The organism is Microbacterium sp. H1-D42 (genome assembly GCF_022637555.1).
In the GTDB taxonomy this organism is placed as follows: domain Bacteria; phylum Actinomycetota; class Actinomycetes; order Actinomycetales; family Microbacteriaceae; genus Microbacterium.
Genome location: NZ_CP093342.1, coordinates 847,691 through 902,498 on the forward strand (window position 1 = coordinate 847,691; position 54,808 = coordinate 902,498).

62 protein-coding genes and 1 tRNA gene (2 of these 63 cut by a window edge) are annotated in these 54,808 nt (G+C 67.2%); 50 read left to right on the forward strand and 13 right to left on the reverse strand.

Annotated elements, in window-relative coordinates:
- The 26 genes from rplB to rplQ form a co-directional block, all read left to right on the forward strand.
- Positions 1-819, forward strand: the 3' portion of a protein-coding gene (rplB, locus tag MNR00_RS03945; RefSeq protein WP_241927877.1) for a 50S ribosomal protein L2. 21 nt of this gene lie to the left of the window's left edge; the window shows 819 of its 840 coding nt (coding positions 22-840); its start codon lies beyond the left edge, outside the window; its stop codon occupies positions 817-819.
- 12 nt (positions 820-831) lie between these two features.
- Positions 832-1,113: a 30S ribosomal protein S19 gene (gene rpsS / locus MNR00_RS03950; RefSeq protein WP_197220002.1), complete on the forward strand. Its 282-nt coding sequence runs from the start codon at positions 832-834 to the stop codon at positions 1,111-1,113.
- Between the two features lie 25 nt (positions 1,114-1,138).
- Positions 1,139-1,540: a 50S ribosomal protein L22 gene (rplV, locus tag MNR00_RS03955; protein WP_241927878.1), complete on the forward strand. Its 402-nt coding sequence runs from the start codon at positions 1,139-1,141 to the stop codon at positions 1,538-1,540.
- A complete protein-coding gene (gene rpsC / locus MNR00_RS03960) occupies positions 1,540-2,298 on the forward strand; it encodes a 30S ribosomal protein S3 (protein ID WP_241927879.1) in 759 nt (252 codons plus the stop codon). The genes rplV and rpsC overlap by 1 nt, the downstream gene beginning before the upstream one ends.
- On the forward strand, positions 2,298-2,717 hold the full coding sequence (gene rplP / locus MNR00_RS03965) for a 50S ribosomal protein L16 (RefSeq protein ID WP_241927880.1): 420 nt from the start codon (positions 2,298-2,300) through the stop codon (positions 2,715-2,717). The genes rpsC and rplP overlap by 1 nt, the downstream gene beginning before the upstream one ends.
- Positions 2,717-3,034: a 50S ribosomal protein L29 gene (gene rpmC / locus MNR00_RS03970; protein WP_241927881.1), complete on the forward strand. Its 318-nt coding sequence runs from the start codon at positions 2,717-2,719 to the stop codon at positions 3,032-3,034. Before rplP ends, rpmC begins: the two co-directional genes overlap by 1 nt.
- Complete coding sequence (rpsQ, locus tag MNR00_RS03975; RefSeq protein WP_241927882.1) at positions 3,034-3,348, forward strand: 30S ribosomal protein S17; 315 nt, start codon at positions 3,034-3,036, stop codon at positions 3,346-3,348. Before rpmC ends, rpsQ begins: the two co-directional genes overlap by 1 nt.
- Positions 3,345-3,713, forward strand: a complete 369-nt coding sequence (gene rplN, locus MNR00_RS03980) for a 50S ribosomal protein L14 (protein ID WP_241927883.1) — start codon at positions 3,345-3,347, stop codon at positions 3,711-3,713. The genes rpsQ and rplN overlap by 4 nt, the downstream gene beginning before the upstream one ends.
- Before the next feature lie 2 nt (positions 3,714-3,715).
- Complete coding sequence (gene rplX / locus MNR00_RS03985) at positions 3,716-4,075, forward strand: 50S ribosomal protein L24 (protein WP_241927884.1); 360 nt, start codon at positions 3,716-3,718, stop codon at positions 4,073-4,075.
- Complete coding sequence (gene rplE, locus MNR00_RS03990) at positions 4,075-4,665, forward strand: 50S ribosomal protein L5 (protein WP_241927885.1); 591 nt, start codon at positions 4,075-4,077, stop codon at positions 4,663-4,665. The genes rplX and rplE overlap by 1 nt, the downstream gene beginning before the upstream one ends.
- A gap of 145 nt (positions 4,666-4,810) precedes the next feature.
- Positions 4,811-5,209 carry a 30S ribosomal protein S8 gene (gene rpsH, locus MNR00_RS03995; RefSeq protein ID WP_241927886.1) on the forward strand — a complete coding sequence of 133 codons (399 nt, stop codon included), beginning with the start codon at positions 4,811-4,813 and terminating at the stop codon, positions 5,207-5,209.
- A gap of 6 nt (positions 5,210-5,215) precedes the next feature.
- Positions 5,216-5,752 (forward strand): 50S ribosomal protein L6, encoded by a 537-nt coding sequence (gene rplF, locus MNR00_RS04000; protein ID WP_241927887.1) that lies wholly within the window; start codon positions 5,216-5,218, stop codon positions 5,750-5,752.
- 2 nt (positions 5,753-5,754) lie between these two features.
- Positions 5,755-6,114 carry a 50S ribosomal protein L18 gene (gene rplR / locus MNR00_RS04005; protein ID WP_241927888.1) on the forward strand — a complete coding sequence of 120 codons (360 nt, stop codon included), beginning with the start codon at positions 5,755-5,757 and terminating at the stop codon, positions 6,112-6,114.
- Complete coding sequence (gene rpsE / locus MNR00_RS04010; protein ID WP_241927889.1) at positions 6,111-6,794, forward strand: 30S ribosomal protein S5; 684 nt, start codon at positions 6,111-6,113, stop codon at positions 6,792-6,794. Before rplR ends, rpsE begins: the two co-directional genes overlap by 4 nt.
- On the forward strand, positions 6,794-6,979 hold the full coding sequence (rpmD, locus tag MNR00_RS04015; protein ID WP_018171461.1) for a 50S ribosomal protein L30: 186 nt from the start codon (positions 6,794-6,796) through the stop codon (positions 6,977-6,979). Before rpsE ends, rpmD begins: the two co-directional genes overlap by 1 nt.
- Positions 6,979-7,533 carry a 50S ribosomal protein L15 gene (gene rplO / locus MNR00_RS04020; RefSeq protein WP_241927890.1) on the forward strand — a complete coding sequence of 185 codons (555 nt, stop codon included), beginning with the start codon at positions 6,979-6,981 and terminating at the stop codon, positions 7,531-7,533. Before rpmD ends, rplO begins: the two co-directional genes overlap by 1 nt.
- Before the next feature lie 113 nt (positions 7,534-7,646).
- The gene (secY, locus tag MNR00_RS04025; RefSeq protein ID WP_241927891.1) at positions 7,647-8,969 is read left to right on the forward strand and encodes a preprotein translocase subunit SecY; all 1,323 of its coding nucleotides are present in this window, start codon (positions 7,647-7,649) and stop codon (positions 8,967-8,969) included.
- On the forward strand, positions 8,966-9,562 hold the full coding sequence (locus MNR00_RS04030) for an adenylate kinase (protein ID WP_241927892.1): 597 nt from the start codon (positions 8,966-8,968) through the stop codon (positions 9,560-9,562). The genes secY and MNR00_RS04030 overlap by 4 nt, the downstream gene beginning before the upstream one ends.
- Positions 9,563-9,571: 9 nt before the next feature.
- Positions 9,572-10,420 carry a type I methionyl aminopeptidase gene (map, locus tag MNR00_RS04035; RefSeq protein WP_241927893.1) on the forward strand — a complete coding sequence of 283 codons (849 nt, stop codon included), beginning with the start codon at positions 9,572-9,574 and terminating at the stop codon, positions 10,418-10,420.
- A gap of 96 nt (positions 10,421-10,516) precedes the next feature.
- On the forward strand, positions 10,517-11,185 hold the full coding sequence (locus tag MNR00_RS04040; RefSeq protein ID WP_241927894.1) for a thioredoxin domain-containing protein: 669 nt from the start codon (positions 10,517-10,519) through the stop codon (positions 11,183-11,185).
- A gap of 155 nt (positions 11,186-11,340) precedes the next feature.
- Positions 11,341-11,562, forward strand: a complete 222-nt coding sequence (gene infA / locus MNR00_RS04045; protein ID WP_017201569.1) for a translation initiation factor IF-1 — start codon at positions 11,341-11,343, stop codon at positions 11,560-11,562.
- A gap of 65 nt (positions 11,563-11,627) precedes the next feature.
- Complete coding sequence (rpmJ, locus tag MNR00_RS04050) at positions 11,628-11,744, forward strand: 50S ribosomal protein L36 (protein ID WP_241927895.1); 117 nt, start codon at positions 11,628-11,630, stop codon at positions 11,742-11,744.
- A 134-nt stretch (positions 11,745-11,878) separates the two neighbouring features.
- Complete coding sequence (rpsM, locus tag MNR00_RS04055; RefSeq protein WP_241927896.1) at positions 11,879-12,253, forward strand: 30S ribosomal protein S13; 375 nt, start codon at positions 11,879-11,881, stop codon at positions 12,251-12,253.
- 30 nt (positions 12,254-12,283) lie between these two features.
- A complete protein-coding gene (gene rpsK / locus MNR00_RS04060) occupies positions 12,284-12,682 on the forward strand; it encodes a 30S ribosomal protein S11 (protein ID WP_241927897.1) in 399 nt (132 codons plus the stop codon).
- Between the two features lie 120 nt (positions 12,683-12,802).
- Positions 12,803-13,792, forward strand: coding sequence for a DNA-directed RNA polymerase subunit alpha (locus MNR00_RS04065; protein ID WP_241927898.1), 990 nt, complete (start codon positions 12,803-12,805; stop codon positions 13,790-13,792).
- 35 nt (positions 13,793-13,827) lie between these two features.
- On the forward strand, positions 13,828-14,499 hold the full coding sequence (gene rplQ / locus MNR00_RS04070) for a 50S ribosomal protein L17 (protein WP_241927899.1): 672 nt from the start codon (positions 13,828-13,830) through the stop codon (positions 14,497-14,499).
- Between the two features lie 73 nt (positions 14,500-14,572).
- On the opposite strand, the gene MNR00_RS04075 is transcribed toward rplQ, so the two are convergent.
- Positions 14,573-16,147 carry an AMP-binding protein gene (locus MNR00_RS04075; protein ID WP_241927900.1) on the reverse strand — a complete coding sequence of 525 codons (1,575 nt, stop codon included), beginning with the start codon at positions 16,145-16,147 and terminating at the stop codon, positions 14,573-14,575.
- 74 nt (positions 16,148-16,221) lie between these two features.
- A complete protein-coding gene (locus MNR00_RS04080; RefSeq protein ID WP_241927901.1) occupies positions 16,222-17,481 on the reverse strand; it encodes a PAS domain-containing protein in 1,260 nt (419 codons plus the stop codon).
- Between the two features lie 159 nt (positions 17,482-17,640).
- Between MNR00_RS04080 and MNR00_RS04085 the strand changes: the two genes are divergently transcribed.
- From MNR00_RS04085 to MNR00_RS04115, 7 genes are all read left to right on the forward strand, one after another.
- Positions 17,641-18,660 carry a tripartite tricarboxylate transporter substrate binding protein gene (locus MNR00_RS04085; RefSeq protein WP_241927902.1) on the forward strand — a complete coding sequence of 340 codons (1,020 nt, stop codon included), beginning with the start codon at positions 17,641-17,643 and terminating at the stop codon, positions 18,658-18,660.
- Position 18,661: 1 nt separating this feature from the next.
- Positions 18,662-19,207: a tripartite tricarboxylate transporter TctB family protein gene (locus MNR00_RS04090; RefSeq protein WP_241927903.1), complete on the forward strand. Its 546-nt coding sequence runs from the start codon at positions 18,662-18,664 to the stop codon at positions 19,205-19,207.
- A complete protein-coding gene (locus MNR00_RS04095) occupies positions 19,207-20,754 on the forward strand; it encodes a tripartite tricarboxylate transporter permease (protein WP_241927904.1) in 1,548 nt (515 codons plus the stop codon). The genes MNR00_RS04090 and MNR00_RS04095 overlap by 1 nt, the downstream gene beginning before the upstream one ends.
- 67 nt (positions 20,755-20,821) lie before the next feature.
- The gene (locus tag MNR00_RS04100; RefSeq protein WP_241927905.1) at positions 20,822-21,619 is read left to right on the forward strand and encodes a sulfite exporter TauE/SafE family protein; all 798 of its coding nucleotides are present in this window, start codon (positions 20,822-20,824) and stop codon (positions 21,617-21,619) included.
- Between the two features lie 84 nt (positions 21,620-21,703).
- The gene (locus MNR00_RS04105; RefSeq protein WP_241927906.1) at positions 21,704-22,159 is read left to right on the forward strand and encodes a MaoC family dehydratase N-terminal domain-containing protein; all 456 of its coding nucleotides are present in this window, start codon (positions 21,704-21,706) and stop codon (positions 22,157-22,159) included.
- Positions 22,159-22,560: a MaoC/PaaZ C-terminal domain-containing protein gene (locus tag MNR00_RS04110; protein ID WP_241927907.1), complete on the forward strand. Its 402-nt coding sequence runs from the start codon at positions 22,159-22,161 to the stop codon at positions 22,558-22,560. The genes MNR00_RS04105 and MNR00_RS04110 overlap by 1 nt, the downstream gene beginning before the upstream one ends.
- A gap of 11 nt (positions 22,561-22,571) precedes the next feature.
- A complete protein-coding gene (locus MNR00_RS04115) occupies positions 22,572-23,708 on the forward strand; it encodes a UDP-N-acetylmuramate dehydrogenase (RefSeq protein ID WP_241927908.1) in 1,137 nt (378 codons plus the stop codon).
- 69 nt (positions 23,709-23,777) lie between these two features.
- Here the strand turns inward: MNR00_RS04115 and MNR00_RS04120 are convergent, their stop codons facing one another.
- The 4 genes from MNR00_RS04120 to MNR00_RS04135 are packed head-to-tail and all read right to left on the reverse strand — an operon-like array spanning position 23,778 to position 28,649.
- Positions 23,778-25,502, reverse strand: a complete 1,725-nt coding sequence (locus MNR00_RS04120) for a glycoside hydrolase family 36 protein (RefSeq protein WP_241927909.1) — start codon at positions 25,500-25,502, stop codon at positions 23,778-23,780.
- Positions 25,503-25,510: 8 nt separating this feature from the next.
- Positions 25,511-26,359 carry a carbohydrate ABC transporter permease gene (locus tag MNR00_RS04125; protein WP_241927910.1) on the reverse strand — a complete coding sequence of 283 codons (849 nt, stop codon included), beginning with the start codon at positions 26,357-26,359 and terminating at the stop codon, positions 25,511-25,513.
- Positions 26,356-27,249 (reverse strand): sugar ABC transporter permease, encoded by an 894-nt coding sequence (locus MNR00_RS04130; RefSeq protein WP_241927911.1) that lies wholly within the window; start codon positions 27,247-27,249, stop codon positions 26,356-26,358. The genes MNR00_RS04125 and MNR00_RS04130 overlap by 4 nt, the downstream gene beginning before the upstream one ends.
- Positions 27,250-27,308: 59 nt before the next feature.
- The gene (locus MNR00_RS04135) at positions 27,309-28,649 is read right to left on the reverse strand and encodes an extracellular solute-binding protein (RefSeq protein ID WP_241927912.1); all 1,341 of its coding nucleotides are present in this window, start codon (positions 28,647-28,649) and stop codon (positions 27,309-27,311) included.
- A 110-nt stretch (positions 28,650-28,759) separates the two neighbouring features.
- Between MNR00_RS04135 and MNR00_RS04140 the strand changes: the two genes are divergently transcribed.
- A complete protein-coding gene (locus MNR00_RS04140; RefSeq protein WP_241927913.1) occupies positions 28,760-30,889 on the forward strand; it encodes an alpha-galactosidase in 2,130 nt (709 codons plus the stop codon).
- Positions 30,889-32,286: a hypothetical protein gene (locus MNR00_RS04145; RefSeq protein WP_241927914.1), complete on the forward strand. Its 1,398-nt coding sequence runs from the start codon at positions 30,889-30,891 to the stop codon at positions 32,284-32,286. The genes MNR00_RS04140 and MNR00_RS04145 overlap by 1 nt, the downstream gene beginning before the upstream one ends.
- Position 32,287: 1 nt before the next feature.
- Here MNR00_RS04145 and MNR00_RS04150 read toward each other — a convergent pair whose 3' ends face one another.
- Entirely contained in the window at positions 32,288-33,367 is a 1,080-nt protein-coding gene (locus tag MNR00_RS04150; protein WP_241927915.1) for a LacI family DNA-binding transcriptional regulator, read from the reverse strand.
- Between the two features lie 74 nt (positions 33,368-33,441).
- Here MNR00_RS04150 and MNR00_RS04155 point away from each other — a divergent pair, with 74 nt between their 5' ends.
- Positions 33,442-33,840 carry a VOC family protein gene (locus MNR00_RS04155; protein ID WP_241927916.1) on the forward strand — a complete coding sequence of 133 codons (399 nt, stop codon included), beginning with the start codon at positions 33,442-33,444 and terminating at the stop codon, positions 33,838-33,840.
- An 86-nt stretch (positions 33,841-33,926) separates the two neighbouring features.
- Here MNR00_RS04155 and MNR00_RS04160 read toward each other — a convergent pair whose 3' ends face one another.
- From MNR00_RS04160 to aceB, 4 genes are all read right to left on the reverse strand, one after another.
- Positions 33,927-35,144: a pyridoxal phosphate-dependent aminotransferase gene (locus tag MNR00_RS04160; RefSeq protein ID WP_241927917.1), complete on the reverse strand. Its 1,218-nt coding sequence runs from the start codon at positions 35,142-35,144 to the stop codon at positions 33,927-33,929.
- A 54-nt stretch (positions 35,145-35,198) separates the two neighbouring features.
- Positions 35,199-35,663: a ribonuclease E activity regulator RraA gene (rraA, locus tag MNR00_RS04165; RefSeq protein WP_241927918.1), complete on the reverse strand. Its 465-nt coding sequence runs from the start codon at positions 35,661-35,663 to the stop codon at positions 35,199-35,201.
- Between the two features lie 73 nt (positions 35,664-35,736).
- A complete protein-coding gene (locus MNR00_RS04170; protein WP_241927919.1) occupies positions 35,737-37,332 on the reverse strand; it encodes an isocitrate lyase in 1,596 nt (531 codons plus the stop codon).
- 61 nt (positions 37,333-37,393) lie between these two features.
- The gene (gene aceB / locus MNR00_RS04175; protein ID WP_241928755.1) at positions 37,394-38,998 is read right to left on the reverse strand and encodes a malate synthase A; all 1,605 of its coding nucleotides are present in this window, start codon (positions 38,996-38,998) and stop codon (positions 37,394-37,396) included.
- A 228-nt stretch (positions 38,999-39,226) separates the two neighbouring features.
- Between aceB and MNR00_RS04180 the strand changes: the two genes are divergently transcribed.
- The gene (locus MNR00_RS04180; RefSeq protein ID WP_241927920.1) at positions 39,227-40,678 is read left to right on the forward strand and encodes an XRE family transcriptional regulator; all 1,452 of its coding nucleotides are present in this window, start codon (positions 39,227-39,229) and stop codon (positions 40,676-40,678) included.
- A 139-nt stretch (positions 40,679-40,817) separates the two neighbouring features.
- On the opposite strand, the gene MNR00_RS04185 is transcribed toward MNR00_RS04180, so the two are convergent.
- The gene (locus MNR00_RS04185) at positions 40,818-42,323 is read right to left on the reverse strand and encodes a PucR family transcriptional regulator (protein WP_241927921.1); all 1,506 of its coding nucleotides are present in this window, start codon (positions 42,321-42,323) and stop codon (positions 40,818-40,820) included.
- A 95-nt stretch (positions 42,324-42,418) separates the two neighbouring features.
- On the opposite strand from MNR00_RS04185, the gene gabT reads away from it, so the two are divergent.
- From gabT to rplA, 12 genes are all read left to right on the forward strand, one after another.
- Positions 42,419-43,777, forward strand: a complete 1,359-nt coding sequence (gene gabT / locus MNR00_RS04190; RefSeq protein ID WP_241927922.1) for a 4-aminobutyrate--2-oxoglutarate transaminase — start codon at positions 42,419-42,421, stop codon at positions 43,775-43,777.
- 76 nt (positions 43,778-43,853) lie between these two features.
- Complete coding sequence (locus tag MNR00_RS04195; protein ID WP_241927923.1) at positions 43,854-45,236, forward strand: NAD(P)/FAD-dependent oxidoreductase; 1,383 nt, start codon at positions 43,854-43,856, stop codon at positions 45,234-45,236.
- A 56-nt stretch (positions 45,237-45,292) separates the two neighbouring features.
- Positions 45,293-46,765 (forward strand): NAD-dependent succinate-semialdehyde dehydrogenase, encoded by a 1,473-nt coding sequence (locus MNR00_RS04200; protein WP_241927924.1) that lies wholly within the window; start codon positions 45,293-45,295, stop codon positions 46,763-46,765.
- A 41-nt stretch (positions 46,766-46,806) separates the two neighbouring features.
- Complete coding sequence (locus MNR00_RS04205; protein WP_241927925.1) at positions 46,807-48,168, forward strand: aldehyde dehydrogenase family protein; 1,362 nt, start codon at positions 46,807-46,809, stop codon at positions 48,166-48,168.
- 124 nt (positions 48,169-48,292) lie between these two features.
- On the forward strand, positions 48,293-48,490 hold the full coding sequence (locus MNR00_RS04210) for a DUF4177 domain-containing protein (protein ID WP_241927926.1): 198 nt from the start codon (positions 48,293-48,295) through the stop codon (positions 48,488-48,490).
- Entirely contained in the window at positions 48,487-49,008 is a 522-nt protein-coding gene (locus MNR00_RS04215) for a DUF2165 domain-containing protein (protein ID WP_241927927.1), read from the forward strand. Before MNR00_RS04210 ends, MNR00_RS04215 begins: the two co-directional genes overlap by 4 nt.
- Before the next feature lie 54 nt (positions 49,009-49,062).
- A complete protein-coding gene (poxB, locus tag MNR00_RS04220) occupies positions 49,063-50,787 on the forward strand; it encodes a ubiquinone-dependent pyruvate dehydrogenase (RefSeq protein WP_241927928.1) in 1,725 nt (574 codons plus the stop codon).
- A gap of 161 nt (positions 50,788-50,948) precedes the next feature.
- Positions 50,949-51,021 (forward strand) — tRNA-Trp (locus MNR00_RS04225).
- A gap of 41 nt (positions 51,022-51,062) precedes the next feature.
- A complete protein-coding gene (gene secE / locus MNR00_RS04230) occupies positions 51,063-51,332 on the forward strand; it encodes a preprotein translocase subunit SecE (protein ID WP_241927929.1) in 270 nt (89 codons plus the stop codon).
- Between the two features lie 41 nt (positions 51,333-51,373).
- On the forward strand, positions 51,374-52,402 hold the full coding sequence (gene nusG, locus MNR00_RS04235) for a transcription termination/antitermination protein NusG (RefSeq protein WP_241927930.1): 1,029 nt from the start codon (positions 51,374-51,376) through the stop codon (positions 52,400-52,402).
- 172 nt (positions 52,403-52,574) lie between these two features.
- On the forward strand, positions 52,575-53,006 hold the full coding sequence (rplK, locus tag MNR00_RS04240) for a 50S ribosomal protein L11 (RefSeq protein WP_241927931.1): 432 nt from the start codon (positions 52,575-52,577) through the stop codon (positions 53,004-53,006).
- A gap of 11 nt (positions 53,007-53,017) precedes the next feature.
- Positions 53,018-53,704: a 50S ribosomal protein L1 gene (gene rplA / locus MNR00_RS04245; RefSeq protein ID WP_241927932.1), complete on the forward strand. Its 687-nt coding sequence runs from the start codon at positions 53,018-53,020 to the stop codon at positions 53,702-53,704.
- Between the two features lie 77 nt (positions 53,705-53,781).
- Here the strand turns inward: rplA and lysE are convergent, their stop codons facing one another.
- Positions 53,782-54,468 carry an L-lysine exporter gene (gene lysE, locus MNR00_RS04250; protein ID WP_241927933.1) on the reverse strand — a complete coding sequence of 229 codons (687 nt, stop codon included), beginning with the start codon at positions 54,466-54,468 and terminating at the stop codon, positions 53,782-53,784.
- 70 nt (positions 54,469-54,538) lie between these two features.
- Between lysE and MNR00_RS04255 the strand changes: the two genes are divergently transcribed.
- Positions 54,539-54,808, forward strand: the start of a protein-coding gene (locus tag MNR00_RS04255) for a LysR family transcriptional regulator ArgP (protein WP_241928756.1). Its footprint extends 615 nt past the window's final position; only the first 270 of its 885 coding nucleotides appear in the window; the start codon lies at positions 54,539-54,541; its stop codon lies off the right edge, out of view.

The following is a 54,808-nucleotide window of genomic DNA, read 5'->3' on the forward strand; positions in this document are numbered from 1 at the left end:
CCCACGACCCCGGGTCGCCGCGGCTCGTCGGTGGCAGACTTCGCCGAGATCACTCGATCGACGCCGGAGAAGTCGCTGCTGCGTCCGCTCTCGAAGACCGGTGGTCGCAACAACCAGGGCCGCATCACCACCCGCCACATCGGCGGTGGGCACAAGCGCCAGTACCGCGTCATCGACTTCCGTCGCAATGACAAGGACGGCATCAACGCCAAGGTCGCTCACATCGAGTACGACCCCAACCGCACCGCGCGCATCGCGCTGCTGCACTACTTCGACGGCGAGAAGCGCTACATCATCGCGCCGAACAAGCTGAAGCAGGGCGACGTCGTCGAGTCTGGTGCATCGGCTGACATCAAGCCGGGCAACAACCTGCCGCTGAAGAACATCCCCACCGGAACGGTGATCCACGCGATCGAGCTCCGTCCCGGTGGCGGTGCGAAGATGGCCCGTTCGGCCGGCGCTTCGGTGCGCCTGGTCGCGAAGGACGGTCCCTACGCTCAGCTGCGTCTGCCCTCGGGCGAGATCCGCAACGTGGATGCCCGCTGCCGCGCCACCATCGGCGAGGTCGGCAACGCCGAGCAGTCGAACATCAACTGGGGCAAGGCCGGCCGCAATCGCTGGAAGGGCATCCGCCCGACCGTGCGTGGTGTCGCCATGAACCCGGTCGACCACCCTCACGGTGGTGGAGAGGGCAAGACGTCCGGTGGACGTCACCCCGTGTCCCCGTGGGGCCAGGCTGAGGGTCGTACCCGTCACGCCAACAAGGAAAGTGACAAGTACATCGTCCGCCGCCGTAACGCCGGCAAGAAGCGCAAGTAGGAGTAGAGGAAGATGCCACGCAGTCTTAAGAAGGGCCCCTTCGTCGACGAGCACCTGCTTCGCAAGGTGGTCGGTCAGAACGAAGCCGGTTCCAAGAACGTCATCAAGACCTGGTCACGCCGATCGATGATCATCCCGGCCATGCTGGGTCACACCATCGCCGTGCACGACGGTCGCAAGCACATCCCCGTGTTCGTGACCGAGACCATGGTCGGCCACAAGCTGGGCGAATTCGCGCCCACCCGCACCTTCCGCGGCCACGAGAAGGACGACAAGAAGGGCCGTCGCCGCTGACGCGGGGACGATAAGGAGGAGAGAAATGGTGGAGTCCATCGCACGCGTGCGACACATCCGCGTGACCCCTCAGAAGGCTCGTCGCGTCGTCGCGCTCATCAAGGGCAAGCAGGCGCAGGAAGCACTGGCCATTCTGAAGTTCGCACCCCAGGGTGCCAGCGAGCCGATCTACAAGCTCGTGCACGCTGCCATCGCCAACGCATCGGTCAAGGCCGATCGCGACGGCGAGTTCCTGGACGAGCAGGACCTGTACGTGAAGAACGCGTACGTCGACGAGGGCACGACGCTCAAGCGTTTCCAGCCCCGCGCTCAGGGTCGTGCATTCCAGATCAAGAAGCGCACGAGCCACATCACGGTCGTGCTGGCCACCCCGGAGGTCGCTGACGCGCCCGCCGAGTCGGCCACGACGAAGAAGGCGAGCAAGTAATGGGACAGAAGGTAAACCCGTACGGCTTCCGCCTCGGCATCACCACGGACCACGTGTCGCGCTGGTTCTCGGACTCGACGAAGCCGGGCCAGCGTTACGCCGACTACGTCGCCGAGGACATCAAGATCCGTAACCTGCTGCAGAAGCAGCTCGACCGCGCCGGTGTCTCGAACATCGAGATCGAGCGCACCCGCGACCGTGTGCGTGTGGACATCCACACCGCACGTCCTGGCATCGTCATCGGCCGCCGCGGCGCCGAGGCCGAGCGCATCCGCGGCGACCTCGAGAAGCTCACCGGCAAGCAGATCCAGCTGAACATCCTCGAGGTCAAGAACCCCGAGGCTGACGCTCAGCTCGTCGCGCAGGGCATCGCCGAGCAGCTCTCTGCTCGTGTGGCGTTCCGTCGCGCGATGCGCAAGGGCCTGCAGGGCGCTCAGCGCTCGTCGACGGTCAAGGGCATCCGCATCCAGGTCTCCGGCCGCCTCGGCGGCGCGGAGATGAGCCGCTCGGAGTTCTACCGCGAGGGTCGTGTGCCGCTGCACACGCTTCGCGCGAACATCGACTACGGCTTCTACGAGGCGAAGACCACGTTCGGCCGCATCGGCGTGAAGGTCTGGATCTACAAGGGCGACCTGACCGCCAAGGAGCTCGCTCGCGAGCAGGCCAACGCACCCAAGGCTCGTCGTGACGACCGTGGTGGCGACCGCCGCCGTGCCCCGCGCAACGAGGCACCTGTTGCAGAAGGAGCGTCCGCATAATGCTCATCCCGCGCAAGGTCAAGTTCCGCAAGCAGCACCACCCGAAGCGTTCGGGTCATGCCACCGGCGGCACGAAGGTCTCCTTCGGTGAGTTCGGCATCCAGGCACTGACCCCCGCTTATGTGACCAACCGTCAGATCGAGTCCGCTCGTATCGCGATGACCCGTCACATCAAGCGTGGTGGAAAGGTGTGGATCAACATCTACCCCGACCGTCCGCTCACGAAGAAGCCTGCTGAGACCCGCATGGGTTCCGGTAAGGGTTCGCCCGAGTGGTGGGTCGCCAACGTCAAGCCGGGCCGTGTCCTCTTCGAGGTCGCGGGCGTGAACGAGGAGCTCGCACGCGAGGCCCTCACCCGGGCCATTCACAAGCTGCCGCTCAAGGCACGCATCATCAAGCGCGAGGAGGGCGACGCGTAATGGCGATCGGCACCAAGGAGCTCGCACCTGCCGAGCTCGACACGTTCGAAGACCAGCGCCTCGTCGAGGAGCTGCGTAAGGCCAAGGAGGAGCTGTTCAACCTCCGTTTCCAGTCGGCCACCGGCCAGCTGGAGAGCCACGGCCGCATCCGCGCTGTCAAGCGCGACATCGCGCGCCTCTACACCGTTATCCGTGAGCGTGAGCTGGGCATCCGTGCGACGCCCGCTCCGGTCGAGGCTCCGGTGAAGAAGGCGTCCAAGGCGAAGGCGAAGAAGGAAGCTACGGCTGACGACGCGCCCAAGGAGGAGGCCGAGTAATGGCTGAGAAGAAGGCAGCAGAGGCCGTCGCGCACGCTGAGCACGACGTCCGCGACGTCGACGCCCGCGGCTACCGCAAGTCCCGCCGCGGATACGTCGTCAGCGACAAGATGGACAAGACCATCGTCGTCGAGGTCGAAGACCGCGTGAAGCACCCGCTGTACGGCAAGGTCATCCGCCGTACCTCGAAGGTCAAGGCTCACGACGAGAACAACTCCGCCGGCATCGGCGACCTGGTCCTCATCAACGAGACCCGGCCGCTGAGCGCCACCAAGCGCTGGCGTCTGGTTGAGATTCTGGAGAAGGCCAAGTGATTCAGCAGGAGTCCCGCCTCAAGGTCGCCGACAACACCGGCGCGAAGGAGCTGCTCACGATCCGTGTTCTCGGTGGTTCGCGCCGCCGTTACGCCGGTCTGGGCGACACCATCGTCGCGACCGTCAAGGACGCGATCCCGGGCGGCAACGTCAAGAAGGGCGATGTGGTCAAGGCCGTCATCGTCCGCACCAAGAAGTCCACGCGCCGTCCCGACGGCTCGTACATCAAGTTCGACGAGAACGCCGCCGTCATCCTGAAGAACGACGGGGAGCCCCGCGGCACCCGTATCTTCGGACCGGTCGGTCGCGAGCTTCGTGACAAGAAGTTCATGAAGATCGTCTCGCTGGCCCCGGAGGTCATTTGATCATGGCGAACATCAAGAAGGGTGACCTCGTCGAGGTCATCACCGGCCGCAAGCAGGACAAGGGCGGCGACCGCGGGAAGCAGGGCAAGGTCCTCGAGGTCCTCGTCGAGCAGAACCGCGTCGTCGTGGAGGGCGTGAACTACGTCACCCGCCACACCCGTGTGGGCCAGACGCAGCGCGGCACCAAGACCGGTGGCATCGAGACCGTCGAGGCCCCGATCCACATTTCCAACGTCGCCGTCGTCGACCCCTCGACCAAGAAGCCGACCCGCGTCGGCCACCGGGTCGAGGAGCAGGTCAAGGACGGCGTGAAGCGCACGGTCCGCGTGCGTTACGCGAAGCAGTCAGGTAAGGACCTCTGATGAGCGACACCACTGCCGCGGAGTCTGGCAAGATCCAGCCCCGCCTGAAGCAGAAGTACAACACCGAGATCAAGAAGGCTCTGCAGGAGCAGTTCGGCTACGCCAACGTCATGCAGATCCCCGGTCTGGTCAAGGTCGTCGTGAACACCGGTGTCGGCGAGGCAGCTCGCGACAGCAAGGTGATCGATGGCGCCGTCGACGACCTCACCAAGATCACTGGCCAGAAGCCGATCGTCACGAAGGCACGCAAGTCCATCGCGCAGTTCAAGCTGCGTGAGGGCCAGGCCATCGGCGCGCACGTCACCCTCCGTGGTGACCGCGCGTGGGAGTTCGTGGATCGTCTCGTCAACCTGGCACTGCCCCGCATCCGCGACTTCCGCGGCCTGTCGGGCGACCAGTTCGACGGAAACGGCAACTACACCTTCGGTCTCCAGGAGCAGAGCGTGTTCCACGAGATCGATCAGGACAAGATCGACCGCGTCCGCGGCTTCGACATCACCGTGGTGACCACGGCCAAGACGGACGACGAGGGTCGCGCACTTCTGCGCGCGCTCGGCTTCCCGTTCAAGGCTGCTGACGCCGCAGCGTGAGCCGGCGGTGTGGGGAGGGAAGCTGAACAGCATCCCTCCCCACACCCCGTACAATTGAAGATTGTGTGCCCAGCAGGGCAACTCTCATAGAAGGCCGTCTGTCGTGTAACGGCAGCCGGAACCTCATGAACGAAGGAAAATCATTATGACGATGACAGACCCGGTCGCAGATATGCTGACCCGTCTGCGCAACGCGAACTCGGCGCATCACGATTCCGTGACCATGCCGTCGAGCAAGCTCAAGACGAACATCGCACAGATCCTCCAGCAGGAGGGCTACATCGCCGGCTTCGAGGTCGCAGACGCTCGCGTCGGCAGCAACCTCACCCTGTCGCTCAAGTACGGTCCCAACCGTGAGCGCTCCATCGCTGGCATCAAGCGCGTGTCGAAGCCCGGTCTCCGCGTCTACGCGAAGTCGACCGAGCTGCCCAAGGTCCTCGGTGGCCTCGGCGTTGCCATCCTGTCCACCTCCTCCGGTCTCCTCACCGACCGCCAGGCTGAGAAGAAGGGCGTGGGCGGGGAAGTCATCGCCTACGTGTGGTGATCTGACATGTCGCGTATTGGACGTCTTCCCATTGACATCCCCGCGGGCGTGACCGTTTCGGTCGACGGTCGTGAGGTCGCGGTCAAGGGCCCCAAGGGTGAGCTCACCCTGTCCCTGGCCAACCCCATCGAGGTTTCGGTCGAGGAGAACCAGATTCTGGTCACCCGCCCGAACGACGAGCGTGAGTCGCGGTCGCTTCACGGCCTGACCCGCACGCTCATCAACAACAACATCATCGGCGTCACCCAGGGTTACACCAAGGGCCTCGAGGTCGTCGGCACCGGTTACCGCGTGCAGCAGAAGGGCAGCTCGATCGAGTTCGCCCTCGGCTTCTCGCACCCCGTGCTGATCGACCCGCCGGCAGGGATCACCCTGACCGTCGAGGGCACCAACAAGGTGACCGTCAGTGGCATCGACAAGCAGGCTGTCGGCGAGGCAGCTGCGAACATCCGCAAGATCCGCAAGCCCGAGCCGTACAAGGGCAAGGGTGTGCGCTACGCCGGCGAAATCGTGCGTCGCAAGGCCGGAAAGGCTGGTAAGTAACCATGGCTGTGAAGTCAAAGTCCGCCGCCCGCGCACGTCGCCACGCACGTCTTCGCAAGAAGATCGTCGGCACCGACCTGCGTCCGCGTCTCGTCGTCAACCGCTCCGCGCGCCACGTGTTCGTGCAGCTGGTGGATGACGCCAAGGGCCACACTGTGGCATCCGCTTCCACGCTCGAGACCGACCTGCGCTCGTTCGACGGTGACAAGACCGCCAAGGCCCGCAAGGTCGGCGAGCTCGTCGCCGAGCGCGCGAAGGCCGCCGGCGTTTCCGAGGCAGTGTTCGACCGCGGCGGCAACCGCTACGCCGGTCGTGTCGCAGCCATCGCCGATGGCGCCCGTGAAGGGGGGCTGGCACTGTGAGTGACAACAAGGAGAACGAAGTGACCGAAACCGCTCCTGCCGAGGCTCAGGCCGAGCCGCAGCGCGAGCAGCGTGACGGCCGCCGTGGTGGCCGCGACCGCGGCCAGAGCCGCGACCGCAACTCGCGCGACCGTGGCGACAACCAGTTCCTGGAGCGCGTTGTCACCATCAACCGCGTCTCGAAGGTCGTGAAGGGTGGACGTCGCTTCAGCTTCACCGCTCTCGTGGTCGTCGGTGACGGCAACGGTCTGGTCGGCGTCGGCTACGGCAAGGCCCGCGAGGTGCCCCTGGCGATCTCGAAGGGTGTCGAAGAGGCCAAGCGGAACTTCTTCCGCGTGCCCCGCGTCGGCTCGACGATCCCGCACCCCGTGCAGGGTGAGGCCGCTGCCGGTGTGGTGCTGCTGCGTCCGGCTGCTGCCGGTACCGGTGTCATCGCCGGTGGTCCCGTCCGCGCCGTGCTCGAGTGCGCAGGCATCCACGATGTCCTGTCGAAGTCGCTCGGCTCGTCGAACACGATCAACATCGTGCACGCCACGGTCGAGGCTCTCCAGAGCCTCGAGGAGCCGCGCGCCGTCGCCGCTCGTCGTGGCCTCGAGTACGACGCCGTCGTGCCCGAGATCATCATCCGCAACGAGGCGAAGGCCGCTGCCGCCGCCGCTGCGCAGAAGGTAGGTGCCTGATGGCTGCGCGCCTCAAGGTCACGCAGGTGAAGTCCAAGGTGAGTGAGAAGCAGAACCAGCGCGACACGCTGCGTTCGCTCGGCCTCAAGCGGATCGGCGACTCGGTCGTCCGTCCCGATGACGCCCAGACGCGCGGCTACGTCCGCACCGTCGCTCACCTCGTCAAGGTTGAGGAGATCGACTAATGGCTGAGAAGAACGAAGCAGTCGAGGAGAAGGCCCCCAAGAAGGCCGCTCCCAAGACGGCAGCAAAGAAGGCTCCGGCGAAGAAGGCAGAGACGAAGGATGCTCCTGCATCGCGTCCCGCCGTCCTGAAGGTGCACCACCTGCGTCCGGTCCCCGGATCCAACACCGCGAAGACCCGTGTCGGTCGCGGTGAGGGCTCCAAGGGCAAGACCGCCGGTCGCGGCACCAAGGGCACCAAGGCCCGCAACACCGTCCGGGTCGGCTTCGAGGGTGGGCAGATGCCGCTGCACATGCGCACCCCGAAGCTGCGCGGGTTCAAGAACCCGTTCCGCGTCGAGTACCAGGTCGTGAACCTGGCCAAGCTCGCCGAGCTCTACCCCAAGGGTGGCGACGTCACCGTCAGCGACCTCGTCGCCAAGGGCGCCGTGCGCAAGAACGAGAAGGTCAAGGTCCTCGGCGAGGGCGACATCTCGGTCAAGCTCACCGTGTCGGTCGACAAGGTCTCGGGCAGCGCTGAGCAGAAGATCGTCGCCGCCGGCGGTTCGATCAACTGAGTATTCCCGTGTGAACGCAAGGAGGGGTCGGAGATTATCCGGTCCCTCCTTTGCGTTACTCTGGACATTCGGCCGTCCTTCGACGTTCGGCAATCCCTTCAGGAGGAACGCCCTTGTTTAGCGCCATCGCGCGAATCTTCCGTACGCCTGACCTGCGGCGGAAGATCCTATTCACCATCGGCATCATCGCTCTGTACCGTCTCGGTTCGAACGTGCCGGCCCCATTCGTGAACTTCCCGAATGTCGAGCAGTGCCTCGCGGCCAACGCGGGCACCGATGGCCTGCTCGGTCTCGTGAACCTGTTCTCCGGCGGTGCACTGCTGCAGCTGTCGATCTTCGCCCTCGGCGTGATGCCCTACATCACCGCGACGATCATCACGCAGCTGCTGCGCGTCGTCATCCCGCACTTCGAGACTCTCCACAAGGAGGGCCAGGCGGGCCAGGCCACGCTCACGCAGTACACCCGCTACCTGACAATCGCGCTCGCGCTGCTGCAGTCCAGCACGCTGGTCACGGTCGCCCGCAGCGGTCAGCTGTTCGGCAACACCGAGATCGCGGCCTGCCAGAACCTGCTGACCAATGACGTGTGGTGGGCGCAGCTACTCATCATCATGGCGATGACCGCCGGCACTGGTCTGATCATGTGGATGGCCGAGCTCGTCACCGAGCGCGGCATCGGCAACGGCATGTCGCTCCTGATCTTCACGTCGATCGCCGCGACCTTCCCGGCCGCCATGTGGGGCATCTGGGAGGCCAAGGGCTTCGAGGTCTTCCTGCTGGTGATGGCAGTCGGTCTGGTCGTCATGTCGGCGATCGTCTACGTCGAGCAGTCGCAGCGACGGGTGCCGGTGCAGTACGCCAAGCGCATGGTCGGCCGTCGTACGTACGGCGGTACGAACACCTACATCCCGATCAAGGTGAACATGGCCGGTGTGATCCCGATCATCTTCGCCTCGTCGCTGCTGTACGTGCCGATGCTGATCGCGCAGTTCAACACCCCCACCGACGGCAGCGAGCCGGCGGCCTGGGTCACGTGGATCCTGACGAACCTCGCATCCGGCGACCAGCCGCTCTACATGCTGGTCTACTTCCTGCTGATCATCGGCTTCACCTACTTCTACGTGGCGATCACCTTCAACCCGGTCGAGGTCGCCGACAACATGAAGAAGTACGGCGGATTCATCCCCGGCATCCGTGCCGGCCGTCCCACGGCGGAGTACCTCGACTACGTGATCACCCGCATCACATTCCCCGGCGCTCTCTACCTCGGCATCGTCGCGCTGATCCCGCTGATCGCACTGGCCACCGTGCAGGCGAACCAGAACTTCCCGTTCGGCGGCGCCTCGATCCTGATCATCGTCGGTGTCGGACTCGAGACCGTCAAGCAGATCGATGCACAGCTGCAGCAGCGTCACTACGAAGGGCTCCTCCGATGACCGCACCCGCACGTCTGCTCATCGTCGGCCCGCAGGGCTCGGGCAAGGGAACCCAGGGTGTGCGCATCGCCGAGGCGCTGCAGATCCCCGTGGTCTCCACCGGTGACATCTTCCGCGCCAACATCAAGGCGGGCACCGAGCTCGGTCAGAAGGTCACCGCGATCCTCGACGCCGGCGACCTGGTGCCCGACGAGCTGACCAGCGAGATCGTGCGCGACCGTCTGTCGCAGGACGACGCCGCGAACGGCTTCCTGCTCGACGGCTACCCGCGTAACACCGTGCAGGTCGCGCACCTCGACGAGTTCCTCGCCGAGAGCGGCTCATCGCTGGATGCCGTCGTCCTGCTCGACGTGCCCCGCGAGGAGAGCATCGCCCGCCTCAGCCTGCGTGCTGTGGAGCAGGGCCGCTCGGATGACACCGATGAGGCCATCGCGCACCGTCTGTCGATCTACGAGCACGAGACCGCGCCGATCATCTCGGTGTACGCCGAGCGCGGGATCGTCGATCGGATCGACGGGGTGGGCTCGCTCGACGAGATCACCGCACGCATCTCGGATGCGCTTGCCGCGCGCGGCATCGCGCAGCTGGTCTGACCCGCACTCATGTTCCGCAAGTCGATCTACAAGAGTCCGGCGCAGCTGCGCTCGATGATCGAACCCGGTCTCATCACGGCCGCAGCGCTTGACGCGCTGCGGCCGATGGTGCGTGTCGGGGTGAGCACGGCGGAGTTGGATGCCAAGGCGCAGAGCGTCATCGTCGGCCGCGGTGCGGAGTCGAACTTCCAGCTCGTCCGCGGCTACCGGCACACCACCTGCATCTCGGTGAACGAGCAGGTCGTGCACGGCATCCCCGGTGCGCTCATCCTGCAGCCGGGCGACATCGTCTCGGTCGACTGCGGCGCGCAGTACCAGGGCTGGAACGGCGACAGCGCCGTCACCTTCGTGGTGCCGGACGATTCCCGCCCCGAGCTCGTCGCGCAGCGTCAGGAGCTCTCCCGCGTCACAGAGGGCTCGATGTGGGCCGGCATCGCCGCCATGGCATCCGCCACCCACATCGGCGAGATCGGCGCGGCCATTCAGGCCTACATCGAAGCGCAGGGGACCTCGACCGTATCGGGCCAGCCCTATGGCATCCTGCGCGAGTACGTCGGGCACGGCATCGGGCGCAAGATGCACGAGGCGCCGAGCGTCTTCAACTACCGCACACCGGATGCCGGCGCCGAGATCCGCCCCGGCCTGGCGCTCGCGATCGAGCCGATGGTCACCGCCGGTGGTGAGGCGACGTTCGTCGAGGACGATGACTGGACCGTGTCGACGGTGGACGGATCAGACGGCTCGCACTGGGAGCACAGCGTCGCACGGCATGAGAACGGCATCTGGGTGCTCACCGCGCCCGATGGGGGAGCCGCAGGGCTCGCGCCGTTCGGTGTGACCCCGACGCCCATCGTCTGAGGGCGCTCACACGCCAGACATAGCCACGTCTGGGCAGAATTATCCTTGAGGCAACAGGACTCGCCCCGTGGCGAGCCGTACACAGATCGGAAAGCTATGGCTGCTGCACAGGGCAAGACCAATTGGTTCGCCATCGGAATCTCGGCCGCCGTCGTCGTGGTGCTCGTCGCACTCGGTGGCGTCGTGCTGTGGATGAACAACCAGGCCAACGACCCGGGCGCCGCGCCCACAGGCAGTGAGATCTTCAACGCAGAGACCGGCGCCATCTCGTTCGGTGATGGTGAAGACACCGTGTCGGTGTTCCTCGACTTCCAGTGCCCTGCCTGCAAGAGCTTCGAAGAGCAGATGGGTCCCGCGCTGGAGCAGGCCGCAGAGGCCGGCAAGATCACGCTCGAATACCACCCGATCGCGATCCTCGATCGCTACTCGCAAGGCACCGAGTACTCCTCCCGCTCCGCGGGCGCGGCCATCTGCGTCGCGGAGAACAACCCTGACCTGTATCTCGACTATGCGAAGACGCTGTTCGCCAATCAGCCGGCCGAGAACACCTCGGGCCTGCCCACCGAGCAGCTGGCGCAGTTCGCAACGCAGGTCGGCGCCGACGACTCGGTCGCGTGCATCACCGACGAGACCTACCGCAAGTACGGTGCGGCGCAGGCGAAGGCCCACGAGATCGGCGGCACGCCGACGGTCGATGTCAATGGCGAGCGCCTCAATCTGCAGGATCAAGCCGATATGCAGAAGCTCACGAAGCTGCTCGGCTGACCCAAGCCGGCGGCTGCATTTGCCGCATGCGGACCGAAGGTATATCATAGATCTTTGGTGCCTTGTGCCTAGTTCTGGCGTGTCCAGATGGGCAGTACCGAAATCATCACCCACCCACCGCAGATCGACCGATCTGCAGAAGCGTCAGCGAGGCTATGGCTAAGAAAGACGGTGTCATCGAGATCGAGGGCGTGATCTCCGAGGCTCTTCCCAACGCGATGTTCCGCGTTGAACTGAGCAACGGACACAAGGTCCTGGCAACGATCTCAGGCAAGATGCGGCAGAACTACATCCGCATCATTCCCGAGGACCGCGTGGTCGTGGAGCTCTCTCCATACGACCTCACGCGCGGCCGGATCGTCTACCGCTACCGCTGATCGGTCGAGAAGTAACACCTCAGGCATTCACGCCTGCTCGGTGAAGACAGCGAATAGGAAACATCATGAAGGTCAAGCCCAGCGTCAAGCCCATGTGCGACCACTGCCGCGTAATCCGTCGTCACGGACGCGTCATGGTCATCTGCAAGTCGAACCCGCGTCACAAGCAGCGCCAGGGCTGAGTCGGGACCACCCACTCACAACTCAATATCGAAAACAGGCAGCATCGGAACCCGCGTGAGCGGGGGACACCTCGGGGCGGAGGCCCGGGACCGGATGCTGCTCCACACCTCCACAACACTCCAGGAGAAACCGCATGGCACGTCTTGCCGGCGTTGACATCCCGCGCGATAAGCGCGTGGTGATCGCCCTCACGTACATCTACGGCATCGGCCGCACCCGCTCCGTCGAGATCCTCAAGGCGACCGAGATCGACGAGTCGATCCGCGTCAAGGACCTCAGCGACGAGCAGCTCATCGCACTGCGCGACCACATCGAAGGCACCTACAAGGTGGAGGGTGACCTTCGCCGTGAGGTCGCCGCCGACATCCGCCGCAAGGTCGAGATCGGCTCCTACGAGGGCATCCGCCACCGTCGTGGCCTTCCTGTCCGCGGTCAGCGCACCAAGACCAACGCCCGCACCCGCAAGGGCCCGAAGCGCACCGTCGCCGGCAAGAAGAAGGCCCGCTAAGCAGCGGCCAGGGAATAGGAGAACACTTTCATGGCTGCACCTAAGGCCGCCGCGCGCAAGCCGCGCCGCAAGGAAAAGAAGAACATCGCGCTGGGCCAGGCCCACATCAAGTCGACGTTCAACAACACCATCGTCTCGATCACCGACCCGTCCGGCGCTGTCATCAGCTGGGCATCGTCCGGTGGCGTGGGCTTCAAGGGCTCGCGCAAGTCGACGCCGTACGCCGCAGGCATGGCAGCGGAGTCCGCTGCCCGCCAGGCTGCTGAGCACGGCGTCAAGAAGGTCGACGTCTTCGTCAAGGGCCCGGGTTCGGGTCGCGAGACCGCGATCCGCTCGCTGCAGGCCGCCGGCCTCGAGGTCGGCTCGATCTCGGACGTGACGCCGCAGGCCCACAACGGCTGCCGTCCGCCGAAGCGCCGCCGCGTCTGATCTCGCGTGAGGATGCCGCTCATCCACTGGAGGAGCGGCATCCTTGCCCTCAGGTTTCCAAAACTCAAGACCTCACCCACACATGTCATATAGCGGGCATGTGATCGAAAGGAACACATAGTGCTCATTGCACAGCGTCCCACTCTTACCGAGGAAAAGATCGCCGAGAACCGCAGCCGGTTCATCATCGAGCCGCTCGAGCCCGGTTTCGGCTACACGATCGGCAACGCGCTGCGTCGCAGCCTGCTCTCGTCGATCCCTGGCGCCTCGGTCACCACCATTCGCATCGACGGCGTGCTGCACGAGTTCAGCACGATCCCCGGTGTGAAGGAGGACGTCACCGAGATCATCCTCAACATCAAGCAGCTGGTTGTCTCCAGCGAGCGCGACGAGCCCATCACCGCGTACCTGCGCAAGACGGGCGCCGGCGAGGTCACTGCAGCCGACATCTCCGCTCCGGCGGGTGTCGAGGTGCACAACCCCGAGCTGGTCATCGCGACGCTCAACGACACCGCGCGCTTCGAGCTCGAGCTCACCATCGAGCGTGGCCGTGGCTACGTGTCGGCTTCGCAGAACCGCAACGAGTACGCAGAGGCCGGCCAGATTCCGGTCGACTCGATCTACTCGCCGGTGCTCAAGGTCAGCTACCGCGTCGACGCCACCCGCGCCGGCGAGCGCACTGACTTCGACAAGCTCGTCCTTGACGTCGAGACGAAGTCGGCGATCAGCCCGCGCGACGCCGTCGCCTCGGCAGCCAAGACCCTCACCGAGCTGTTCGGCCTCGCCCGCGAGCTGAACGTCGAGGCCGAGGGCATCGAGATCGGCCCCGCGCCGGTCGAGGCTGTGCTCTCCAGCGAGCTCTCCATGCCGATCGAGGACCTCGATCTGTCGGTGCGCTCGTACAACTGCCTCAAGCGTGAGGGCATCAACACCGTCTCGGAGCTGGTGGCCCTTTCCGAGACGCAGCTGATGAACATCCGCAATTTCGGACAGAAGTCGGTCGACGAGGTGCGCGACAAGCTCGTCTCGCTCGGTCTGTCGCTGAAGGATTCGGTGCCCGGTTTCGACGGCGCCCACTTCTACAGCGCAGGCGAAGACGAGTCCTTCTGATACCCGACCTCTTTCCGACCAGGAGATAGACGAATATGCCTAAGCCCACCAAGGGTCCCCGCCTCGGAGGCGGCCCCGCACACGAGCGCCTGCTTCTCGCGAACCTCGCAGCTGCGCTCTTCACCAACAAGTCGATCAAGACGACCGAGACCAAGGCGAAGCGCCTGCGTCCGCTTGCCGAGCGCCTGATCACGCTCGGCAAGCGCGGCGACCTGCACGCGCGTCGTCGTGCGCTCACCGTGCTGCGCTCGAACAAGGACGCCCTGCACGTCCTGTTCAACGAGATCGCACCGCTGGTCGCCGAGCGTGAGGGTGGCTACACCCGCATCACGAAGGTCGGCAACCGCAAGGGCGACAACGCGCCCATGGCCGTGATCGAGCTCGTTCTCGAGCCCGTCACGCCGAAGAAGAAGAAGGCCGCTCCGAAGGCTGAGAAGGCTGCCGCTCCGAAGGCCAAGAAGGCCGAAGAGGCTCCCGCCGAGGAGACCGCTGCCCCGGCAGCGCTCGTCGACGGTGGCTTCGGTGATGACTCGGCTGCTCCTCTCGAGGACGGCTCGGCGCCCGAGGGCTTCGACATCAAGGGCAACAAGGACTCGATGAAGTTCCACCGTCCCGATGGCCAGTGGTACGACGCGACCGTCGCAGAGGTGTGGTTCCGCACCGCTGAGGCCGCTGAGGCTGCAGGCTTCGTCGAGGCCGGCAAGTAAGCCACCGCGTACTGAAGAGCCCGCCGCTCCCTTTCGGGGCGGCGGGCTTTTTCGTGCCCTCGCGGCTCGGCCGTTACAAGGCAGCCCGCAGATCCTTGCGCAGGATCTTGCCGGAGCTCGACTTGGGCACCACGTCGATGAACTCCACCAGGCGCACCTTCTCGTGCGGTGCGACCCGTGCCGTGACGAAGTCCATCACGTCCTGCTCAGAGAGCTCCGCACCCTGCTGGCGGACGACGTACGCCTTGGGCACCTCCTGGCCGTCCTCGTCGTTCACGCCGATCACGGCCGCGTCGGCGATGCCGGGGTGCTCCAGCAGCAGAGCCTCCAGCACGGCGGGCGCCACCTGATAGCCCTTGTACTTGATCAGCTCCTTGAGCCGGTCGACGATCCGGTAGATGCCGTCAGCGGTGACGGTCGCGATGTCTCCGGTGCGCAGCCAGCCATCAGCATCCAACATCTCCGCCGTGGCCTCGGGTCGGCCGAGGTAGCCGGTCATGATCTGCGGTCCGCGCACCCACAGCTCGCCGGGCTCGCTCGCGCCTTCGGCCGGGACGTCGACGTCGTGGCCGGTCTCGGGGTCGACGATGCGCGCCTCGGTGTTCGGCACCAGCGGCCCGATCGAGGACTTGTCGATGTCGGTGCGTCCGGCCGGGATGATGTTCACGGCCGGGCTGGTCTCGGTCATGCCGTAGCCCTGCACCACCTCGACGTGCAGTCGATGCTCGACCGCGGTGGCGAGTGCGCCGTCGAGCGGTGCCGCACCCGAGAAGATGACCTTCACCGCAGACAGGTCGTACTGGTCGACGATCGGGTGCTTGGCGAGGGCCACTGCGATCGGAGGGGCGACGAACACCCAGGTCGTGCGGTGCTCCTGGATGATCCGCAGGAACTCCAGCAGGTCGAACTTGGGCATTGTCACCAGGCCCGCCCGCCTGCGCATGGCGAAGTTCAGCAGCACGGTCATGCCGTAGATGTGGAAGAACGGCAGGACGGCCAGGATGCGGTCGTCCGAGTCGATGGTGGTCATCGGGATCACCTGGGCGACGTTGGCGACCAGGTTGCGGTGCGTGAGCATCACGCCCTTCGGACGCCCGGTGGTGCCGGAGGAGTAGGGGAGCACGGCGAGGTGCGTCGCCGGGTCGAAGTTGACGTCGGGGGCGGGATGCCCCTCACCGAGCAGTTCGCGCAGGTTCGGGTGCCCTTCGGCGCCGTCGAGCACGATCAGATGGTCATCGGCGATGCCGCGCTTCGCAGCGGCGGCCTTCGCGCCTGGCAGCAGCGGAGAGACCGTGATGAGCCACTCCGCGTCGGCATCCTCGAGCTGGTTCGCGATCTCGTCGGGGGTGTAAAGCGAGTTGATGGTGGTCGCGGTCGCTCCGGCGCGGAGGATGCCGTGGAACACGGTCGCGAAAGCGGGCACGTTCGGGCACAGGACGCCGACGCGGTCGCCGACCCCGATGCCGCGTGCGGCCAGTGCACCGGCGAACAGGTTGATCTGTCCCACCAGCTGACGGTACGTGGTCTCGGCGCCCGACGTGCCGTCGATGATCGCGATGCGATCGAGATCGGTCTCATCGAGTCCGCCGAAGAGGTACTCGTAGATCGAGACGTCAGGGATCTCGACATCGGGAAGGGTGCTGCGCATGGTGATCTCCTTCGATCGTGCGTCCTAGCGGGTTGGAAGTCAGTTTCGCATACCGTGCGACGCAATCCCACGGATCAGATCTCGCTGCCGACCGGATCATTCAGCCGGTAGCGGCTGCCTGGGCGCCCCTTCGTGGCGTAGTCCAGGGTGCGGATCGCGCGTCCGGTGCTGGCCAGGTACTCCAGGTAGCGCCTCGCGCTCACCCGTGAGATAGACAGTGAGTCGCCGATCTCCGTCGCCGAGGCATCGGGCTGCTCGCCCAGCGCCTCGACCACGCGCTCGAGGGTCTCAGCGCTCAGACCCTTGGGGATGCCATCGCGCTGGCGGAACGCGATGATCGCATCCGCCGCCTCCACCCGGCGCACGACGTCGTGCAGCTCGGTGTGATCGCGCAGCAGCAGAGTCGCAGCTCCCACGGTGGTGCGCACCGTGCTTCGGGCGACCACGACCCGGCTGCCGAGGATCAGCGGCCGCCCGGCGTCCTCGCCCTCCTGCAGCGCCTGGTAGACATCCGGCGGCAGTACATCGATCGCCGCAGCCCCGGTGAGCTCTCCGGCAGCCGTCTGCAGGAACCGCGCGGCGGCATCATTGGCCAGCGTGATGATGCCGCGCTCATCCACCGTGATGACGCCCTCGCTGAGGCCGTGCAGCGTGGTCTGCTGGTTCTGCACTAGCGCGGTGATCTGATGCGGCTCCAGTCGGTGGATGCGTCGCCGGATCACCGAGGTCACCCAGGCCGCGCCGAGCACACCCAGCAGCACGGCTGCGACCATGGTCGCGATCAGCCAGGCGAGGTTCGTCAGGAACTCGTCGTTCAGGTTCTGTTCGAGGATTCCGACCGACACCGTGCCGATGACTTCGCCGTCGTCACCGAAGATCGGCACCTTCACCCGCCACGACGGCCCGAGCGTGCCGGTCTGGGTGCCGGTGTAGATCTTGCCCGAGAGTGGGATCGATGCGTCGGTCGAGACGGGATGCCCGATGCGGTCGACGTTGGGGTGGGAGTATCGGATGCCATCGGCATTTGCCACCACGACGTAGGCGAGGTCCGACGAGGTGCGGATGACCTCGGCGACGGGCTGGATCGCGGCCGAGGGGTCGGCGTCGTCGAAGGCGTCGAGCACTGTGGGCAGCTGTGAGAACGACAGCGCGACCGCCATCATGCGCTCCTGATACGCCTCACGCAGCGCGCGCTCCTGGAAGGCGCCGGCGGCGATGCCGGCGGCCAGCGTCACCAGGCACACGATCAGGGCCTGCAGCAGGATCAGCTGCACCCGCAGCGACATGCTGCCGTCCTGCGTCTTCAGCGACGCGCGCTTCGTCTTCGAGGCCACTCATCCATTGTCCCCGCGTGCGAGGGAGTCGGCCACCGCTCTGCAGGGGCATCCGCGACCAATACTTTCGTAACGTCGACCAATGATTTCGGAAGCAGAGGTCACCTCCCCGCGGTGCATACGGTTGCCAGCATCCCGACAGCGCTCAAGGAGGAGCACATGAACAAGACACGCACAGCACTCGTCGCCATCGCCGCCATCGCGGCCCTGGCGCTCACCGGCTGCTCGGCCCAGGGCGGCGGCACGGGCGACAAGCCCGCCGAAGGGGGCGATGCGAAGACGAGCTTCTCGGACGTCTCGATCATCGTCCCCGCAGACCCCGGCGGCGGCTGGGACCAGACCGGTCGCGCCATCTCGAAGGTGATCACCGACGAGGGCATCGTCGGCACCGCCGCAGTCACCAACGTCGGCGGAGCCGGCGGCACGATCGGGCTCGCCCAGCTGGCGAACGTCAAGGACCCTGCCACGCTGATGGTCAACGGGCTGGTCATGGTCGGCGCGATCGAGACCAACGGCTCGCAGGTGCGCCTGGAGGACACGACGCCGATCGCCCGCCTCACCGACGAGGCACTGGTTGTCGTCGTTCCCGCCGACTCGAAGTACAAGACTCTTGAAGACCTCGTCGAGGACATCGTCGACAAGGGACAGGCGATCACCGTCACCGGAGGCTCGGCGGGCGGCGCTGACCACATCCTCGCGGGGCTCATGCTCGAGGCAGCCGGCCTCGACGCCACCGAGATCCCCGCGAAGCTGAACTACACGCCCAACGCCGGAGGCGGCGAGGCCGTGTCGCTGATCATCGGCAACAAGGTCGCCGCCGGCATCTCGGGTGTCGCCGAGTTCCAGCAGCACATCGAGAAGGGCACCATGCGCGCGCTCGCCGTCTCGGGCGCCGAGCCGGTCGCCCAGCTGCCGGACGTGCCCACGATCACCGATGCCGGCTACGACGTCGTGCTCACCAACTGGCGCGGAGTGATCGCCCCCGGTGGGATCTCCGACGCCGAGCGGGCCGAGCTGGAGCGCATCGTCACCGAGATGCACGACACCGGCGCCTGGACGACCGAGCTCGAGACGAAGGGGTGGGCGGATGCCTTCCTGGTCGGCGACGACCTGGACGCCTTCGTCGAGGAGAGCATCACGGATGTCACCGGCACGCTGAAGAACATCGGACTGATCTGACATGACCGCCCCGCTCACCGGGGCGAACGGGCGGGCCGAGAGCACTCGGCCCGCCCCACGGGTTCCCATCGGAGAACTCGTCTTCGCCCTGTTCATGCTCGCCCTCGGCGTCTTCGCCGTGATCGGCGTCTTCAGCATCCACGTTCCGGTCGGCGTCCAGGTCGGCCCGCGGGTCTTCCCGATCTTCGTCGCCGTGGTGCTGCTCGGCTCGGCCGTCGCCGTGCTCATCGGCCTCTTCCACGGAGAGCGCGCTGAGGTCGAAGATGGGGAGGACATCGATCCGAACGCCACGACCGACTGGCTGACCCTCGCCAAGATCGTCGGTGCCCTGGTGGCACACCTGCTGCTGATCGACGTGATCGGCTGGGCGCCGGCAGCCGCACTGCTGTTCGGCGTCGTCGCCTGGGCGCTCGGTGCGAAACGCTGGTGGCTCGGGTTCGTGATCGGACTCGTCGTCGGACTGATCGTGCAGATCGTCTTCGGCGAGCTGCTGTCGCTGTCGCTGCCGCTCGGCCCCGCGCTCGGCTGGTTGGGAGGGATCCTCTGATGGATGCCTGGACTCTGCTCATGGAGGGCTTCGCGACCGCACTGCAGCCGCAGTACCTCGTCTTCGCCTTCATCGGCGTGCTGATCGGCACCGCCGTCGGCGTGCTGCCTGGCATCGGCCCCGCGATGACCGTCGCACTGCTGCTGCCGCTGACCTACACGCTCGACCCCACCGCGGCGCTGATCACCTTCGCCGGCATCTACTACGGCGGCATGTACGGCGGCTCGACCACCAGCATCCTGCTGAACACGCCAGGTGAGTCCGCCTCGATCGTCACCGCCATCGAAGGCAACAAGATGGCGAAGATGGGGCGAGGTGCCACAGCTCTCGCCACCGCCGCCATCGGCTCGTTCGTCGCCGGCACGATCGCCACGGTCGGACTCACCCTGCTCGCCCCCGTGCTCGCGTCGTTCGCCGTGGGCCTTGGTCCCGCCGACTACTTCGCGCTGATCATGATCGCCTTCATCACCGTCGGCGCATTGATCGGCAGCTCGGTCTCGCGAGGAATGCTCTCGCTGGGCGTCGGGCTGTTCCTCGGCCTGGTCGGAACCGACGTGCTCTCGGGGCAGCAGCGCTACACCATGGGTGTGCTCGCGCTCTCGGACGGCGTGGACATCGTGCTGGTCGCGGTCGGGCTGTTCGCGGTGGGGGAGTCGCTGTACATCGCCTCGCGCCTGCGGCACGGATCCGTCGACGTCATCCCCGTCACGGGCGGGTGGCACAGCTGGATGACCAGGCAGGACTGGCGGCGCTCCTGGAAGCCATGGCTGCGCGGCACGGCGATCGGCTTCCCGATCGGCACGATCCCCGCCGGCGGTGCTGACGTCGCGACGTTCCTGTCCTATGCGACCGAGCGCAAGCTCTCCAAGCACAAGGACGAGTTCGGCCGAGGGGCGATCGAGGGCGTGGCCGGCCCGGAATCGGCGAACAACGCGGCGGCGGCGGGCGTCCTTGTACCCCTGCTGACTCTCGGGCTGCCGACCACGGCGACGGCGGCGATCATCCTGGTCGCCTTCCAGGCGTACGGTCTGCAGCCGGGACCGCTGCTGTTCGAGACGCAGCCGGCGCTGGTGTGGGCACTGGTGGCCAGCCTGTACCTGGGCAACGTGATCCTGATCATCCTGAACCTGCCGCTGGTGGGCATGTGGGTGAAGCTGCTGCAGATCCCGCGCCCCTACCTCTACGCGGGCATCCTGCTGTTCGCGGCGTTCGGGGCGTACGCGCTGAACTTCGCCGTCATCGACATCCTGATGCTGGTGATCATCGGCGTGCTCGGCTACTTCATGCGCCGGTACGGGTATCCGGTCGCGCCGCTGGTGGTCGGCATGATCCTCGGCCCGATGGGCGAGGAGTTCCTGCGCAAGGCGCTGCAGCTCAGCCAGGGCGACCTGTCGACGCTCGTCATGCAGCCGTTCGCCGCCTCGGCGTACGGCGTGCTCGCACTGCTCGTCGTCGGCGGGCTGTGGCTGCGCCGGCGCCAGCAGCGCTACGAGCAGCACCTCACCGAGACGATCGCCCTGCCGATCAAGTCGGACCAGGAGGTCTGAGCGCGGCAGCGCCTGCGAGCGGTTGCCGCGTCAAGCGCGCGAGGCTCCCGGCGATAGTCTGATCTGTGTGAGTACAGAGGATCAGGCCATCACCCGGGAGCCTCGCGCATACTTCACGTTCATCTTCATCGGGCTGTCGGCCGGCCTCCTGTCCGGCCTGTTCGGCGTCGGCGGCGGCACCGTCATCGTGCCGCTGCTCGTGCTGATGCTGCACTACAACCAGCGGCTCAGCGCCGGCACCTCGCTCGCCGCCATCGTGCCGACGGCGAGCGTCGGCGTCATCTCGTACGCGCTGGCGGATGCGGTCGCCTGGATCCCCGCGCTGATCCTCGCCGCCGGGGCTGTCGTGGGCGCGCAGATCGGCACGCGGCTGCTGCCGAAGGTCTCGCAGACGGCGCTGCGCTGGGGTTTCGTGGCCTTTCTGGTTGTGGTCATCGTCAGTCTGTTCGTCGTGATTCCATCGCGTGATGCGGAGCTGATCCTCGGCTGGGGCAACGGCATCGGTCTTGCCGCGGTCGGCCTGGTCACCGGCGTCATCGCCGGGCTCATCGGCGTCGGCGGTGGTGTCGTCGTCGTGCCAGTGCTGATGCTGGTGTTCGGCACCAGCGACCTCGTCGCCAAGGGCACCTCGCTGCTGATGATGATCCCGACCGCGGTGTCCGGCACCATCGGCAACCTGCGCAACCGCAACGTCGATCTTCGCGCGGCGGCATTCATCGGCCTGTCGGCCTGCACGACCACCGCGCTGGGCGCGTGGCTGGCCACGCTGGTCGATCCGCCGCTGGGCAACATGCTCTTCGCCGGCTACCTCGTCTTCATCGCGGTGCAGATGGCTGTCAAGGCGATCCGCGGACGCAGGCGCTGACCAGCATCCGACGCCGACCGCGCACGCGGATACGCACGGCCTGCGTCGAACGCCCCGATCAGCGCTGCTGGGTAGAATCGACGGGTGCCCGTGAACAGCGAACTGGTCGGACGCGAATTCGCGCCGACAGCCCCCTACCTCGTCGGACGCGAGAAGGTGCGCGAGTTCTCGCGCGCGGTCTTCGCCGACGCTCCCCAGCACACTGACGTCGAGGCGGCCCGCGCAGCGGGGTACGCCGACGTCGTGGCGCCGCCGACCTTCGCGATGGTCGTGCAGGACCTCACACTCCAGCAGCTGCTGTCGGAGCCCGACTCGGGAATCGTGCTGGCGCGCACCATCCACGCCGAGCAGAAGTTCCGGTACTCGCGGCCGATCGTCGCCGGTGATGAGCTCACCGCACAGCTGGCGGTCACGGGCATCCGCACCCTCGGCGGCAACGCGATGATCACGAGCGACGCGACCATCACGGATGCATCAGGTGACCACGTCGTGACCGCGACCAGCGTGCTGCTGGTCGGTTCTGAAGAAGGGGCGCAGTGATGGCCGAGTTCACCGTCGGCGACATCCTCGCCGAGCGCACCGTGCACCTGACCCGCGATTCGCTGGTGCGCTACGCCGGGGCATCCGGCGACTTCAACCCGATCCACTACCGCGACGACGTCGCCGCCTCCGTCGGCCTGCCCGGCGTGCTGGCGCACGGCATGCTGACCATGGGGCTCGCCTCGTCGGTCGTGCTCGCAGCACTTCCCGCCGACGTGCAGGTGACCGACTACGGCGTGCGGTTCACCAAGCCGGTCGTCGTCGACCCCGAGACGGGCGCCGATGTGCACGTGCTCGCCAAGATCGGCGCGGTCGACGACGACGCCGTGCGCATCGACCTCACCGTGAAGGCTGCGGAGACCACCGTGCTGGTGAAGGCCCAGCTGCGCGTCGCGCGCTGAGACGGCATCCGATGAGCGAGATCGAACCCATCGCCCTGCGCGAGCTGACGACGCTCCGCACCGGTGCCGCACCGCGTCGGATGCTGCAGGCCGACACCACCGCTGAGCTGATCGCCTCGCTGCGCGAGGTCTGGGCCACCGGAGACGAGTGGTTCGTGCTGGGCGGCGGGTCGAACCTGTTCGTGGGCGATGAGTCGTTCGATGGCACCGTGATCCGCATTCTCACCACCGGAATCGAAGAGCTGCCGTCGCCGCACGAGGGGCGCATCCGACTGCGCGTGCAGGCCGGGCACTCATGGGATGACCTGGTCGCCTACGCCGTCGACCACGGCTACGCAGGCATCGAGGCGATGAGCGGCATTCCAGGCACCGTCGGCGCCGCCCCCGTGCAGAACGTGGGCGCGTACGGGCAGGAGATCCAGGAGACCCTCGTCGAGGTCGAGCTCATCGACGAGCACGAATCTGACGCAGTGGTCGTGCCGGCAGCCGATCTCGGGCTGGGCTTTCGCACCTCGGTTCTCAAGCACCACTACGGCGAGGCGCAGGGACGTCGCGCCGTCATCCTCTCTGTGACCCTCGATCTCGCCGTCACAGGCGACGCCGGTCGCGTCGTCCGTGGCGAGCAGCTGCGCCGCGCGCTGGGGCTGGAGGACTACGCGCCCGTGCCGCTGGCCTGGCTGCGCGGACGCATTCTCGAGACGCGGGCCATGAAGGGGATGCTGCTCGACGAGAGCGATCCCGACACGCGCAGTGCCGGGTCGTTTTTCCAGAACGCGATCATCCCCGAACACGTCGCGCGCACGCTGCCGCCCGAGTGCCCGCGCTGGACCGTGGAACCCGACCTGGACTCGGTGACCGTGATCCCGCTCGACTCGTACTACGGACTCACCCCGCGCGCGGAGCGGCCCGAGAGCATGGTGAAGGTCAGCGCCGCGTGGCTGATCGAGAACTCGGGCATCCGCAAGGGATTCAAGCTGCCCCGCTCACGTGCCGGCATCTCGACCAAGCACGCACTCGCGCTCACCAACCGGGGCGGCGCGACCGCCGCAGAGGTGGGTGAGCTGGCCCGATTCGTGCAGAGTCGCGTGCACGCGGAGTACGGCCTGCTGCTGCAGCCGGAGCCCGTGCTCGTCGGGGTCGACCTGTAGGAGCTGACGACGCCCCTCACAGCCTCACGGCTGAGAGGGGCGTCGTCGAGCCAGAGACGCGAGTCCAGGTCAGGGAGCTGACACGCGCAGGTCGATCGTGTCCCATGCGGGCACGGCCAGGAAGCCCTCCGCTGTCAGCTCGACCGGCTCGCCCGTTGCCGTGTGGATCAGGGCCCCCGCGCCTCCGGTGACGCGATACGGCAGTGCAGCGTCCGAGGTCGCGTTGACGATGACCAGACGCTCGGTGCCGGTCAGATCCAGTTCCAGCGTGCGCGGCTGATAGGCCGCGACCACCTGCGTGCCGTTCAGACGAGACGTGACGATCGGATAGCCCTCGGCCGGCAGCGATGCGCACACCTCGCCGTGAACGAGCACCTCGCGCAGCCCGCGCCACAGCTCGATCAGCTCGGCGATCCGCGCGAGCTGATCCTCCGGCAGCAGATCCAGCGGCATCGAGATCTGCGGAACCGAGAACAGTGCCGCGAAGAACTGCCGCGAGACGGCATCCACGCCGGCTTCAGGCGCCCACATCATCGGATCGGAGTGCACGACCTGCGCCGTGGTGAGCAGGCGCAGGTCCACGGTCGATCGACGGTTCTGGTCGGCATCAGCCGGGCAGTCGTTGGCGCGCACGACGTCGGCGTAGCCGGCGATCTCGGGCGAGACGTACGGCTGGCGGTACTCGATGACCGAACCGGGGCGGGCGGCGCCGACAGCATCCGAGATCTCGCCGAGCAGCACCTTCATCGCACGGCCGACATCGCCGATGTCGCCGCGCGACGGCGTGCCGGCGTAGACCATCGCATCGTTGAGGAAGTCGATCTTCAGCCCCGCGAGAGAGTAGTCCTGCACCAGCCGCACACAGGTGTCGACGATGTGACGGCGCACTTCCGGATGCCGTGGATCGAGCACATGGGTGCGCAGCCCCTCCGAACGGTGCGGTGCGAACTGCCCCAGCGTGGCGAAGGCGCGACTGCGCTCGCCCAGCAGCAGCGGCGCGACCCACGCGACCGTGCCGAGTCCCTCGGCCTCGAGAGAGGCCACGGTGCCGGCAAGGTCAGGGAACTTCACCGGGTCGGGCACCCAATCGCCGCAACCGGAGTACCAGCGCCCGTCGCCGAACTCCTGCCAGCCGTCGTCGATGAACAGGGAGCGGGCACCGAGCCGGCGCGCGATGGGCGCCTGGTCCAGCAGGATCCGGTCGGAGATCCGCTGCGAGTACGCGTACCAGGTGGAGTACACCGGCTCCACAGCGAGCGGAGACACCGGACGCTCCGGCAGGCCCTCGCGCAGCGCGCCCGACAGCGCGCGGATGGCGCTGCCGTAGGGCACCGCTTCGGCGACGATGTGCAAGTGGAACGGTTCGCCGTCTGCCACGATCTCCGCACTCACGCCGAGGCGGGAGACGAACGACTTCGACTCCTCCGAGACGCCGTACTCGAGCACGCCGCTGGCCGTCATGCAGTCGTAGGCGAACGCGACATGCGCATTCTCGTCCGCGTCGCACAGCACCGCGAGCGGCAGCGACCAGACCGCGCTGAACTTCTGGCGGCCCGCCCAGTCGGCCGGCAGCCCGCGCACCGGATCGAACCCGCCGTGCCACACGCCGGAGGCGTTGCCGAGCGGTGCTTCGAGCACGACCTGTCCCTCCGCGTCCGGCGAGATGGTGACGGTGACGATGTCGCCGTCCTGTGCGACGGAGATGACCCGGCAGCCGCCGCTGACACCGATGTTGATGTCGCGGGCGAGGGGAGTCCACTGGACGCTGTCCAGTTGATGATCTTCGAGGAGCACGGTGATCCTTACTGCTTGACTGCACCGGCGAGGATGCCGGCGACGAACTGACGCTGGAGGAAGAGGAACAGGATGAGCACGGGGAGCATCGACAGGAACGTGCCCATCAGCAGCTGTCCGTAGTCGGTCGTGCCGATGCCCTGCAGCGTGGCCAGGGCGACAGGCGCGGTGTACGACTCAGGAGTGCGCAGCACGACCAGCGGATACACGAAGTCGTTCCACTGCGCGAGGAAGAGGAAGATCGCGAGCGCGGCGATCGCCGGGCGCACCGTCGGCACGACGATGCCCATGAAGATGCGGAACTCGCCCGCCCCATCGATGCGCGCCGCCTGGATCAGCTCGTCCGGCACGGCCGACATCGTCTGCTTGATCAGGAAGATGCCGAACGGCAGCGCGAGGTTCGGCAGGATGAGCGCCTGATAGGTGTCGAGCCAGCCGATCGAGACCATCAGCTGGAACAGCGGCACGAGCGTGACCTGCGAGGGGAGTGCGAGTGTGACCAGCACGACGCCGAACAGCAGGGAGTTGCCGGGAAACGTGAACTTCGCGAAGGCGTAGCCGGCGGCTGTGCAGACGACCAGGCCAAGCACGGTGTACGTCAGCGACACGAACAGCGAGTTCAGCATGGCTCGGCCGAACAGGGTGTCGGTGAGCACGCCGACGAAGTTCTGGATGAAGTGGTCGCCGGGCAGGAAGTTCGGCGGCGTCGAGAAGATCTCGGTCGACGGATACGTGGTCGCGATGATGAGCCAGTAGAACGGCAGCGCCATCAGGACGGCACCGGCGGTGATCGCCGTGGTGAGGACGAGTGACTTCGTGCGACGGTGCGGGGTGGTCGCGAGTGCGGTGTCGGTCATGACTTCTCCTTGAAGAACCGCAGCTGGATCAGCGAGATCACGGCGATGATGATGGTCAGCGCGTACCCGATCGCCGACGCGTAGCCGAAGTCGAAGTACTGGAAGCCGTTCTGGTACAGGTACATGCCCACGGTGAGCGTGGCGTTGTTGGGGCCGCCGTTGGTGAGAACGTACGGCTCGTCGAAGAGCTGCAGCGTGCCGATCGTGGAGAGGATCACGGTCAGCGCCAGCGCCGGACGAAGCCCGGGCAGGGTGACGTGCCAGAAGCGGCGTCGCGCATTCGCGCCGTCGACCGAGGCGGCCTCGTAGAGTTCGCCGGGGATCGACTGCAACTGCGCCAGGTAGATGATCGCGCTCTGGCCGGTGTAGTGCCACGTCATCGCGACGACGATGGCGATCCGCGCCCAGAACGGGTCGGCCAGCCAGGGGATCGGATCGACGCCGACCAGCCCGAGCAGGTAGTTCACGAAGCCGTCCTGCGTATTCAGCAGGGCGCGGAACAGGATGCCGTAGGCGACGAGACCCATCACGATCGGCACGAAGTAGAGTGCCCGGAACATGGTGCGCAGCTTCAGCAGGAGTGAGTTGAAGGCCACGGCCAGCAGCACGGCGAGGGTCAGCATGATCGGCACCTGCACGATCAGGATGATGCCGGTGTTCGCCAGCGCCTTGTAGAACAGCGGGTCGCCGAGCAGGCGCACGTAGTTCTGCATTCCGACGAAGGTCGTCTGGCCGCCGATGTTCGCCGTGAGGCTGAGCCACAGAGCACTGGCATACGGGTAGAGCTTGAACGCCGCGAACAGCAGGATCATCGGCGCCAGGAACAGATAGGGAACGTAGCGCGGGTGGCCGATCGACGATCGTCTGCGCCGGGTGGTTGCGTTGGTCACAGTGGGAGTCCTCAGGAAGAGGGTGCTGCCGTCGGCGACGACGGCAGCACCCGATGGCGTCAGTCCTTCGCGATCTTGCGACCGGTCTGAGATGCGACCTGTTCAGCCGCGGTGTCCAGTGCCTCCTGGGGATCGGCTCCCTCCAGCAGCACCTTGCTCTGCGCGTCGGTGTATGCCTTCAGCGCGCGGGCGTAGTCGCTGGTGTAGTTGATCGCGGGCGTCTTCTGCGCCAGCTCGGCGATGAAGATGTCGTTCACACGCTGACCGTTGTAGTACTCGCTCGGAGCGGAGAAGTCGGGGGACTCGAGCAGCGGCTTGTACCCGGGGAACATTCCGCCGCCGTCATAGACGAGCTTCTGTCCCTCCAGGGTGCCGAGAGCGAACTCGACGAACGCGGCCGCGGTGGCCTGGTTCTTGCTCGACGTGGGAATCGACAGGTAGGTGCCGCCGTTGACGGCAGCGGTCAGACCGCCAGGGGTGACCGCAGGCGGCTGGGCGACGGCCCACTTGCCAGCCATGTCGGGCGCCTCATTCTCGATGACGCCCGCGAGCCAGCCTCCGGCCGAGAGCGTGGCGACGTCGCGCTCGCCGCGGACGGTCGCCATCAGCGCGTCCCAGCCACCTGGCACGTCGCCGACGATGCCGAGGTCGTTGGCCTCCTTGATCAGCTCGAGCGAGCGGACGCCCTCCTTGCCCGACATCGTGATCTCGCCGTTCTCATCGAAGTAGAACGACCCCTGCAACGCGGTCTGGAGCTGCCAGAGTCCGCCCGAGTCGGCGACCGTGGCCGCCTTGTCCTGGGTGTACAGGTCGGCGCCGGTCTTCTCCTTGATCGTGACGCCGGCGGCGAGCAGGTCGTCCCAGGTCTTGATCTGCTCGAAGTCGATGCCCGCCTCTTCGAACAGATCGGTGCGGTAGAAGAAGCCGGTCGCGTTCACCTCGTACGGGATGCCGTAGACCGCGCCGTCCGCTCCGGAACCGCTCTTCCACGCACCGGCCGGGAACTCGTCCGCCAGGTCGCCCATTCCGTGGTCGCGCAGGTCGACGAGCTGTCCCGGGAACTTCTCGACGTAGTTGCCCATGTAGTCGATGCCGATGTTGAGCACGTCGGCAAGCCCGGCGCCGCCGGCCGCCATGCCGGTGGTGATCTTGTCCCAGATGGCGGGGTTGCCGACATCCTGCACGTCGACCTCCACGCCCGGGTGCAGCTTCTGGAATGCGGGGATGGCGGCCTTGAGGCCCTCGCCGGGAGCGTTCCAGCTCCAGACGGTGATCTTGCCGCCGATCTCGCCCTGTGGCGAGTCGGAGCCGGTATCGGCTGCGGGTGAGCAGGCCGTGAGTGACAGCGCGGCGATGCCGACGAATGCCATCAGAGCCGTGGTGCTGCGGGAGAACTTCATCGTTCGGTGTCCTTTCGGGGCAGGGGTGCAACTTCGCTGTCCAGACTGTAGCAAGCCGATTCGCATTTATGCAAGAATTGCTCGCAAGTTTGCAAACTCGAAGGAGAGCCATGAACACGGACGCGGTCCACCTCAGCGCTGGAGGTGTCAGCGTGATCGTCGCAACCGATGTCGAGACGATGCCCTACATCGCGCACTGGGGCAGCGAGCTGGGCGACCTCGGTGCGGCCGAGCTTCAGCAGATCGTTCAGGGGGCGCATCGGCAGCGCGCCGTCAGCACACCGGACACTCCCGTGCCGACCGGCATGCTCCCCGAGGCTCGGCAGGGCTGGTTCGGCATTCCAGGGGTGTCCGGCCATCGCGGCGGCACAGTGCCCTTCGCCGCCTTCACACGGGATACGCCCATGCTCGTGTCAGGACGCACCATCGAGGTGAGCGGCGTCGACGCTGCTGCCGGTCTCGAGGTCACTCTGCATCTCGAGCTCTTCGAGAGCGGTCTGCTGCGCACCAGAGCCAGGCTGCGCAACACCGGGAGCGGGGAGTACACCCTCGGTGGTGTCGACATCGCGATGCCAGTGCCGGAGCGCGCGACCGAGATCCTCGACTTCAGCGGACGTCACAACGGTGAGCGCCGCCCGCAGCATTCCCTGGTCGTGGACGGCACCCATCTGCGTGAGAACCGACGCGGACGCACCGGCCCCGATGCGGTGACTCTGCTCGCCGCCGGCACCCCTGGCTTCACCGAGGAGCGCGGCGAGGTCTGGGCCTCGCACGTCGGCTGGTCGGGAAACCAGCGGGCGTGGCTGCACCGCGGCAACGGTGGAGCCGTGCACCTGGGCGGCGGTGAACTGCTCGAAGCGGGTGAGGTGCTGTTGGCGGCCGGTGACGAGTACGCCTCGCCCTGGGTGTACTTCACCTACGGCGAAGGGCTCGACGCGGCATCGGCCCGTATCCACGACATGCTGCGCGCGCGGCCGAACCACCCGACGGTGGGGCGGCCGATCACCCTGAACACCTGGGAGGCGGTCTACTTCGACCACGCGCTGCCGCCGCTGATCGAGCTCGCCGATGCGGCGGCCGCCATCGGCGTCGAGCGCTTCGTGCTCGATGACGGCTGGTTCTCGGGGCGCCGTCACGATCGCGCCGGGCTGGGTGACTGGTACGAGGATGCTGAGGTCTGGCCACGCGGCCTGGCGCCGCTCGTGGATCATGTGCGCGCGCGGGGGATGCAGTTCGGGCTGTGGTTCGAGCCCGAGATGACCAACCCCGATTCGAACCTCGTGCGACAGCATCCGGAATGGATCCTCTCGCCGCTCGACAGGGACGCCCCGCTCGCACGACAGCAGCTGGTGGTGAACATCGCCCACCCCGATGCCTTCGCATACATCGCTGAGCGGCTGATCGACATCATCACCCGCTACCGCATCGATTATGTGAAGTGGGATCACAATCGCGATCTCATCGAGCCCGTAGATCGCGTCACGGGTCGCGCTGGAGTGCACAGGCAGACGCATGCGACGTATCGACTGATGAGAGCTTTGCGCGAAGCGTGCCCGTGGCTGGAGATCGAGTCGTGCTCTGCCGGCGGCGGGCGCATCGACCTCGGCATCGTGGAGGTCGTAGATCGCTTCTGGACGAGCGATTCGAACGACCCGCTCGAGCGACAGCGCATCCAGCGCGGCACCAGCCTGCTGATGCCAGTCGAACTGCTCGGGTCGCACGTCGGCGCACAGGTCGCGCACGTCACGGGACGCGCCGCGTCGATGACCTTCCGTGCCGTGACAGCACTGGTCGGCAGCTTCGGCATCGAATGGGATCTGCGGGAGGCATCGGCGGATGAGCGCGCGGAACTCGCCGGCTGGATCGACATCGTCAAGCGACTGCGTCCGCTGATCGAGCGCGGACGGCAGCATCGCCTGCAGACCGAGCCGCAACTGATCGCGCAGGCGATCGTGGCCACCGACCGTGCGCACGCCGTGGCGACCATCGCGGCGATCGACTCGCCGCATCATCTCCCCGGTGGTCACCTGCGCATTCCCGGCCTGGCACCGGAGCGCCTCTACCGCGTCGAGCGGGTGCTGGTCGACGGCGCGGCGGACCCGACCGCGGGCCGGATGCAGCCGCACTGGTGGTCGGGGCCGATCGAGATGACGGGCAAGGTGCTCGCCGAGATCGGGCTCGGCCTGCCGACACTGCGCCCGCAGGAAGCGGGACTCATCGAATTCACCGCGGTGTCCTGATGAGCAGCATCCGACTGCGCAGCAGCAGCGCGCAACTGCAGCAGATCTTCGACTGGGCGCGGACCGAAGCCCTCGGACATCGCGTCGACGGCGGTGCCGCCGGTCCGCGGGACGTGTCGGAGCGCACACCCGACGGACTCGGCGAGGTGCGTTACTCCGACGCGTACTGGGCGGGGTACTCGCATCGGTCTGGCTACTACTCGCGCGACTTCGCGCACCAGGCCGTTGGTGCTCACCTGCTCGGCATGGCGGAACGCAATGACGCCATGCTGGGCTCGTTCCTGCGGTCAGCGACCCCGGAGCACGACGGGTGGCCGCTGTGGGCGCTCAACTTCGACCGCCGCACGCCGCTGCAGATCGACTACCTCGGGCCTGACCGATTCGTGCGCGAACTGCCCGCCGTGTTCGAGCTCGCCGAGACCGCTCACGTACTGCAGCGCTGGACCGGGCATCCGCTCTCAGGCGACGCGCTGGCTGCTGTCATCGACTTCGTCGGCGTGTTCGTCGACCGCCACGACCTGTCGCCCCGCAACGGCGTCGCGGGGGCGGACGGACCAGGAATCTTCGACGGCACGGCGAGCTACAACGAGCTGCCGGGGGTGATCTTGCGCGAAGCGGGGGATGGGTTCGGCGCGCAGTACGCCGCGACGCGGCATGTGGCAGCGCTCGTCGCGGCGGACGGCGGCGACGCATCGGCCCTGCAGGCGCGAGCGGATGCCCTGATGACGCTGTACAGGCAGACGTGGAGTCGTGGTGAGGGGGACGCCGTGGTCTGCGGATGGACGCCGAACGGGCATCCGATCCAGGAGTGGTCGCGGGAGTCGACCTGGTTCCCACTGCTGAAGGGTCTGCTCGTCGACGAGCGGGCGGCCGCCGAACTCGACCGCGTCGATCGACTCGGCCGCGACTCCGAGACCGCGCCCAAGAACATCGAGGCACTCACGTACCTGCCCGACCTGTTCTTCCGCCATGGGCTTGCCGACACCGCGTGGAGCTGGATGCAGCGCATCTTCGCCCTGCGCGATGAACCGCATGAGGTGGTGCAGCAGGGCCGCAACGGGTCCTATCCCGAGGTATCGTTCACGCTGCTTTCGCAGATCGCGCTGGGCATCGTCGGCGTGGAGGCGGATGCCGGGAACGCGCGTCTCACCCTGCGCCCAGGTCTGCCGACTGGCGTCGATGACGTGGAGCTGACCGGCATCCCCTTCGCCGACGGCACCGTCGACGTGCGTATCGATCGCGCTGGATGCCGGGTCGCGAACCGCACGGCACATGCGCTGCGCATAGCCCTCGGACAAGGCGGTTTCCGTGACCCGCACCTGAGCGGCCCAGAGCGCGCGGGCAGTGCCGTGACCATCGGGGCCGGGGATGCCGACGTGATCGCTGTGCGCCTCTGAGTCAGCTCGAGCGCACCGGGCCGGTCGATCTCCGTACCCGCAGTTCGGGCTCGACCAGCGTCTCCTCGGTGCGCACCGGGCGATCCTGCACCATGGTGACCAGCGTGCGTGTGCACAGCTCGGCGATGGCCTCGATAGGCTGACGGACACTGGTCAGCGGCGGGTCGGTGAACTCCAGCATGTATGTGTCGTTGTAGCCGATGACCGACACGTCGCCTGGGACATCCAGCCCGCGTCGGCGGATGGCGCGGTAGGCGCCCAGCGCCATGTCGTCGCTCGAGGCGATGATCGCGGTCGCACCGGCGTTGAGCAGTTCATCGGCCGCGCTGCGTCCGCCGTCGATCGAGTAGTGCACACGGACCACGAGGTCCTCGGCGTCGGTCAGCCCACGCGAGTCCATGGACGTGAGGTAGCCCTCGACGCGTCGGTCGGCGGGGATGTTGCCGGTGGGGCCCGCCATCATCCCGATGCGCCGGTGCCCGAGCTCGTGCAGGTGAGCCACCGACAGCTCGGCGGCCTGCCAGTCATCCGTCGAGATCGCCGGTGCCTCGACGGCGGCGAAAGAGCCGTTGATCGTGAGGAACGGCACACCGCGGGATTCCAGAAGCTGGTGGGCGACGGGGTCGGAGTTGCGCAGCGTGTTGCTGGAGGACAGGAAGATCGCGGCGGCGATGCCCTTGTCGATGAGCATCTCGACGTAGTCCTGCTCGGCGATCGTGCCGGGGAAGACCGGGCAGACCACGGCGCGCAGACCGTGCGGGCTCAGCCTCGTCTCGATCTCATCGGCCATCTCGGAGAAGATGATCCCCTTGAGGCTGGGGGTGAGGATCAGCACTATCTCGCCCTTGACGCTGCGCTCGTAGCCGACCTCGCGCAGTGCTGCCTCGACCTGATCTCTGGTCTTCTGGGCGACGCCGTACTTGCGGTTGAGCACCCGACTGACCGTGGCTTCGCTGACTCCGGCGAGGGCGGCGATCTCGGAGAGCCGCATGGAGCCCGCGGGGGAGCGGGTCTTGCGCGACGCGCCCGTCTTCGGGCCGTCGACCTTCGTCGCCGGGGGCTCCTGCGCATCCACATCCATGCTCCCATCTTGCATGACGAGGGCGCGGGGGTCTTGCATGACGCGTTGTCGCCGGCCGGGCGTACACTCGCGGAATGACTGGACTGACCCCATACCTCCTGTTCCCCGGAAACGCGGCCGAGGCGCTGCGGCACTACGAGTCGATCTTCGGCGGCACGCTGCACCTGTTCGACTATGCGAGTGCCAGCCGCACAGACGGACCGAGCGACGCCATCGCGCACGGCATGCTGCTGGACGGACCGGTGGAGATCGCCGGAGCGGATGCCGGGAAAGGCGAGCCCAGCGTGCAGATGGCCGGCATGTTCTTCTCGCTGCTCGGCACGGCCGACCCGGAGACGCTCGGCCGCTGGTTCGATCAGCTCGCTGAGGGCGGCGAGGTGCTCGACGCGCTGCAGAAGCGTCCGTGGGGCGACTATGACGGCACGCTGGTCGACCGCTACGGCGTGCGCTGGCTGATCGGCCACCAGGGCTGATCGCCGATACCCCTGATTCAATGACGAGACCCCCTGCGCAGCTGCGCAGGGGGTCTCGACTTTAGAAAACGGTGTCGGCGCTGGCGTCAGGACGCGAACAGGCGCTGCAGGCGCTGCACGCCCTCCAGCAGCTGGTCATCTCCCAGCGCGTACGACAGGCGCAGGTACCCGGAAGGGCCGAAGGCCTCGCCAGGGACGACAGCGACCTCGGCCTGCTCGAGGATGAAGTCGGCCAGTTCGAGCGAGGTCGTCGGGGTGAAGCTGCCGCCGTCCTTCGTCGGCCAGGCGCGGCCGAGCAGTCCCTGCACGTCGGGGTACACGTAGAACGCGCCCTGCGGGTTCGGCACGACGAGCCCATCGATCTTCGACAGCTCCGCGACGATCAGGCGGCGGCGACGGTCGAACGCCTCGCGCATCTGCTCGGCCTCGGTCTGCGGGCCGTTCAGAGCCGCGATCGCCCCGCGCTGGGCGACGTTGTTCACGTTGCTCGACAGGTGCGACTGCAGGTTGGAGGCGATCTTGATGGCATCCGCCGGCCCCACCATCCAGCCCACGCGCCAGCCGGTCATCGCGTAAGTCTTGGCGACGCCGTTGACGAGAATGGTCTGGTTCGCGATCGCGGGCAGCGCCTCGACGATCGACGTCGCTTTGACGCCCTCGTAGGTCAGGTTCTGGTAGATCTCATCGCTGATCACCCAGATGCCGTGCTCGAGCGCCCACTCGGCGATGGCCTTGGTCTCATCGGCCGAGTACACCGAACCGGTCGGGTTCGACGGCGAGACGAACACCAGCACGGTGGTGCGGTCGGTGCGCGCGGCTTCGAGCTGCTCGACGGTGACCTTGTACTCCTGGTCGGCGCCAGCGAAGACCTCGACGGGGATGCCGTCGGCGAGGCGGATCGCCTCGGGGTATGTGGTCCAGTACGGCGCGGGCAGCAGCACCTCATCGCCGGGGTTCACCACGGCCTGGAACGCCTGGTATACCGACTGCTTGCCGCCGTTGGTGACGATCACCTGGCTGGGGGAGACCTCGAGGCCCGAGTCGCGCAGCGTCTTCGCGGCGATGGCCTCGCGCAGCGCCGGCAGGCCGGCGGCGGGGGTGTATCGGTAGTTGGCCGGGTCGGCGAGAGCGACGGCTGCAGCATCCACGATGAACTGCGGCGTCGCGAAATCGGGCTCGCCGGCGGCGTACGAGATCACGGCCTTGCCCTCGGCCTTGAGGGCCTTGGCCTTGGCATCCACCTTCAGCGTGGCGGACTCGGCGATGGCGGAGAGTTTGCGGGAGAGAGGTGCGCGTTCGGTCACGATTCCGATGGTACTCGGGTGCGGTGGTCGGCAGGAGCGGGGTGACAGGTGCTCTCACCGCTCGACGAGCACGCCGTCCTCGTCCGCGTAGAGGCGCGCGCCTGGACGGAAGGCGACCCCGCCGAACTCGACGGTGACGTCGATCTCGCCGGCGCCGGCTTTGGCGCTCTTGCGCGGGTTCGTGCCCAGCGCCTTCACCCCGAGCGGCATCCCAGCAAGAGCGACGCTGTCACGGACACAGCCGTGGATGATGACGCCCGCCCATCCGGCATCCACCGCGCTCTGCGCGATCAGGTCACCCATCAGCGCCGTCTGCAGGGACCCTGCCCCGTCGATGACCAGCACGGCGCCGTCTCCCGGCGTCGCGAGGATCTGCTTGACGAGGGCGTTGTCCTGAAAGCAGCGGATGGTGCGGATCGAGCCCTCGAACGACGGATGCCCGCCGAAGGAGCGCAGCTGCAGCGGGAGGGACTGCAGGTCGTCGCCGTGCACGTCGTAGAGGTCTGCGGTGGAGGTCATGGGGAAGTCCTATCAGGTCGCGGATCGAGAAGGGGTCGGATGCCATGGCATCCGACCCCTGTGTTCGGCCTCGTCAGCTGAACTGGTTCATCGTGTTGTGCTGGCCGCCGGCCTTCAGCGCGGCCTCTCCGGCGAAGTACTCCTTGTGGTTGTCACCCAGGTCGCTGCCCGCCATGTTCTGGTGCTTGACCGTCGCGATCCCCTCGCGGATCTCACGGCGCTGCACGCCCTTGACGTAGGCGAGCATGCCCTCGTCGCCGAAGTAGCCCTTCGCCAGGTCATCCGTCGACAGAGCCGCCGTGTGGTAGGTCGGCAGTGTGATGAGGTGGTGGAAGATCCCGGCGCGGGCGGCACCGTCGCGCTGGAACGTGCGGATCTTCTCGTCGGCCAGTCGCGCCAGCTCGGTGTCGTCGTACTCGACGCTCATCAGCTTGTCGCGGTCGTACGCCGAGACGTCCGCGCCCTGCTCTGCGAGCGCGTCGTACGCCTGCTGACGGAAGCTCAGCGTCCAGTTGAACGACGGGCTGTTGTTGTAGACGAGCTTCGCGTTCGGGATCTCCTCGCGGATGGCGTCGACCATCGCGGCGATCTGCTCCACGTGCGGCTTCTCGGTCTCGATCCACAGCAGGTCGGCGCCGTTGCGGAGCGACGTGATGCAGTCGAGCACGACGCGCGCCTCACCCGTGCCAGAACGGAACTGGTAGAGGTTGCTGGCCAGACGCTTCGGGCGCAGCAGCGTGCCGTCGCGCTTGATGACCACATCGCCGTTGCCGAGGTCGCCCTCCGCGATCTCCTCCACGTCGAGGAAGGAGTTGTACTGGTCGCCGAGGTCGCCCGGTTCGCGTGTGACGGCGAGCTTCTGCGTGAGGCCGGCGCCCAGCGAGTCGGTGCGGGCGACGATGATCCCGTTGTCGATGCCGAGCTCGATGAATGCGTAGCGGACCGCGTTGAGCTTGGCGATGAAGTCCTCGTGCGGCACCGTGACCTTGCCGTCCTGGTGGCCGCACTGCTTCTCGTCCGAGACCTGGTTCTCGATCTGGATGGCGCAGGCGCCCGCCTCGATCATCTTCTTGGCCAGCAGGTACGTCGCCTCGGGGTTTCCGAAGCCGGCGTCGATGTCGGCGATGATCGGCACGACGTGGGTCTCGTAGCCGTCGATCTGCGACTGGATGAATTCCTCGGCCGTCTCGTCACCGGCCGCGCGGGCAGCATCGAGCTGCGTGAAGAGCAGGTCGAGCTCACGGGCATCCGCCTGACGAAGGAACGTGTAGAGCTCTTCGATCAGCGCCGGCACCGAGGTCTTCTCGTGCATCGACTGGTCGGGCAGCGGTCCGAACTCGGAGCGCAGAGCGGCGACCATCCACCCCGAGAGGTAGAGGTAGCGCTTGTTCGTCGTCTTCAGATGCTTCTTGATCGAGATCAGCTTCTGCTGCCCGATGAAGCCGTGCCAGACGCCGAGCGACTGGGTGTAGACCGATGAGTCGGCGTCGTACTCGGCCATGTCGCGGCGCATGATGTCGGCCGTGTACTGCGCGATCTCGAGGCCGGTGCGGAAGCGGTTCTGCGCCCGCATGCGTGCCGCCGACTCGGGGTCGATGGCATTCCAGCCGGCGCCGTTCGCCTGCTTGAGCTCCTGGATGGCGTTGATGTCGTCCTGGTAGTGCGTCATGTCATGTCCTTCGTATGGGGAGGATGTTCAGTGGGTCTCGAGAGCGATCGGCTCGTGCCGTTCAGCTGTGCTCGGTGAGGTGCCTGGCGTAGGCTCCGCTGGTCAGGAACGCCGGGAACTCTTCGCGCAGCGACACCTCGCGGAAGATCTCCGCAGCATCGTCGAAGCGATCGCCCTGGCCGTCGGAGTCCGCCGACGGGCGGACCTCGGCCAGCACCTCGTCGATCAGCCCCTCGATGTAGTCGACGGTGATCCGGGTGCCGTCCTCGGTGGTGCGGTCCTGGTGGACCCACTGCCACACCTGCGATCGGCTGATCTCGGCGGTCGCGGCGTCCTCCATGAGGTTGTCGATCGCGACGGCCCCGAGGCCGCGCAGCCACGCCTCGATGTAGCGGATGGCGACCGACACGTTGTCGCGGACGCCCTTCGCCGTGATCGGGCGGCCGATGTGCAGGTTCAGCAGGTCGTCTGCCGTCACGTGCACGTCGTCGCGCTGCCGGTCGACCTGGTTCGGACGATCGCCGAGGATCGCGTCGAACTCCGCCTGTGCGGCGGGAATCAGGTCGGGGTGCGCCACCCAGGTGCCGTCGAAGCCGTCGCCGGCCTCGCGCTTCTTGTCGGCCGACACCTTCTCCAGTGCCTGCGCGGTGACCTCAGGGTCGCGACGGTTCGGGATGAACGCGCTCATGCCGCCGATGGCGTACGCCCCGCGCTTGTGGCAGGTCTGCACGAGCAGCTCGGTGTAGGCGCGCATGAACGGCACCGTCATGGTCACCTCGCTGCGGTCGGGCAGCACGAACCGCGCGCCGCGGCCGCGGTAGTTCTTGATGATCGAGAAGATGTAGTCCCAGCGTCCGGCGTTGAGCCCAGCGCAGTGGTCGCGCAGCACGTAGAGGATCTCGTCCATCTCGAAGGCGGCGGGCAACGTCTCGATGAGCACGGTCGCGCGGATCGTGCCGTGTGGGATGCCGATGTACTCTTCGCTGAACGAGAAGATGTCGTCCCACAGCCTGGCCTCTTCGCTGGACTCGATCTTCGCCAGGTAGAAGTACGGGCCGCGGCCGGAGTCGATCAGCGCCTGCGCGTTGTGGAAGAAGTACAGGCCGAAGTCGACCAGTGAGCCGGATGCCGACATCGTCCGCCCCGTGCGGTCGGTGAAGTCCACGTGCTTCTCGGTCAGGTGCCAGCCGCGTGGGCGCATGACGATCGTCGGCGTGCGCTGGGCGGTGACGCGGTACTCCTTGCCGGGTGCAGATTCGGTGCCAGGGCTGGTGTACGAGAGCTCGCCGCGGATGGCGTCGCGCAGCGACAGCTGACCGCCGATGACGTTCTGCCAGGTGGGGCTGGTGGCGTCCTCCTGGTCGGCGAGCCAGACCCGTGCGCCGGAGTTCAGTGCGTTGATCGTCATCTTGGGGTCGGTGGGGCCGGTGATCTCGACGCGGCGGTCCTCGAGCCCGGGTCCCGCACCGGCGACGCGCCAGTCACGGTCGGCGCGGATGTGCGCGGTGTCATCGCGGAAGCGGGGGTCGTGTCCGTTGCCGATCTCGAAGCGCGCACGCTGCCGGTCGGCGAGACGGTCGTGGCGGCGGGACGCGAAGCGGTGGTGCAGCTCGGTGAGGAAGGCGAGCGCCTCAGGCGTGAGGATCTGATCGAACCGGTCGTGCATCGGGCCGGTGGTGGTGATGGTCGGACCCAGGCGGGTCTCGGGGATCGTGATGCTCATGGTCGTGGTCCTTACTGGGAGTCGTGCGGTGTCAGTGGGAGCCGGCGAGGGTTGGGAGTCGGCGTCAGTGCTGGTGGCGTGTTCCCACTCTGGGTGAAGTTCGCGGCAGCATCCGACCAATCTCGGCGTGAAGTTTGCTTGAATTTCTGCTTTTGTGACAGACTGCCCCGCATGACCCTCGCCGAAGCGGTAGAAGAACCGGACGCCCTCACGATCGGGCGCCGCATCCGACAGCTGCGCACAGCGCGGGGAATGACCCTCGAAGATCTCGCGGCGCTGATCGAGCGGGCTCCCAGCCAGGTGTCGATGTTCGAGACCGGAAAGCGCGAGCCGAAGCTCACCCTGCTGCAGGCGATCGCCCGCGCGCTCGGGACGACGCTCGACGGTCTGCTCGAGGGGGAGCCGCTCGACGAGCGCAGCACCATGGAGATCGCGCTCGAACGGGCCATGAAGGGGCAGACCTTCCAGGCGCTCGGCATCCCCGGCTTCCGCATCGGCAAGTCGATCCCCGATGAGGCGCTCGGTGCCATGCTCGCCCTGCATGGCGAGATAGAGCGGCTGCGGGATGAGCGCGCCGCGACGCCGGAAGAGGCCCGCCGCGCCAACGTCGAACTGCGCGATCTCATGCGCACGCAGGACAACTACTTCGCCGACCTCGAGAAGCACGCGGCCGAGATCCTCGCCGCCGTGGGGCACCCGGGCGGTCCGATCACCCAGCGCACCGCATCCGAGATCGCCGCGCACCTCGGCTTCACCCTGCACTACGCCGCCGACCTGCCGCAGACCACCCGCAGCGTGGCCGACCTGGCGCACGGACGGCTGTATCTCTCCAGCAGCATCCCGGCGAAGGGCGATGCCAGAACGGCCGTGCTGCAGGCGCTGTCCAGTCGCATCCTCGGTCACGGCGAGCCGCGCAGCTACGCCGAGTTCCTGCGTCAGCGGGTCGAGACGAACTACCTCACCGGGGCGCTGCTGGTGCCAGAGGCGCACGTCGTCCCGGTGCTGCAGGAGGCGAAGTCACGCCGCGCCATCTCGATCGAGGACCTGCGCGACGCCTATTCGGTGTCGTACGAGACGGCGGCGCACCGCTTCACGAACCTGGCCACCCGTCACCTCGACATCCCGGTGCACTTCCTGAAGGTGCACGAGTCGGGCACAATCACCAAGGCCTATGAGAACGACGACGTGAACTTCCCGACCGATCGGCTCGGCTCCATCGAGGGGCAGATGTGCTGCCGCAAGTGGACCAGCCGCGTGGTGTTCGATGTCGAGGACCGGTTCAATCCGTACTACCAGTACACCGACACCGGCAACGGCACCTACTGGTGCACGGCACGCGTGGAGCCGTCAAGCGAGGGGCTGCACTCGGTCAGCGTGGGTGTGCGCTTCGACGACACGAGATGGTTCGTCGGCCGCGACACGAACAACCGCGGCGTCTCGAAGCACTCCGTCGAGGTGTGCTGCCGCCGGGCGCCTGCCGACCTCGAAGACCGGTGGCGGCAGAACTCCTGGCCCAATGTGCGCACCCCGCGCACTCTGCTGGCGACCCTGCCGACCGGGGCATTTCCCGGTGTCGACACCACCGACGTGTACGAGTTCCTCGAGGCGCACGCCCCGCGCTGAGTCGTGCGCTTCGCGCGGGAATGTGCGCTTCGCGCGGACGGATGCCCGGATTCGGCCCGCGGCAGGCGCACATTCCCGCGGCTGGCGCACGCGAATGCGCTTCCGTGGTGCGTAGCAAGTGCTGAGCTGGCCGCCCGGATCAGCCCGTGGCGGCCAGCTGCAGCGCGGCCCACAGCTCAGCGCGAGCGGGGAACGACGACAGGTCGACGCCGAGCACCTGCGCTGCCTGGGCGATCCGCGCGCGAATGGTGTGTCTGTGCACGCCCATCGCATCGGCGGCGGCGTCGATGCGCGCGTCGTGCTCCAGCCAGGAGCGCAGCGTGGCTTCCAGATCCGACCCCGCCTTGGCATCGTGCACCCGCAGCGGCGCGAGTCGCGCTGCTGCCAGCAGGCGTGATTCCTCGGATGCCAGCGCATCCAGCATCCCTGAGCCTGCGGCGTCCGCGTATCGCGTCACGCCGCTGGTGCCGCGCCCCAGCGCGGTGACGGCCTGCGCGTGCGCCTGCGAGAACGAGCGGTAGTCGGATGCTGCTGACACGCCCACCCGCACACCCAATTGAGCGGCCAGCTCGTCGAACGCGCCCTCGGCGGCCGCCGAGATGCAGATCGTCAGGCCTTCGGGGCCGACCGCCAGGAACGAGGCCGTGCCCTCGGATCGCCGCCGATCCCACCACTCCGTCACGGCGGCCGCCTGCGCGGCGTCGCCGACGGCCACGACGATCGGTGCGGCGGGCAGCGATCCGAGCACGCGGCGGGCGAGCGTCGGGTCATCGGTCAGCAACGATTCCAGCAGCTGTGCGTTCAGTCGTCGCCGCTCCCGGGCGAGCACGACGCCCTGCTCCATCGAGAGTCCCGCCATGGCGATGACCGAGGTGACGACCGCCCGCGTCTCGGCATCGTGTGCCGAGGCGGCGATCGCGATGGCCCCGCGCAGGTGCCCGGTGCGCCCCAGGGTGAACAGGGTGTGCGGCGCTTCGGCATCGTCGAAGGCGCGGCTGGCCGAGCTGCCCCGCTGCAGCAGAGCGCTCGCCGCCTCGCTGATCGCCGGCGTCGCACCGCCTGCGCCGATCGGATGCTCGTGCACGACGAGCCCGGTGGCATCGAACAGCCCCACCCAGCATCCGAGTCGGCGGGACAGCTCGGTGAGCGCCGACTCGAGCCCGCGCGGGCGCAGCGCCGCGATCGCCAGCGCACGCTGCGCTTCCAGCGCCCAGGTCCGGCGGGCATAGGTCTGCGCGGCGATCGCCTCGGCGTGGCCGCGGGCGATCGCGATGAACGGCACGTCGTACGGCACCTCGAACAGCGGCAGGCCCCGTGCCTGACACGCGGCGACCAGCTCGGGCGGGATGCCCTGACTGTGCACCCCAGAGCCGAAGCCCAACCCGTTCACGCCGCGCTGCACGAGGCGTTCGACGTACGCCGCGATGCCTTCATGGTCGCCGGAGGGGAACTGCGTGCCCGTGGTCAGCAGCACCAGGTCGTCGGCCAGGAAAGGGGTGGGGTCGACGAGGTCGGAGCTGTGCACCCAGCGCATCGGCTGATCCAGGGCGCCGTCCGCCAGCATCCGCTCCTCCGAGACCAGCGCGAGGCGCAGATCGCGGCGGGCCAGCAGCGTGCGCAGCGTGGGGTGGAGTGGCGGTTCCATGGCATCCTCCATCGATGTACGCAGCGGCGATCCAGCTGGAGCAATTGTACGCGACGGCGAATGCATCGGGCATCCGGCGGTCGTACGCTCGCCGTATGACCCTCACCGACGAGACCTCCACCATTCCCGCCGGCGGACCCACCCTCGAGCAGGTCCGTCGCATCGTCACGGCCCTGCCGGGGCCGCGCTCCGCAGAGATCCTCGCGCGCAAGTCGGATGCTGTCGCCGCAGGCGTCGCGCACTCGATGCCCATCTCCGTCGTCGCCGCAGGCGGCGGCGTGGTCGTGGATGCCGATGGCAACTCGCTCATCGACCTGGGCTCCGGCATCGCCGTGACCAGCGTCGGCAACGCGCACCCCAAGGTCGCAGCGGCCGTCGCAGCGCAGGTCGCGCAGTTCACGCACACCTGCTTCATGATCTCGCCGTACGAGTCGTACGTCGACGTCGCCGAGGCGCTGAACCGTCTCACCCCCGGCGACTTCGCCAAGAAGAGCGCCCTGTTCAACTCGGGTGCAGAGGCCGTCGAGAACGCGATCAAGATCGCCCGCAAGCACACCGGTCGTCAGGCCGTCGTCGCCTTCGATCACGGATACCACGGCCGCACGAACCTCACGATGGCGCTGACTGCCAAGTCGATGCCTTACAAGTCCGGCTTCGGGCCGTTCGCCCCCGAGGTCTACCGCGTGCCTGGTTCGTACCCGTTCCGCGACGGGCTGACCGGCCCCGAGGCCGCCGCACGCGCGATCACCCTGATCGAGAAGCAGGTCGGCGCCGACAACCTCGCCGCTGTCATCATCGAGCCCATCCAGGGCGAGGGCGGGTTCATCGTGCCGGCCGACGGCTTCCTCGATGCCGTCGTGTCCTGGTGCCGCGAGAACGGCGTCGTCTTCATCGCCGACGAGGTGCAGACCGGCTTCGCCCGCACCGGTGCCATGTTCGCCAGCGAGATCCTCGGCATCGAGCCCGACCTGGTCACCACGGCCAAGGGCATCGCCGGCGGGCTTCCACTGGCAGCCGTCACCGGACGTGCCGAGATGATGGACGCCGCACACGCCGGCGGCCTCGGCGGCACCTACGGCGGCAACCCGATCGCGTGCGCCGCGGCGATCGCCTCGATCGACGCGTTCGAGAACGATGGCCTCATCGAGCGGGCGCAGCAGATCGGCAGCATCCTCACGGCCCGCCTCGAGACGATGCAGGCAGCTGACCCTCGCATCGGCGAGGTGCGCGGCTTCGGAGCGATGATCGCGGCCGAGTTCGTCGACGCCGAGACCGGTGCCCCGGATGCCGCGCTCACCGCCGCTGTGGCGAAGGCGTGCGTCGCAGAGGGCGTGATCGTGCTGACCTGCGGCACCTTCGGCAACGTCATCCGCTTCCTGCCCCCGCTGAGCATCGGCGACGATCTGCTGGCCGAAGGCCTCGACGTCGTCGCCGCCGCGCTCGCCGCGGCCTGAGACCCCGGCTGCCGTCCGAATCGGGGGATGCGGACGGCAGCCGGAACACCTTTCTTCCACCATCGACGGAGATGCAATGACCGACAGCGACCTCAGCCGCGACGTGCTGATCGTCGGCGCTGGAGCAGCCGGCCTCACGGCCGCCAATGAACTGCGCAAGGCCGGCCTCTCGGTCGTCGTGCTCGAAGCCCGCGACCGCGTCGGCGGCCGAGTGTGGACCGATGTCATCGACGGGGCGATGCTCGAGATCGGCGGACAGTGGGTCTCGCCTGACCAGGATGCCCTGATCGAGACGATCAGCGATCTCGGCCTCGAGACGTTCGACCGCCATCGCGACGGCGACAGCCTGTACGTCGGCCCTGATGGCACCGTGCGCCGCTTCACCGGCGACACGCTCCCCGTCGGCCCGGGGACCGAGACGGTCATCACCGAGATCACCGCACTGCTCGACACGATGGTCGCCGAGATCGATCCAGACCGTCCGTGGGAGCACCCGCGCGCCGCCGAATGGGACTCGATCACGTGGGATGCCTGGCTGCGGACGCAGACTGAAGATGACGAGGCGGTGCGCAACCTCGCCTTCGCCACCGGCACGGCGATGCTCACCAAGCCGACGCACGCGTTCTCACTGCTGCAGTCACTGCTCATGGCAGCATCCGCCGGCTCGTACTCGAACCTCGGCGACGCCGACTTCATCCTCGACAAGCGCGTCGTCGGCGGCCTGCAGCAGGTTCCGCTGCGCCTGGCGGAGCGCCTCGGCGAGGACGTGCTGCTGAACCAGCCGGTGCGCGCGCTGGAATGGTCGCCGTCATCGAGCGCAGGCACCAGCGGCGTCGTCGCGCACACCGACACTCGCACCATCCGCGCCAGGCACGCCATCATCGCGCTGGCGCCCGTGCTCTACAACCGCATCTCGTTCGTGCCGCCACTGCCGCGCCGCCAGCACCAGCTGCACCAGCACCTGTCGATGGGCTTCGTCATCAAGGTGCATGCCGTGTACGACCACCCGTTCTGGCGGGAGCAGGGCCTCAGCGGCACCGCGTTCAGCCCGTACGAGCGCGTGCACGAGGCGTACGACAACACCAACCACGGTGATGAGCGCGGCACGCTGGTCGGCTTCGTCAGCGACCAGAACGCCGACGACCTGTTCGAGCTGTCCTCCGACGAGCGTCGCGAGCGCATCCTCGAATCCCTCTCGCACTACTACGGGCCAGAGGCGAAGAACCCGATCGTCTACTACGAGAGCGACTGGGGCAGCGAGGAGTGGACCCGCGGCGCCTACGCCGCCAGCTTCGACATGGGCGGCCTGCACCGCTACGGGGCCGACCTGCGCACGCCGGTCGGGCCCATCCGCTTCGCCTGCAGCGACATGGCAGGTGCCGGCTACCAGCACGTCGACGGCGCGATCCGGATGGGCCGCCTGGCAGCATCCGACATCATCGAGCAGGGACGCGGCTGACCACCAGCCGCGATCACTCACACGACACATTCCGCACACAGAATCGAGAACACCCCATGAGCACCGCACTCGCTTCACACGAGCAGGAACTCCTCGGCCGGGTCCCCACCGGCCTCTTCATCGGCGGCGAGTGGATCGACGCCGAGGAGGGCCGCACGTTCGACGTGCGCGACCCAGCGACGGGCGTCGTGATCGCCTCCATCGCCGATGCGACACCGGCTGACGGCCTGCGCGCCCTCGATGCCGCCGTCGCCGCGCAGGAGTCGTGGGCGGCTACCGCGCCGCGCACCCGCAGCGACATCCTGCGTCGTGCCTTCGATCTGGTGCAGCAGCACAAAGAGGATCTTGCGCTGCTGATGACGCTGGAGATGGGCAAGCCGCTCGCCGAGTCGCGCGGCGAGGTCGTCTACGGCGGCGAGTTCCTGCGCTGGTTCAGCGAGGAGGCCGTACGCATCAACGGGCGCTACGGCATGAACCCCGAGGGCACCGGACACATGGTGGTCTCGCAGCGTCCGGTCGGACCGTCGTTCTTCATCACCCCGTGGAACTTCCCATTCGCGATGGCGACGCGCAAGATCGCACCCGCGCTCGCCGCAGGCTGCACGGTCGTCGTCAAGCCGCCGGCACTGACCCCGCTGACCACGATCTTCTTCACCAAGCTGCTGGAAGAGGCTGGCCTGCCGAAAGGCGTCGTCAACATCGTGCAGACCTCGCGCTCCAGCGCGCTGTCGGCTCCGATCATCGCCGACCCGCGGCTGCGCAAGCTGTCGTTCACCGGCTCGACCGAGGTGGGCCGCAAGCTCATCGCGCAGGCCGCCGACGGCATCCTGCGCGTGTCGATGGAGCTCGGCGGCAACGCGCCGTTCGTGGTCTTCGAGGACGCTGACCTCGACAAGGCCGTCGAGGGCGCGATGATGGCGAAGTTCCGCAACATCGGCCAGGCGTGCACGGCCGCCAACCGCTTCATCGTGCACGAGGGCGTCGCCGACGAGTTCGCCAGGCGCGTCGCCGAGCGGGTCAAGGCGATGAAGATCGGCCGTGGCACCGAGGACGGTGTCACGATCGGCCCGCTCATCGACGCGGATGCTGTCGGCAAGGCCGCCGCGCTCGTCGGCGACGCCGTCGAGCGCGGCGCCAGGGTGCTGGCCGGCGGCAAAGCGCTCGAGGGCACCGGCACGTTCTACGAGCCGACCGTGATCACCGACGTCGCAGCGGGCAGCGACATCCTGCGCGAAGAGATCTTCGGCCCCGTGCTCGCGATCGCCACGTTCTCGGACGAGGACGAGGCCGTGCGCCTGGCCAACGACACCGAGTACGGATTGGTCTCGTACGTCTTCACCCAGGACCTCGCCCGCGGGCACCGCATGATCGACTCGCTTGAGACGGGCATGATGGGCTTGAACGTCGGGGTGGTCTCGAACGCCGCGGCGCCGTTCGGCGGAGTCAAGCAGTCCGGTGTCGGCCGCGAGGGCGGCTTCGAGGGCATCCACGAGTACCTCTCCACCAAGTACACGCTCATCCCTGCGTGAGCGCACCACCCATGACAACGTCCCCCAACAAAGGAACCGACATGACCGACTATGCCGTCGTCAACCCGGCCACCGGAGCAACCGAAGCCACCTTCAACACCTTCACCGATGCGCAGATCGAGGATGCGATCGCCCGCGCCGCGTCCGCCGCGGTGATCTGGGCGGCCACCTCGCCCGCCGATCGGGCCGCGGTGATCCGCCGCATCGCCGAGCTGCACCGCGAGCGTCGCGACGAATTCGCCGCAATCATCGTGCGCGAGATGGGCAAGCCGATCGCCGCGGCTGCCGGCGAGGTCGACTTCGCCGCCGACATCATCGAGTACAACGCCGACAACATCGACAAGATCACAGGCGACACCCCGATCGACATCCTCGGTGAAGGCACTGCAGTGGTGCGCCGCGCGCCGCTCGGTGCGCTGCTCGGCATCATGCCGTGGAACTTCCCGGCGTACCAGGTGGCCCGCTTCGCCGGCCCCAACCTCGCGGTCGGCAACACGATCATCCTCAAGCACGCACCGCAGTGCCCCGAATCGGCGGCCTTCCTCGAGAAGCTCTACAGCGACGCCGGGCTGCCGGACGGCGCCTACGTCAACGTGTACGCCACCAACGAGCAGGCAGCGGCGATCATCGCCGACCCGCGCGTGCACGGCGTCTCCGTCACCGGCTCCGAGCGCGCAGGCGCTGCCGTCGCCGAGGCCGCAGGGCGCGCCCTGAAGAAGGTGGCGCTCGAGCTGGGCGGATCCGACCCGTTCATCGTGCTCTCCACCGATGACATGGATGCTGTGGCCGGCGCCGCCGTCGCCGCGCGCCTGGACAACAACGGCCAGTCGTGCAACGGGGCGAAGCGCTTCATCGTCGTCGACGGACTGTACGACGACTTCACCGAGAAGTTCGTCGCCGGGCTCGCTGCGGTCACCGCTCAGGACCCGATGCAGGAGGAGACGCTGCTCGGCCCGCTGTCGTCGACGGCTGCCGCCGAGCGGCTGCAGGAGCAGGTCGACCGCGCACTCGCGCAGGGGGCGACCCTGCTGACCGGAGGCACCCGCGAGGGCACGTTCTTCGCCCCGACTGTGCTGGCTGATGTCACGCGCGACATGGACGTCTACGGCGAGGAGCTGTTCGGCCCCGCTGCCGTCGTCTACCGCGTCGCCGACGAGGATGCCGCGGTCGCCCTGGCGAACGACACGTCCTTCGGCCTCGGCTCGTACGTCTTCACGACGGACGCCGACCAGGCGGAGCGGGTGGCGGATGCCATCGAAGCCGGCATGGTCTATGTCAACCTCGTGCTCGCCGACAGCCCGGAGCTGCCTTTCGGCGGCGTCAAGCGCAGCGGCACCTCGCGGGAGATGGGGCTGCTCGCCGCTGATGAGTTCGTCAACAAGAAGCTCATCCGCAAGGCCTGATCGCACACTGCCGAGGCCCTCCGCACACCGCGACGCGCGGTGTGCGGAGGGCCTCGTGCTTTCCCGCGGAAATGCCGTTACCATCGGGCGCAACGGGCTTCCGCCGCTTGATGGGAGGAACAGCATGACCACTTCCGAGTACTCCTTCGTCAGCGTTCCGCTCCGACGCAGTCGCGCCGGGTGGGAGTTCGCGTTCGACTACCAGAGCGTCATCACAGAGCGCGCCGCCGACGGGTGGGTGTTCGTGCAGCTGATCCTGCTCGAGCATCACGCCGAGCCGCGCGGCGATCTCGTCTTCGTGCGAAAGGGTCAAGAGCAATGAGGCATCCACTGCGCCTGCTGCAGGCATTCGTCGTCTTCCTCGCCGGTCTGTTCGGTCTGTTCGTGTTCGCCGGCAACCTGATGGACTACGACTCGAACTACCAGTTCGTCGTGCACGTGCTGTCGATGGACACCACATTCGAGGGCAATGCGCTGATGTGGCGCGCGATCGACAGCCCGGTCGTGCACACCATCGGCTACATCGGCATCATCATCGCCGAGGGCATCTTCGCCGGCCTCGCCCTCTACGGCGGAGTTCTGCTCTTCTTGCGGCGCAACGCCGACGTCGCCGCGTACGACCGGGCCAGGGTCTGGGGCTATGCCGCTTTCGCCCTCGGCTTCGCGATCTGGTTCATCGGGTTCATCATCATCGGCTCCGAGTGGTTCGCGATGTGGCAGTCGAGCTCGTGGAACGGCAAGGACACGGCGATGGGGATCGTGACGCTGTGGGCCGGCTTCGCCGTGCTGCTGGCGATGAACGAGCCGGCACGCGAGGAGCGCCGGAGCACAGCGGCCTGATCGCGCAGTTCGGAGTAACGTCGGACTCGTCCTGTCCCTTCATGAGAGGCCGCCATGACCACTGTCGCCGAGAACATCGTCCGCACGCTCCGAGCCAATGGGATCGACCGGGTCTACGGCATTCCAGGTGATTCACTGAACGGGTTCACCGATGCCCTGCGCAAGGACGGCACGGTGCGCTGGGTGCACGTGCGCCACGAGGAGTCCGCGGCCTTCGCCGCCGCGGCTGACGCCGCCCTCACCGGTGACCTCGCCGTCGTCGCGGGCTCGTGCGGGCCTGGCAACCTGCACCTGATCAACGGCCTGTTCGACGCGCAGCGCTCCCGCGTGCCTGTGCTGGCGATCGCCGCGCACATCCCCACATCGGAGATCGGTACAGGGTACTTCCAGGAGACCCATCCGCAGGAGCTGTTCCGCGAGTGCAGCGTGTACACCGAATACGTCGCCGACCCGGTGCAGATGCCGCGCCTGCTGGAGATCGCGATGCGCGCGGCGATCGAGCAGCGCGGGGTCGCGGTGCTCGTCATTCCCGGCGAGGTCGCGCTTGCCGAGACCCGCGACGACCGTGCGACGGTGATCGAGCGCGCACGGCCCGTGATCACTCCGAACCCGGAGGAGCTCGACCGCGCGGCCGAGCTGCTGAACGGCTGCGAGCGGGTCACCATCCTCGCCGGGGCGGGTGTGGAGGGTGCCCACGACGAGGTGATCGCGCTCGCCGACCGGCTGGCAGCACCCATCGTGCACGCCCTTCGGGGCAAGGAGTTCATCGAGTACGACAACCCGTATGACGTCGGGATGACCGGACTTCTCGGGTTCGCATCCGGCTATCGGGCGATGGACGATGCCGAGACCGTGCTGATGCTGGGAACCGACTTCCCGTACGCGCAGTTCTACCCGGACAGTGCCACCTTCATCCAGGTGGACATCCGCGGCGAGCAGCTCGGCAAGCGGCATCCGATCGATCTCGGCCTCGTCGGCGACGTGCGCGCCACAGCCGAGGCGCTGCTGCCGAAGCTGACCGCGAAGAGCGACCGGCGCCACCTCGACGACGCGATCGCGCACTATCGCAAGACGCGCGCACGGCTCGACGACCTGGCAGTCCCCTCGCGCGACTCCCAGCCGATCCACCCGCAGTACCTCGCAAGACTGCTCGATGAGACGGCGGACGATGACGCCATCTTCACCGCCGACGTCGGGTCGCCGACGGTGTGGGCGGCGCGCTACCTGCAGATGACCGAGCAGCGCCGCCTGATCGGATCGTTCACGCACGGTTCGATGGCGAACGCCCTGATGCACGGCATCGGAGCGCAGGTGGCCCGCCCCGACCAGCAGGTGGTCGCACTGGCCGGCGACGGGGGACTGGCGATGATGCTGGGTGAGCTGATCACCCTCACTCAGAACGGACTGCCGGTCAAGACGATCGTGGTGAACAACTCCTCGCTGAACTTCGTCGAGCTCGAGATGAAGGCGGCCGGTTTCGTGACCTACGGCACCGATCTGCACAATCCCGACTTCGCTGCCGTCGCGCAGGCACTCGGCATCTTCGCCCGACGGGTCGAGCGGTCATCGGACCTGCCGGACGCGGTGCGCGAGGTGCTCGCCCACGACGGTCCGGCGCTGCTGGATGTGGTCACCGAACGGCAGGAGCTGTCGATGCCGCCCGCGATCACCGCCGACCAGGTCAAGGGCTTCGCCCTGTATGCGATCCGCACGGTCATGTCAGGGCGAGGAGACGAGCTGCTCGACCTCGCGCGGGCCAACTGGCGCCAGCTCTTCTGAGGCTTCTCCGACCAGCGCCGGGGCCCGCGACGCACGCGGGAGTCAGGCTCGGTTCGGCCGAGTGTCCCGGATGCCGTACACTTATGGGGCAGTTGTCTGCATCATTCACTGTGCCTTGGTTGGCACTCGAAGGGTGCAGTACCAGAGGTCATCCGACCTCTAGGGCGGTAGCTCAATTGGCAGAGCAGCGGTCTCCAAAACCGCAGGTTGCAGGTTCGATTCCTGTCCGCCCTGCGCGTCAGCGCACATGCTGACTCACGAAAGGTACGTGCAGGATGGATCAGGACGACGTTGGCGGCGAGCTCGCCACAGCAGGCCCTTACGCCCTGCGCGACAAGAAGCTCGGCTTCTTCGGGCGCATCGCCCAGTTCTTCCGACAGGTGATCGGTGAACTGCGCAAGGTCGTCACCCCGACCCGCAAGGAACTGATCAAGTACACCGTTGTGGTGTTCGTGTTCGTGCTGATCGTGATGGCCCTGGTCTACGGGCTGGATTCATTCTTCGGCTTCGTGACCCACCTCGTGTTCGGGGTCCCGCTCGCCTGACGCACCCGCGACGTACGTCGCAGTGAACGGAAAGAAGCAACGTGTCTGAACGATATTCCGACGATGCGGACTGGGCGACCGCCGCAGAGCAGTCGAGTGAAGAGGACGAGGCCCAGGAGGGCAACATCCTCGCTGAGCAGGAGCAGTCCGTGACGTCTGCGGAGCATGTCGCACTGCACCTCGAAAACGAAGACGAGGCCGAGGAGATCGGCGACGACACGGACGACATCGACATCGAAGACCCGGAGGCGGACGCGATCGTGAACGACGCTCTCAACCTGGACGAAGCGGCTGAGACAGAAGCAGCCGCCGAGGTCCTCAACGACGCAGTGGCGGAAGACACCGCCGAGGCCGCGGCTGCGGCTGCAGAGGAAGTGACGCCCTACGACGGGCCGGACGCCGACGACGCGGACGACGCCGACGAGCAGGACGAGGATGAGGCGGAGGAAGACCCCTACGAGGCCTTCCGTCTTGACCTGCGGATGCTGCCTGGCAAGTGGTACGTCATCCACTCCTACGCCGGTTTCGAGCGCAAGGTGAAGGCCAACATCGAGCAGCGCAAGTCGACGCTCGAGGTCGAGGACGACATCTACCAGATCGAGGTCCCGATGGAGGACGTCGTCGAGATCAAGAACGGCCAGCGCAAGATGGTCAACCGCGTGCGCATCCCCGGGTACGTGCTGGTGCGCATGGAGCTCAACGAAGACACCTGGTCGGTCGTGCGCCACACGCCCGGCGTCACCGGCTTCGTCGGCAACGCCCACAACCCGACGCCGCTGCGCTTCGAAGAGGCCTTCAACATGCTGAAGTCCCTCGTCGAGGTCAAGGATGTGCCGACGGCGAAGTCCATCGCAGCGAAGGGCGGCCACGCCGTCGCACGCCCGGTGGCAGCAGAGGTCGACTTCGAGGTCGGCGAGACGATCACCATCAAGGAGGGCTCGTTCGCGGGTCTGCCAGGCACGATCAGCGAGATCAAGCCCGAGAGCGGCAAGCTCACGGTGCTGGTGTCGCTCTTCGAGCGCGAGACCCCGGTCGAGCTGTCGTTCGACCAGGTCACCAAGATGGTCTGACACTGACTTCAGAAGGGCCCCGCTTCGGCGGGGCCCTTCTCGTTTCGAGGCACAGGCTCGGATCAGGTAGACTTACATGGTTTGTGCGCGAGCACGAACAGGACCGCGCCTCGGAATCGCCGAGGATGCGGGAGAGGGATGCCCTGGCATCCACTCGATGAAAGGAAGAGGAATGGCACCGAAGAAGAAGGTGACCGGCCTGATCAAGCTTCAGATCAGCGCTGGTGCAGCCAACCCGGCGCCGCCGATCGGCCCCGCGCTCGGTCAGCATGGCGTCAACATCATGGAGTTCTGCAAGGCGTACAACGCCGCGACCGAGTCGCAGCGCGGCAACGTCATCCCCGTGGAGATCACCGTCTACGAGGACCGCAGCTTCACGTTCATCCTGAAGACCCCGCCGGCAGCTGAGCTGATCAAGAAGGCCGCCGGTGTGCCCAAGGGCTCCGCCACGCCGCACACCGTCAAGGTCGCGAAGATCACCAAGGACCAGGTCCGTCAGATCGCCGAGACCAAGCAGGCCGACCTGAACGCGAACGACATCGAGGCCGCGTCGAAGATCATCGCCGGCACCGCCCGTTCCATGGGCATCACGGTCGAGGGCTGAGGAGAATAATCATGGCTAAGTCCAAGGCTTACAACGCTGCCCTCGCCAAGATCGAGGCAGACCGTTTCTACACTCCGACCGAGGCTGTCGCCCTGGCCAAGGAGACCGGCTCGTCGAAGTTCGACTCGACCGTCGAGGTCGCGCTGAAGCTCGCTGTCGACCCGCGCAAGGCAGACCAGATGGTGCGCGGCACCGTCATGCTCCCGCACGGCACCGGCAAGACCGCCCGCGTCATCGTGTTCGCGAACGGCCCGGCCGCTGAGGCCGCGATCGCCGCAGGCGCCGACGAGGTCGGTGGCTCCGAGCTGATCGAGAAGGTCGCCGCAGGCTGGACCGACTTCGACGCCGCTGTGTCGACCCCTGAGCTCATGGGCCAGGTCGGTCGCCTCGGCAAGGTGCTGGGTCCGCGTGGCCTGATGCCGAACCCGAAGACCGGCACCGTGACCCCCAACCCGGCCAAGGCCGTCGAGGAGATCAAGGGCGGAAAGATCGAGTTCCGCGTCGACAAGCACGCCAACGTGCACTTCATCGTCGGCAAGGCCTCGTTCACCGCTGACCAGCTGAACGAGAACATCGGCGCAGCGCTCGAAGAGATCGTGCGTCTGAAGCCGGCCAGCTCGAAGGGCCGTTACATCCAGAAGGGCGCCGTGTCGACCACGTTCGGCCCCGGCATCCCGCTGGACGTCAACGCCATCTGAGTGTGACTCGAGAAGACCCCCGTCGCGAAGCGGCGGGGGTCTTCTGCATATCCGGAGCGAGTGTCGGATGCCTGTGATCAGCCGCCCAGCACCGGCAGCACCAGGTTCACGCCGAGGGTGATCATCACCACGGCGATCAGCGCATCGAGCACCCGCCAGGCCCGCGGAGTGCTCAGCCAGCGGCCGAGGTGCCTGGCGCCGAAGCCGAGACCGAAGAACCACAGGAAGCTCGCCAGCATCGCGCCGGCCGCGAAGAGCCAGCGTGCGTCGCCGTGGGTGGATGCCACCGAGCCGAGCATCAGCACGGTGTCGAGGTAGACGTGCGGGTTGAGCCAGGTCAGGGCCAGCACCGTCGCGATCGTCGGTGCAAGGCGAGTGGCCGTGCGCGCGGCGAGAGCGGACGGGCGCGGTGAGCAGGCAGCATCCGGATGCCCGTCATCAGCCATCCGCGGTGCAGGAGCGCTCACGACGAGCCCCTGATCCTCACCGCGCCACGCGCGTCGTGCCGCCATCAGGCCGTACACGACGAGGAAGATCGCACCCGCCCAGCGCGCGATGACGACGAGCCACGGTGCCTGTTCGACCAGCAGGCCGAGACCGGCTACGCCGGCGGCGATCAGCACAGCATCCGACAGCGCGCAGATCAGCACCACCGGCAGCACATGTTCGCGCCGAAGGCCCTGGCGCAGGACGAACACGTTCTGAGCGCCGATCGCGATGATCAGCGACAAGCCGAGGCCGAGGCCGGCGAAGAAGGTGAGCATGGCTCAACGCTATGCGCGCGGCGTCATGAGCACCAGCGAAGAGACCTGCATCAGCATTAGCATCGCTAATGTGAAGATCGACGCACAACTGGCATCCACCGTCGCCGCCGTGATCGACGAGGGCAGCTTCGACGCCGCCGCGCGGCGTCTGCACATCACTCCCTCCGCGGTGAGCCAGCGCATCAAGGCGATCGAGCAGCAGCTCGGGCGCGTGGTCGTCGTGCGCTCACGACCGGTGATGGCGACCGAAGCGGGTGAGGCGCTGGTTCGGCTGGCGAGGCAGGTGGCGCTGCTCGAGCATGACACCGCCGCGGCGTTCGGCCTCGGGCAGGACGGCGAG

Bases quoted from the DNA above. Each gene is read 5' to 3' on its own strand.
- MNR00_RS04185 (WP_241927921.1), bottom strand. From the start codon at position 42,323: ATGGAACCGCCACTCCACCCCACGCTGCGCACGCTGCTGGCCCGCCGC.
- rplP (WP_241927880.1), top strand. From the start codon at position 2,298: ATGCTCATCCCGCGCAAGGTCAAGTTCCGCAAGCAGCACCACCCGAAG.
- lysE (WP_241927933.1), bottom strand. From the start codon at position 54,468: ATGCTCACCTTCTTCGCCGGCCTCGGCCTCGGCTTGTCGCTGATCATC.
- MNR00_RS04030 (WP_241927892.1), top strand. From the start codon at position 8,966: ATGACCGCACCCGCACGTCTGCTCATCGTCGGCCCGCAGGGCTCGGGC.
- secE (WP_241927929.1), top strand. From the start codon at position 51,063: ATGGATCAGGACGACGTTGGCGGCGAGCTCGCCACAGCAGGCCCTTAC.
- MNR00_RS04195 (WP_241927923.1), top strand. From the start codon at position 43,854: ATGACCGACAGCGACCTCAGCCGCGACGTGCTGATCGTCGGCGCTGGA.
- MNR00_RS04210 (WP_241927926.1), top strand. From the start codon at position 48,293: ATGACCACTTCCGAGTACTCCTTCGTCAGCGTTCCGCTCCGACGCAGT.
- rpmD (WP_018171461.1), top strand. From the start codon at position 6,794: ATGGCTGCGCGCCTCAAGGTCACGCAGGTGAAGTCCAAGGTGAGTGAG.
- aceB (WP_241928755.1), bottom strand. From the start codon at position 38,998: ATGCACGACCGGTTCGATCAGATCCTCACGCCTGAGGCGCTCGCCTTC.
- MNR00_RS04115 (WP_241927908.1), top strand. From the start codon at position 22,572: ATGAGCGAGATCGAACCCATCGCCCTGCGCGAGCTGACGACGCTCCGC.
- MNR00_RS04215 (WP_241927927.1), top strand. From the start codon at position 48,487: ATGAGGCATCCACTGCGCCTGCTGCAGGCATTCGTCGTCTTCCTCGCC.
- rplX (WP_241927884.1), top strand. From the start codon at position 3,716: ATGGCGAACATCAAGAAGGGTGACCTCGTCGAGGTCATCACCGGCCGC.
- rplE (WP_241927885.1), top strand. From the start codon at position 4,075: ATGAGCGACACCACTGCCGCGGAGTCTGGCAAGATCCAGCCCCGCCTG.
- rpmC (WP_241927881.1), top strand. From the start codon at position 2,717: ATGGCGATCGGCACCAAGGAGCTCGCACCTGCCGAGCTCGACACGTTC.
- MNR00_RS04200 (WP_241927924.1), top strand. From the start codon at position 45,293: ATGAGCACCGCACTCGCTTCACACGAGCAGGAACTCCTCGGCCGGGTC.
- rpsH (WP_241927886.1), top strand. From the start codon at position 4,811: ATGACGATGACAGACCCGGTCGCAGATATGCTGACCCGTCTGCGCAAC.
- MNR00_RS04110 (WP_241927907.1), top strand. From the start codon at position 22,159: ATGGCCGAGTTCACCGTCGGCGACATCCTCGCCGAGCGCACCGTGCAC.
- rraA (WP_241927918.1), bottom strand. From the start codon at position 35,663: ATGACCTCCACCGCAGACCTCTACGACGTGCACGGCGACGACCTGCAG.
- rpsQ (WP_241927882.1), top strand. From the start codon at position 3,034: ATGGCTGAGAAGAAGGCAGCAGAGGCCGTCGCGCACGCTGAGCACGAC.
- MNR00_RS04155 (WP_241927916.1), top strand. From the start codon at position 33,442: ATGACTGGACTGACCCCATACCTCCTGTTCCCCGGAAACGCGGCCGAG.
- MNR00_RS04140 (WP_241927913.1), top strand. From the start codon at position 28,760: ATGAACACGGACGCGGTCCACCTCAGCGCTGGAGGTGTCAGCGTGATC.
- rplR (WP_241927888.1), top strand. From the start codon at position 5,755: ATGGCTGTGAAGTCAAAGTCCGCCGCCCGCGCACGTCGCCACGCACGT.
- MNR00_RS04085 (WP_241927902.1), top strand. From the start codon at position 17,641: ATGAACAAGACACGCACAGCACTCGTCGCCATCGCCGCCATCGCGGCC.
- MNR00_RS04095 (WP_241927904.1), top strand. From the start codon at position 19,207: ATGGATGCCTGGACTCTGCTCATGGAGGGCTTCGCGACCGCACTGCAG.
- MNR00_RS04090 (WP_241927903.1), top strand. From the start codon at position 18,662: ATGACCGCCCCGCTCACCGGGGCGAACGGGCGGGCCGAGAGCACTCGG.
- rpsK (WP_241927897.1), top strand. From the start codon at position 12,284: ATGGCTGCACCTAAGGCCGCCGCGCGCAAGCCGCGCCGCAAGGAAAAG.
- map (WP_241927893.1), top strand. From the start codon at position 9,572: ATGTTCCGCAAGTCGATCTACAAGAGTCCGGCGCAGCTGCGCTCGATG.
- MNR00_RS04180 (WP_241927920.1), top strand. From the start codon at position 39,227: ATGACCCTCGCCGAAGCGGTAGAAGAACCGGACGCCCTCACGATCGGG.
- MNR00_RS04040 (WP_241927894.1), top strand. From the start codon at position 10,517: ATGGCTGCTGCACAGGGCAAGACCAATTGGTTCGCCATCGGAATCTCG.
- rplK (WP_241927931.1), top strand. From the start codon at position 52,575: ATGGCACCGAAGAAGAAGGTGACCGGCCTGATCAAGCTTCAGATCAGC.
- MNR00_RS04170 (WP_241927919.1), bottom strand. From the start codon at position 37,332: ATGACGCACTACCAGGACGACATCAACGCCATCCAGGAGCTCAAGCAG.
- rplV (WP_241927878.1), top strand. From the start codon at position 1,139: ATGGTGGAGTCCATCGCACGCGTGCGACACATCCGCGTGACCCCTCAG.
- rpsC (WP_241927879.1), top strand. From the start codon at position 1,540: ATGGGACAGAAGGTAAACCCGTACGGCTTCCGCCTCGGCATCACCACG.
- MNR00_RS04075 (WP_241927900.1), bottom strand. From the start codon at position 16,147: ATGCGCAGCACCCTTCCCGATGTCGAGATCCCTGACGTCTCGATCTAC.
- MNR00_RS04125 (WP_241927910.1), bottom strand. From the start codon at position 26,359: ATGACCGACACCGCACTCGCGACCACCCCGCACCGTCGCACGAAGTCA.
- rplA (WP_241927932.1), top strand. From the start codon at position 53,018: ATGGCTAAGTCCAAGGCTTACAACGCTGCCCTCGCCAAGATCGAGGCA.
- MNR00_RS04150 (WP_241927915.1), bottom strand. From the start codon at position 33,367: ATGGATGTGGATGCGCAGGAGCCCCCGGCGACGAAGGTCGACGGCCCG.
- MNR00_RS04205 (WP_241927925.1), top strand. From the start codon at position 46,807: ATGACCGACTATGCCGTCGTCAACCCGGCCACCGGAGCAACCGAAGCC.
- MNR00_RS04135 (WP_241927912.1), bottom strand. From the start codon at position 28,649: ATGAAGTTCTCCCGCAGCACCACGGCTCTGATGGCATTCGTCGGCATC.
- rpmJ (WP_241927895.1), top strand. From the start codon at position 11,628: ATGAAGGTCAAGCCCAGCGTCAAGCCCATGTGCGACCACTGCCGCGTA.
- MNR00_RS04145 (WP_241927914.1), top strand. From the start codon at position 30,889: ATGAGCAGCATCCGACTGCGCAGCAGCAGCGCGCAACTGCAGCAGATC.
- rplO (WP_241927890.1), top strand. From the start codon at position 6,979: ATGGCTGAGAAGAACGAAGCAGTCGAGGAGAAGGCCCCCAAGAAGGCC.
- infA (WP_017201569.1), top strand. From the start codon at position 11,341: ATGGCTAAGAAAGACGGTGTCATCGAGATCGAGGGCGTGATCTCCGAG.
- rplQ (WP_241927899.1), top strand. From the start codon at position 13,828: ATGCCTAAGCCCACCAAGGGTCCCCGCCTCGGAGGCGGCCCCGCACAC.
- rpsM (WP_241927896.1), top strand. From the start codon at position 11,879: ATGGCACGTCTTGCCGGCGTTGACATCCCGCGCGATAAGCGCGTGGTG.
- poxB (WP_241927928.1), top strand. From the start codon at position 49,063: ATGACCACTGTCGCCGAGAACATCGTCCGCACGCTCCGAGCCAATGGG.
- gabT (WP_241927922.1), top strand. From the start codon at position 42,419: ATGACCCTCACCGACGAGACCTCCACCATTCCCGCCGGCGGACCCACC.
- rplF (WP_241927887.1), top strand. From the start codon at position 5,216: ATGTCGCGTATTGGACGTCTTCCCATTGACATCCCCGCGGGCGTGACC.
- rpsS (WP_197220002.1), top strand. From the start codon at position 832: ATGCCACGCAGTCTTAAGAAGGGCCCCTTCGTCGACGAGCACCTGCTT.